Origin of the sequence: Arthrobacter sp. AB6 (genome assembly GCF_031844545.1) — a bacterium.
Lineage (GTDB): Bacteria > Actinomycetota > Actinomycetes > Actinomycetales > Micrococcaceae > Arthrobacter.
This window is the reverse complement of the sequence record NZ_JAUZVL010000008.1, coordinates 56,419-112,427: the sequence shown is the minus strand read 5'-3', so window position 1 is coordinate 112,427 and position 56,009 is coordinate 56,419. Positions and strand designations below refer to the sequence as shown.

The window sequence follows — 56,009 nt, the reverse complement described above, 5'->3', positions numbered from 1 at the left end:
TCCAGGCCTGCGTACGGCAGGGTGATGCCGTTTCTCTCTGCGAGTGCGAAGATCAGCTCGGGCTGGAGGGTTCCCTCGATGTGAAGGTGCAGCTCCGCCACCGGGAGGAGCCTGGCCGGCACGTCAAGCCCAGCTTCGTCCGGTTCTGTATCAGGCACGGCAGTGCCGTCCGCAAAGTTATCCATCGGGTCAGGATAATGCCCGGGGCCCGAATCGCCACTAGAGTCGAACCAATGCAGAACGCTAAGCACGCTGATGACCTGCAGTACCCCGCTCCTTCACCTTCCGCCGACGGTTTTGTCCGCGTCCGCGGAGCCCGCGAAAACAATCTCCGCAACGTGGATGTGGATGTCCCGCGCGACGCGATCGTGGCGTTCACCGGCGTCTCAGGCTCGGGCAAGTCCTCGCTGGCGTTCGGCACCATCTACGCCGAGGCGCAGCGGCGCTACTTCGAGTCCGTGGCTCCGTACGCGCGCCGCCTCATCCAGCAGGGGCACAATCCGAAGGTGGAGCTGATCAGCGGACTGCCTCCCGCCGTCGCGCTTCAGCAGCGCCGCGGCGCACCCAGCAGCCGGTCCACCGTGGGAACAGTCACCACGCTCTCCAACTCCCTGCGCATGCTTTTCTCCCGGGCCGGCACCTACCCGGCAGGCTCCACCCAGCTGGACTCGGACACCTTCTCCCCCAACACCGCCGCCGGCGCCTGCCGGGAATGCCACGGCCTGGGCACCGCGCACACGGTGACAGAGTCCTCGCTGGTCCCGGACCCGTCACTCAGCATCCGGGACGGCGCCATCGCGGCGTGGCCCGGCGCCTGGCAGGGGAAGAACCTGCGGGACATCCTCACCCACCTGGGCTACGACGTCGACGTCCCCTGGCGCAAGCTGCCCAGGAAACACCGCGACTGGATCCTTTTCACGGAGGAGCAGCCGGTGGTGGAGGTGACTCCGCAGCGTGACCGGGTGGCCAAACCGTACAAGGGACGGTTCTGGAGCGCCCGGAGCTATGTGCTCCATACGCTGGCTGATTCGCAGAGCGCCTCGATGCGTGAACGCGTGCTTGCCTACATGGAGTCCGGGCCGTGCCTCCGCTGTTCCGGGACGGGGCTGGTGCCGGAGGCCCTGGCCGTCACGTTTGCGGGCAGGACCATCGCGGAACTCAACAGGCTTCCGATGGCGGAGCTCGCCGAGGTTGTCCGTCCCACCGCTGCATTGGACGACGCCGGCACGGCGTCCCGCAGGCAGCTTTCCGGGGAGTCCAACGAGGTGGCGGTGGCCATCACCCGGGACCTGCTGCAGCGCATCACGGTCCTGCTGGACCTCGGGCTGGGCTACCTGGCGCTCGGCCGGGCCACCCCCACCCTTTCGCCCGGCGAGATGCAGCGGCTCAGGATCGCCACGCAGCTGAGGTCGGGCCTGTTCGGTGTGATCTACGTGCTGGATGAACCCTCCGCCGGCCTTCATCCGGCAGACGCCGAGCCGCTGCTGGAAGTGCTGGAGCAGCTGAAAGCGTCCGGCAACTCGGTATTCGTGGTGGAACACAACATGGACGTGGTCCGCAGGGCCGACTGGCTGGTGGACGTGGGCCCGCGCGCCGGCGAAGGCGGCGGCGAAGTGCTCTACAGCGGACCTGTCGACGGCCTCGCCGGGATCGAGGCGTCAGTCACCAGGCCGTTCCTGTTCGACGACGGCGGCTCTGTCCCGCACGGCGGTTCCAGTTCCGGCGGGGCCAGGGAGCCGCAGGAGTGGCTGGAACTGACGGACATCAGCCTGCACAACCTGCGCGGACTGGATGCAGAGTTCCCCTTGGGCGTGCTGACAGCCGTCACCGGTGTTTCAGGCTCCGGTAAATCCACTCTTGTGGGCAAAGTCCTGGGCGAGGTTGTCGCCTCTGCGCTCAAGAGCCCGGTGGAGCAGGAGGACCCCGCGGAGACCCTGGAGCTGGGAAACGTTCGGGGCAACCACCGCATCGACCGGCTCGTGACCGTGGACCAGAAGCCCATCGGCAGGACCCCGCGTTCCAACCTGGCCACCTACACCGGACTTTTCGACGCCGTCCGCAAGGAATTCGCGGCCACCGGGCAGGCCAAGGCGCGCGGTTTCGGCGCCGGCAGGTTCTCTTTCAACGTGGCTGGCGGGCGCTGCGAAACCTGCCAGGGCGAAGGGTTTGTGGCCGTCGAACTACTCTTCCTGCCCGGCAGCTACGGCCCCTGCCCGGAGTGCGAGGGATCCCGCTACAACCCCGCAACACTTGAGGTGCGGTACCGGGGCCTGAATATCGCCGAGGTTCTGGCCATGACGGTGGATGCCGCCTCCGAATTCCTGGCCGGCATCCCTGCTGCCGCGAGGAGCCTCAAGAGCCTGCGGGACGTGGGTCTCGGCTATTTGCGGCTGGGGCAGCCCGCCACCGAACTCTCCGGCGGCGAGGCGCAGCGCATCAAGCTCGCCACCGAGCTGCAACGGGCGCAGCGCGGCCACAGCCTCTACCTCCTCGATGAACCGACCACCGGGCTGCATCCGGCCGATGTGCAGCTCCTGATGGCCCAGCTCCACGGCCTGGTGGACGCCGGCAACTCGGTGGTGGTGGTCGAGCACGACATGGCAGTGGTGGCGGGGGCAGACTGGGTCATTGACCTTGGGCCGTCAGGAGGGGACAAGGGCGGGCAGATCATGGCAGCCGGGACGCCCGCCGCCGTCGCAAATTCCACCCGCAGCCGCACCGCTTCCTATCTGGCCGCTGCGCTCGGCCAGGCAACCACCAGCCAACACCCAGGAAAATCTCGATTTGATAACGCCCGGGTGATGTCCTAGCGTGAAACGCATGCCCGCTGCTCGCGGGCGAAGGAATGCCCGGTGCTGCCTCCACCACAACTGCCCAGCAGGCAGCCACCGAAATTGACCTCTATTCGTCAGGGGCGGGCAGTGGCGCGATGATCTCCGGGGACGGAACCAGCGCAGGTGGCCTTCAGGAGCATCACCATCATGAAAAACACCAAATTCCGTACTGCCGCGCGCCGCGGAGCCACTGTAGCCGCCATCTCCGTGGCAGGCCTGGCGATCTCAGCCACGGCGGCCAACGCCACCACCAGCACGTCCACCTGGGACGCGCTGGCGCAGTGTGAGAGCGGCGGCAACTGGGCCACCAACACCGGGAACGGCTACTCCGGCGGACTGCAGTTCAGCCCCACCACCTGGGCTGCCTACGGAGGCACCGGCTCAGCCGCGGACGCCAGCCGGGAGCAGCAGATCGCCGTAGCCGAGCAGGTCCAGGCCTCACAGGGCTGGGGCGCCTGGCCGTCCTGCGCCGCGCAGCTGGGCCTGAGCGGCGGCGCCACCGGAGCAGTCCAGGCAGCGCCGGTCCAGAGCGCTCCGGTCCAGGCCGCGCAAACCTCTCCGGTCCAAAGCGCACCCGTTGCCCAGGCGCCGGCGGCAAAGCATGCCACAACAGTGGCCCTCAGCGGCGAGACCTACACGCTGCAGGCCGGTGACACCCTGAGCATCGTGGCCCAGAAGCTTGGCGTGGAGGGCGGCTGGCAGCACCTGGCCGACGCCAACACGGACACCATTTCTGATCCCAACCTTGTTTTCGAGGGTCAGGTCATCCAGCTCCCCGCGTAGTGGCTGCACAGGCCCTGCGGCTTGTCACAGCCGGGGCCAGCCACGGCGGGGCGCCAGCCCCAGCGGCACCACCGACAGGTCGGCGATAGACAAATTCCGTTGACCAAAAACGACGCCGGCACGCCCCCATAAGGGACGTGCCGGCGTCGTTCTTTAATCCCTACAGGCACCGCCTGGCGGGTCAGCTTGCTGCCGGCAGCTCCCGCACGATGCGCACCTTCCAGGCGGAGTCGTCGCTGGTGTCCAGCAGGGCGACGGTGCCGTGGGCCAGGTTGAGGGCGACGCGCTTTGCGGCGAGCAGTTCCAGGTAGAGGTGCTCGTTCATCCGCGCAGGGGTGTCGATCATGTATTTCACGGCGTCGCGCACCTTGCGGTAGTTGGCGCTGCGCTCGCGGTGCATGTGCAGCTCCAGGGCGGAGCGCTGCTTGAGCCGCGGCTCATGGCGGTTGAGCCATGAAACAGCCGCGTGTACGGCCACCACGAGGGTGAGCGACACGGCGTAGATCCACCAGCCGCTGGAGAGCAGGAACAGCGGCAGGTTCCCGATGGCTACAATGGCGATCACTACGCGGAGGGCGGCGATCCGGCGCATTGTCCGGGCGACTGCAGCCATGCCGTCGCGGAAGCGGTGCTGTTCCTTGCGCGCCGCGGCAGGATCGATGGTGAACTCGTCAAGGACCAGGATGCCCTTTGCTTCCGGGCTTAGCATCTGCCCGTAGCGGGGCACGAAGGCCGGGGCGGTTCCGGTGGTTTTTTCAACTGTTGATGTCATGAGTGAGCTTCCAAAACGCTGGGGTGGTTGCGGTGATCTTAGTGCCTGGAGGCCACTGGCGTATGCATGCGTCCACGATGTGAACATCCAGGACATCCCCATGTGGCCCGTGGCACTGCAATTGGCACATCCGCCAGGTGCCGTCAGACTGAAGAGATGCAAACCTTCCTTCCGTACCCCGATTTCCGGCAGAGCGCCGCCGCCCTGGACACCGCCAGGCTGGGCAAGCAGCGCGTCGAGGCGCTGCAGACGCTTCGATCCCTGGTGCTTCCGGGCTACGGCTGGCAGACCCACCCGGCCATCCGGATGTGGATGGGTTACGTGCCGGCCCTCACCCTGTACGGCCTGGCAATGGTGGACGAGTGGACCAAGCGCGGCCACCCCGACAACACCCGGGCGAACATCACCGAGTTCGCACCGCAGGCCGCGCACCCGGACTATGCGGCGAAGATTCCGATGCCGCCGTGGCTTGGGGATGCTGATTTCCACCTCAGCCACCGCTCCAAGCTGGTGCGCAAGGAACCGAAGTTCTACAGCTCAGTGTTCACCGATGCAATCCCCGAGATGGACTACATCTGGCCGGAGCCCAAGCATGAGTTCCTGCCGCAGGAGCCCGAGGGCGACATTCTGTGGATCCTCCGTTCACCGCACCACGACGTCGACCCCCAGACGCTGAACACAGTGGCGCTTCCGCCGGTGAACCGGAGCTCCGCGGCCGCAGCGGCGGCCGTTCTTGGCGACGATGACTACTCACCTGTCTTCCTCGACGACGGATCCCGCCGTCCTTCCCGGCAGCCCCGGAAGGCGCCGCCCAGGCAGCTGGTCAAGAAGCCAACCCGCAAACGCCTCGCACAGGAGGAAGCGTTCTCGACGCTGCCGGGCAAAACCCCGGTGGCCGTTCCGTTCGAGCACGGCGCGAAGTTCGCGGTGGGACAGGTGATGGGCCGGCCCATCACGCTGGAGGACGGCAGGTTCGGCAGGAACTTCACTGTTACTGAAATCATTGACCGCTCCGCTTTTGCCTACCCGGCCCTTCTCCAGGACCCGCGAGTCTTCTTCCCGGTTGAGGCGCCGTAAGGCATGACCATCCTTTTAGCCGGCTGCGGTGACTTGGGGACTGAGGCCGGGATGCGGTTCCACGCCCTTGGCCACCGGGCTGTCGGCTGGCGCCGTTCCCCTGCCAAACTGCCGGCGGCCATCGAAGGTGCAGCCGCGGACCTGAGCGCGCCCAACCTGCCGCCAGTCCCGGCGGACACCACCGCCGTCGTCATAGCGGTAGCTGCCGACTCGCCGACGGAGGAGGCCTACCGGGCCGCCTACATGGACGGTCTCACCCATGTGCTTGATGCCTTGGAACGCGACGGCGTCAGGCCCCGGCGGGTGCTCTTCGTTTCCTCCACGGCGGTTTACGGCGATGCCGGGGGCGGTTGGGTGGATGAAAATACGCCTCCCCGCCCGGGCGGGTTTTCCGGCCGCGTCCTGCTGGAAGCGGAGCAGCTGCTGCAGGCAACATTCAGCGGAACGGCAACCACTGCGACGTCCCTCCGGCTGGGCGGCATCTACGGACCTGGCCGCACCCGCCTGATCGACCAAGTCCGCGGCGGCACCGCCGTGGTCCCGGAAGATGCCAGGTACACCAACCGCATCCATCGCGACGACGCCGCTGCCGCCATCGTGCACCTGGCCACCATGCCTCCAGAACCGGCCCCCGTTTATGTCGGCGTGGACAACGACCCCGCCGATCTTGGGACGGTGCTGCGCTTCCTCGCCGCGGAGCTGGGGCTTGAGGAGCCACCCGTGGGTGATGCCGGGCCCGCACGGGGCGGCAACAAGCGCTGCCGCAACGAACTGCTGCGCAGCACGGGGTTCCAATTCGCGTTCCCCTCGTTCCGGGAGGGCTACCGGGACATCCTCGCCGGCAATGGGGTACGCCACCCATAGGTTGCGGCCGCACAGCGGAGCCAGCGTTTAGGCTGGCAGCTTGGGCCTCGGGCATATAGGAAGGCGTAACCCATGGATTTTCGGCACATCATTGAAACGGTCGGCGAGTTCGTCGATTTTGCGGGGGTGGCCGTGATGGTGATCGGGGCCCTCATCTCCATCCCGCTCGCGCTTCGCGGCCACCAGCCCCGCAAACTGCCCGCCGGCGCCGAAAAGCTGACGTTGTACCGCTCCTACCGTCAGCTGCTGGGCAGGTCCATCCTCCTGGGACTTGAGCTGCTGGTGGCCGCAGACATCATCCGCACCGTCGCCGTCACCCCAACCTTCGAAAGTGTCGGCGTTCTCGCCGTCATCGTGCTGATCCGGACGTTCCTCAGTTTCTCGCTGGAGCTGGAAATCACCGGGCGCTGGCCGTGGCAGAAGGAGTCCCGGGAGTCCGGCGACCCCGCGGGCGCCCCCGCAGGCTAAGCGCCGCGTGACGGCCGGCCGCCTCCGGTAGGCTTCGCACGTGGACACCCACCCAACAGCCGCAGGTCTCTGGCCCGCCCCGCCTGAGCTGCCACCGCCCCGCATCATGGACCAGCAGTGGGCCGACGCCATATTCCTTCATTGGCGCATCCCGGAAAACGTCGCAGCCCGTTTTATGCCCCCTGGAGTGCAACCAGACCTCTTCGACGGCAGTTCATGGGTGGGGCTTATCGGTTTCCGCATGGAGAACGCCGGAATCGGACGCGGCCCCGGGATCCCGTACCTGGGCAGCTTCAATGAGGTCAACGTGCGCCTCTACTCGCGGGAACCCGACGGAACCCGGGGCGTGGTTTTCCTGAGCTTGGACGCGGACCGGCTGCCAGTGGTTGTGGCGGCCCGGGCAGCGGGAATTCCCTATGTGTGGTCGCGGATCCGCTATTCCCAGATGAGGCCGCCGGGCAATGAAGCATTCGGATTTTCGGTCAGGCGCTTCAGGCAAGGGGCACGGAGCAGCTTCGCCGTCGAACCCCGGTCCGGTGCCGCAGTCGACGACCCGTTATCCATCTTTCTGACGGCGAGGTTCGGCATGCACGGTGCATTCCGCAGGCGGAGCATCTACATTCCCAACACCCATGAACCATGGCCGCTGCGCCGCGCCAGTCTGCACCATGTGCAGGATGAACTGATTGCCTCAGCGGGTATCGGGGTGAGCGGGCCGCCTGAATCGGTCCTGTTTTCGCCTGGCGTGCGGACCCAGTTCGGACGGCCGAGGCTGATGGGGAGCCCCCGCCACCCTGCGGTTGCCTAGGTGTCCTGCCAGCCCCGGCCTTCGCTGAACGTGGCCACGAGCGTCCCAACTCCGGCCTGAAGGGAACTGGACGGGTCAAAGTAGAGGGAACCTTCAGAGGCCCGGCTGTGCAGGATCAACTGCTCAGCCTCAAGCTTCGCTTCGGGAACGGTGGCAGCGATGATGCCGGTCCTGGCCGGCAGTTCCGGGGTGTGGACCACTTCAGCATCGGTCTCCGACAACGGAATAGTGGTCCCGGGGTTGATCTCATCATGGGGAAACTCAAACTCGGCTTCGTCGGGCGCGGCGGGAATCGTGTACTCCAGGAAATAAGTCATGAAGCAACCTTTGCAGAAACCACCTGCCGCCGAAAGTCGGCCGGGGCCGGAGCCATTCCACACGTGTCTTCCCACGTCAACGGACCGCTCCTATACTTGCCGGATGATGATGTCGCTGTGGTTTGGCGTCATAGCATCCAGCGCTCTCGTCCTGGGTGCGCTCATCGGCGTACGGTTCGAACTTCCCAAACGGCTCCTTGCCATGCTCCTGGCCTTCGCGGCCGGATCGCTCATCACTGCCCTGGCTTTCGAACTGTTCCAGGACGCCTACGAACGCGGCGGCATCCTCCGCGCAGCCATTGGTTTGATGCTGGGTGCCGTCGTCTTCACGGTTCTGAGCGCTTTGCTGGACCGGTGGGCACAGGCCGGAGACCAGAAGCAGGCCAAGGCGGCGGACGAGTTCCAGGGCAGCGCCAAACTGGATACCGACGCTGCGGCGAGCGACAAACGCCCAACCTCTGCCTCGACGGGCGGAGCGGCAGGCCTGGCATTGCTGGCGGCCGTCACCTTGGACGGCGTCCCGGAAAACCTTGCCCTCGGAATCTCTTTGGGAGAAGGAACGGGCGGCCTGGCGCTGCTGGCCGCCATCTTTGTATCGAACTTCCCTGAAGCCCTGGTAGGTTCAGCTTCGATGCGGAGCCAGGGCCGGTCTGCAGGCAGCATCATCGGGCTGTGGGTGTCATGTGCCGTTCTGCTGGTCATCGCCGTCGTTATCGGAGCCGGCCCCCTGTCCGGAACCGATCCCGAGGCAATATCAATACCGCTGGCATTTGCTGCCGGCGCGGTGATCGCATCCCTGGCGGACACCCTGATGCCGGAAGCCTACGAACACGGCGGCCCCGCGGTGGCCCTCAGTACTGCGGCAGGATTTGTCCTGGCGTTCATACTCTCGCTCGCCTGAAGGTGCAGGAAACGGCTACTTGTCCAGGCCGGCCTTCCGCAGCGCCTCAGCCATAGCCGTGTTGACAGGGGCTTCCTTCCTGGCGGGAGCCGGCGCCGCGGATGAGCGGGCTGGCGACGGCATGTTCCGTGCCGGAGTGCCGCCCTTCTCCCTGCCGCGTTCCCGGGGTCGTGAACTGTTGCCGGCGCGTCCTGAGCCCGGCCCGCCAACGGAGGGTTCGTCGTCGAGCCTCAAGGTCAGCGAAATCCGTTTCCGGTCAGGATCCGCTTCCAGCACCTTCACCCGGACCACCTGGCCGGACTTAACCACTTCCCGCGGATCGGAAACAAAACGGTTCGCCATCGCCGAGACGTGGACCAAACCATCCTGGTGGACGCCCACATCCACGAACGCGCCGAACGCAGCGACGTTGGTCACCGTTCCTTCCAGCACCATCCCGGGCTTGAGGTCGGAGATCTTCTCGATTCCCTCGGAAAAGGTGGCGGCCGCAAACGCCGGACGCGGGTCCCGGCCCGGCTTGTCCAGCTCGGACAGGATGTCCTGCACCGTGGGCAGGCCCAACGCATCGTCCACGAAGTCCCGCGGGTCCAGGGAGGAGGCCGGCGTGGAACCGGCCGCAGCCAGGATCTTCCGCGCCACGGCATAGGACTCCGGATGCACACTGGATGCGTCCAGCGGCTCCGCTCCCCCGGTGATCCGGAGGAAGCCGGCGCACTGCTCGAACGCCTTGGCGCCGAGCCGCGGCACCTTTTTCAGGTCCGTGCGCTTGGCGAAGGGCCCGTGTTCGTTCCGGTAAGCCACGATGTTCTCGCTCAGCAAGGGCCCGACGCCGGCCACGCGGCTGAGCAGCGCGGGCGAGGCAGTGTTGACGTCCACGCCCACGGCGTTCACGCAGTCCTCCACCACGGCGTCCAGGCTACGGTCCAGTTTCGAGGCTGTCACGTCGTGCTGGTACTGGCCCACACCGATGGATTTCGGATCGATCTTTACCAGCTCTGCGAGCGGGTCCTGGAGACGGCGGGCAATGGAGACCGCACCGCGAAGGGACACGTCCATCCCCGGCAGTTCGGCAGCTGCCAGGGCCGACGCCGAATAGACGGACGCGCCGGCTTCGGACACCACCAGCTTCTGCGGCTTCCGGTCCACTTCCGGCAGCCGCTTGATCAGCTCGGCCGCGAGTTTGTCAGTCTCCCGCGACGCCGTGCCGTTGCCAATGGCGATGAGTTCGACGGCGTGCTGGCGCGCCAGCCGCACCAGGGTTGCCAATGCTTCGTCCCACTTCCGGGCGGGAGCATGCGGGTAGACGGTGTCCGTGGCCACCACCTTGCCGGTGCCGTCCACCACAGCCACTTTGACGCCGGTGCGGAGCCCCGGGTCCAGGCCGAGGGTGGCCCGGTTCCCTGCGGGCGCGGCCAGCAGTACGTCGCGCAGGTTGGCGGCGAAGACCCGGACGGCCTCGTCCTCGGCGGCAGCGAACAGTTTGCCGCGGAGATCCGCCGTCAGACGGGACAGCAGACGTGACCGCCATGCCACCTGCGCGGTCTGGACCAGCCACTGGTCGGCGGGACGGCCACGGTCGGCGACCCCGAGGCACCTGGCCACCGCGGCCTCGTACCGCGAGCGCGCGGCGGCAAGGCCGTCGTCGTCCGTTGGATCCGCCTCGGCGAGGTCCAGCTCAAGGACGCCGTCCTTCTCGCCGCGGAGCAATGCGAGGACGCGGTGGGAAGGCATCCCGGCGGGCGCCTGGGCGAACTCGAAGTAGTCGGCGAATTTCTGGCCGTCGGTTTCCTTCCCCTTCTTCACGCGGGACACCATGCGGCCTTGCGTCCACAGCCGCTCGCGCAAGGTGGCCGCGAGGTCAGGGTCCTGCGCCACCCTCTCAACCAGGATGGCGCGCGCCCCGGCGAGCGCCGCAGCGGGGTCGGTGATGGCGTGCTCGGCGTTGAGGTACTTGGCGGCCTCGCGTTCCGGGTCCAGGTCAGGCCGCTTGAGCAGGGCATCCGCCAGGGGCTCCAGGCCCGCCTCCCGCGCAATCTGTGCCTTCGTCCGCCGCTTGGACTTGAACGGCAGGTAGATGTCTTCAAGCCGGGACTTCGTGTCCGCGGCAAGGATGGCCTTCGCCAGTTCAGGAGTCAGCTGCCCCTGCGCTTCGATCGCATCGAGCACCGAACGACGGCGGTCTGCTAGTTCGCGGAGGTAGCGGAGCCGTTCGTCGAGCTCGCGGAGCTGGGTATCGTCCAGCGTCCCCGTGGCCTCTTTGCGGTACCGGGCGATGAACGGCACGGTGGATCCGCCGTCGAGCAGTTCAACAGCGGCCTTCACCTGCCAGGCCTTGACACCCAGCTCTGCGGCTATCTGCGAGTAGATGGCATCGTCCGGTTTCGTGGACGGGGACGGAGCGGAGGGGGCCTGCGGCAGTTGAGTCACCAGAACATCTTGCCTTACGGGCTTGCCCCGCTCCACTGCCCGGCGCGGCGGCCGTCTGCTCGCACGGGCCGGCTAAGGTATTCCGCTCCCGCCCGCAAAGTGCTGTAGTGGAGATGCCGTCACAGACGCCCAATGCTCGAGGAAGAGGCCACCATGCGGGAACTGCTTATCGTCTTTCAGGAGGGGTTCGAGGAGGCCAACATCACTGTGACGGTGAACGGCAAACAGGCAAGACGGGACCTCGGTGTGTCCACCAATCCGATTTTGGGCATTGCCAACGAGGTGTCCGTGGAGCTGCCGGCGAAGGGCGCACAGGTGGGCGTTGAGGTGACCAACCGGGGGCTGAAGGCGATCACAAAGGTCAGCGGCAAGCCGAAAAGCGTGCTGGTTTCAATCGAGGACGGCCAGCTGGTAATGAGGGAAGGGACCGGCCGGGAGGCTGTGCTTTAGCGGCATGCGCTTGCCGAAAACCAGGCCTAGCAAAAGTCCATTCGCTGGAGTAGCATCTGATCACCGCCGGCATCCCTGAGGACCCGGCGGGCCAAGTTAACAGTCTGAGCCGGAGGCCGTCGGATGGCCCTCGGCGCCAGCTGCCGGGACAGCACACCGCGCAGCCAGCGACGGCGGCACCCAATGCCGGGTGCCGCCGTCGTCGTTAATCCCGTCCTAGTTCTGGTAGGCCGGGTAGTCCGTGTATCCCCGGGCGCCGTCGGCGTAGAACGTGGACGGGTCCGGCTCGTTCAGCGGGAGGCTTTCCTTCCAGCGGCGGGCAAGGTCCGGGTTGGCGATGGCGGGACGGCCCACCACCACGGCGTCGGCGAGGCCGTCTGCCACCAGGGACGTGGCCTCATCACGGGTGGTGACCACGCCGAATCCGGTGTTCACCAGGAAGGCCCCGCCAAAGCGGGCACGGAGATCCTGCACCAGTTCCCCTGACGGCTCGTGGTGCAGGATGCTCAGGTACGCAAGGTTGAGCGGGGCGATGCTGTCCACGAGCACCTCGTACGTGGCACGGACGTCCGCGGCATCAGTTTCGGCAATGCCCTGCACGTTGTGCTCCGGGGAGATGCGGATGCCAACGCGGTTGGCGCCAACGGCGGCCACCACGGCGTTGACGGTTTCGATGACGAACCGGGCACGGTTCTCGGGCGAGCCGCCGTAGCTGTCGTCGCGAACGTTGGAGTTGGGCGCCAGGAATTCGTGCAGCAGGTAGCCGTTGGCTGAGTGCAGTTCGACGCCGTCGAATCCGGCCTCGATGGCGTTGAGCGACGCGTTCACGAACTCCTGGATCACCATGGGCAGCTCATCCGTGGTGAGCGCATGCGGCACCGGGTAGGGCTGCTTGCCAAGCGGGGTGCGGACTTCGCCTTCAATGGCGACGGCGCTGGGAGCCACCAGCGCAAGGCCGCCGGTGATGTCCGGGTGCGAGACGCGGCCGCCGTGCATGATCTGGGCGAACATGCGGCCGCCTTCGGCGTGGACGGCGTCGGTGACCTTCTTCCAGCCGGCAACCTGTTCTTCGGTGACGATGCCCGGCTGGCCGGCGTAGGAGCGGCCGGCCGGTGCGGGGAACGTTCCTTCGCTGACGATGAGGCCAAGGGACGCGCGCTGGCGGTAATGCTCGACGACGAGCGGGCCGGGGACGCCTTCCTCACCTGCGCGGAGCCGCGTCAAAGGCGCCATGACCAGCCGGTTGGGGAGTTCAAGTTCGCCGAGGGTGAGAGGGGAAAACAGCATGTGCAGTTCCTTTCGAAGGCTGAAGACGTACTGTCCTTGCCAACCGGGAAGCATCTGCTGCTATTCCGGCTGCGATGGGAATCACAGCGGGTTCGCAGGCAAACCCTGGCCTTGTTGGGGCCCTACCGAGGCGCACCGGGGCAGCCCTGGCCGTGGGGATTCGCGTTGCAGTCGTCGGCGTAGTTCCGGGTGAGCGAGCGCCACACGCTGATGGTCTGGGGAGCAGCGCTGAACTGGCCCTGGCCCGGGATCGGCAGGGCCGGCCCGGCGTTGACCGAGTACGTTCCCTGGAAGGTGGTGGTCAGCACCACTTGGAAGTCACCCGTGGCGCCGTAGGCGTGACTCGTCCGGGTCTTCTCGCCCCAGCGGTCCTGCGGCAGGGGTCCGCCCATTGACGGCTGGGGACCGAACACGGTGCCGTCCCCGTAATTCCAGGTGTACTGGACCGGGGTGGCGACGATGTGCACCTGCTGCCCGAACATGGTGACGTCGAACTGCTGTTCAGCTGCCTCCGCGTAGAAGTTGGTTTCGGCACCCCTCAATGTGTGGGGACTCGGTTGGGCCACCACGGTCCCGGCGTTGACCGGAAGGCTCTGGAACTGCCGCTGGATGTCGGCGGCGATCTGTTCCAAGACGTCAACGGGCTTCTGGTCATAAATGCATGTTGGGCCGGCGAAGAACGAATAGACATCGAGGGCCTTCAACGACCGGTACCAATTCACAGTCCGCCCATTTTCCCCGTCGGTACATTGGACATCCGGGCCGCTGCAGTTGGACCCGTCCAGCGTTGGATCGGTTCGGCAGACATGCTTGAAGCGGTATTTGAAAGGGTCTGTGGGAATGCCAATCGGTACAGTCGTCCAACCCTTGCTGGCCGGATCTTGGTACCACCCCGAGGCTGCCGCACCGTTGCCCTCCCAGCCAGTCCCGATCGACGGTGAACTCGCCGTGTCCGCCCAAGCTCCGGCAATTGGAAGCCAAAGAAACAATAAGGCCACTACCGCTATCTCGAGGCAGCGATCGCGGAAGTCTCGCCGCCTCATCACTGCACCAGGTGCTCTACCGTCTTGGCCTTCCACCCACCACCGGCAAATTCTGCGACGACTATGTCGCCCACGGCAGGCTTACGAGGAACCGACCCCTTGATAGTGCCGTCTGGCAAGTGATAATCGACGGTGTCTTGGTAAACCTGAACGATTGCTTGGTATTCCCTTGGGCCGGTTTCAATGAAGTCGCTATGCACGCCTTCTACGACCATTTTCCCGCCTGCCAACCAGCGACCCTCTGCGTGCCAATCAGTAACTTCTGTCCTTACCTTCGCGCAGCTCGCGCACGTCGGACCGGATATTGCTTCCAAGGGGCCCATTTCCCCGGTTTCATAGGCGTAGCTAAGGGTGGAGTACCAATACCTGGCGAAAGCCTCCAGTCCCTCCTTCGTCTCCGTCTTTGCCACCTCGGGCAGCACCGGGACGGGGACGTTTTGGGCCGGCCCGGATGCATCAGCCGGCTTGTAGACGGCGCTCGGCGTTGGCGTCGGGGAAGGGCTGCTGCTGGCTGGAGTTGTAGCCGTCGCCGTCGCCGTGCCGGGGTCTGCAGGCGCGCCACCCGCGCAGCCGGCGAGTATCAGCCCCGCTGCAACGATAAAGGCGGCAGCACTGGACCGGGCTTGCCAAGGCGTAGGGACGTTCTGTGATGTCATGGGCCGCTAATCCCCCAGTAGTTTCAAGACGGCTTGCTCCGGACAATGACTTAAGGGTAGCCCAGGTCACAATTCAGCGATCAAACTTATCCACAGCTACCTCGCCAACTTTTACCACCACCACCGGCCGGGGAAAAGTCATAAAGAAAGCCGGCATATAAGCACCGGCTTTCCCTATTACAGCCAATGGCTACTTCTGCGGCGGCAGCACCAACTCCCCTGTCTTGTCCGTGGACAAAGCGAGTGAAGAAACATACTGCGGGCCGCCGTCGTCAGCATCCTTCGCCGAACGGACCATGTCCGGACGCTCGAACTCAATTCCGGTCACGTGGCACAGGAGCCTGGCGTCGCTCGGGTTCCCGTCGGCGTCGAACATCGGCAGGTCAATACCGTCGTCGGCGCGCCGGAGGTAGTACTGACCGCGGGTGGCCAAGGCCAGCACCGGTGGAAGGACCAGCGCCAGGCCCACCGCAAAGATGGGCGAGAACGGCTGGATCGCGGAACCGAATGCTCCGAAGAACACCGCAATCGAGATCCCTGCGGAAGCCAGCATCGAGACGAACCCTACCGGGTTCACGGCATACAGCATGCCGCGGCGGAACTCGGGAACCTTGGGGGAAATCTTCAACAGGTACTTGTTGATGGCAATGTCGGACGCGACCGTCACCACCCAGGCCATGGCGCAGTTGGCGTAGAACCCGAGGATGGTGTTGAGGAAGTCGAACATGTTGGCTTCCATCAGGACCAGGGCAATGGCCAGGTTGACCACCACGAAGACCATCCGGCCGGGGCAGGTCTTGGTAATGCGTGTGAAGCTGTTGGTCCATGCCAGCGAGCCGGAGTAGGCGTTGGTGACATTGATCTTGATCTGCGAGATGACCACCAGCACCACGGCGAGCGTCATGGCCAGCCAGGCCGGCATCATCTCCCGGTAGACGCCCAGGAACTGGTGCACCGGCTCGTTGGCGGTCGCCGAGGCTGCGGGATCCAGCGTGGCGATGAGGTAGATGGCAATGAACAGCCCGACAATCTGCTTGACCGCCCCGAAAATCACCCAGCCCGGCCCCGCCAGGATCACGGCGCGCCACCACGCACCCTTGTCGGCCTCAGTGCGCGGCGGCATGAAGCGCAGGTAGTCGATCTGCTCGGCAATCTGTGCCATCAGGGACAGGCAGACGCCGGCAGCCAGCATGACGGACGCGAGGTTCGGGCCGCCGTCACCCGATTCGCCTGTATAGGCGAAGAAGGTGTTGATGCTCTCCGGGTGCGAGACCAGCAGGTACCCCACCGGCACCACCATCAGGAGCAGCCACAGCGGCGTGGTCCACACCTGCAGCTTGGCCAGGGTGTTCATCCCGTAGATCACCAGCGGAATGATGATCACGGTGGATGCGGCGTACCCGAGCCACTGCGGAATCCCCAGGCCCACTTCCAGGCCCTGGGCCATGATGGAGCCTTCGAGGGCGAAGAAAATGAAGGTGAACGTCGCGAAGATGACGTTGGTGACCACAGACCCGTAATAGCCGAATCCCGAGCCGCGGGTAATGAGGTCCAGGTCAATGTTGTAGCGTGCCGCGTAATATGCCAGCGGGAAACCCGTGGCAAAGATGATCACGGCGGCCACCAGGATGCCGAAAATGGCGTTGACGGTGCCGTACGCGATGCCGATGTTCGCGCCGATGGAGAAGTCCGCCAGGTAGGCAATACCACCCAAAGCACTGGTGGCCACAACACCGGCACTCCACTTCCGGTAGGAGCGCGGCGCGAACCGGAGCGTGTAGTCCTCAAGGCTTTCCTTGGTGGCGTTCAGCGCCGCGGCGTTGCCCGCGCCGCTACTTGCGGGAGCGCCTCCGACGGCGGCGGCGCCGGGCTGTGCCGGCGGTTCCAGCAGTTGCGTTGTCTCTTTGTCATTGCTCATGGAATTGCGTCGCTTTCGTTACTGGGGGATCTGATGCGACGCTATCCAGCACAAACGACAGCTTGGTCACGGGCTTGTTTCTTGGGCGTTAAGCCTTGACTGCTGCTGTAAACAAAGGGAGCAACTGCCCATTGTCGCAATTCCACAAAACCGGCCGCACATCCCGGAATTAGTCTCGGAAAGAGGGATCACCACCGAAAGCTAGGACGCCGATGACAAGCAATTCACACACGACGGAATACCCCATCCTCGAGACCGCCCGGCAGCAGGTCCTGGAGGGCGGAACCGGCCTCTCGGAGGCGCAGCTCGTGGAGATTCTCCGGCTTCCCGATCACGCAGTCCCGGCCGCGCTGGAGCTTGCCCATCAGGTCCGCCTCAGGCACTGCGGAGAGGCTGTGGAGGTGGAAGGCATCATCTCGATCAAGACCGGCGGCTGCCCGGAAGACTGCCACTTCTGCAGCCAGTCCGGGCTCTTCGACAGCCCGGTCCGCGGCGTCTGGCTGGACATCCCGGAGCTGGTCAAGGCCGCCAAGGAAACCGCGGCCACCGGGGCCACCGAGTTCTGCATTGTGGCCGCGGTCCGTGGGCCGGACATCAAGCTGATGAACCAGATCAAGTTCGCGATCGACCGCATCAACGAGGAGGTGGACATCAACATCGCCTGCTCCCTGGGCATGCTCACCCAGCGGCAGGTGGACCAGCTCGCCGGCTGGGGTGTCCACCGCTACAACCACAACCTCGAAACCGCGCGCAGCTACTTTCCCGAGGTGGTCACCACCCACAGCTACGAGGAGCGGCTGGAGACCTGCAACATGGTCAAGGACGCCGGGATGGAGCTATGCTGCGGCGCCCTCATCGGCATGGGCGAAACACTTGAACAGCGGGCCGAGCTCGCCGCCCAGCTCGCCGCGCTGGACCCGCACGAGGTCCCCCTGAACTTCCTTAATCCGCGGCCCGGAACCCCGCTGGAAAACCAGGGCATCATGGACGGCAAGGATGCCCTCCGCGCCATCGCCACATTCCGCCTGGCCATGCCCCGCACGGTCCTGCGGTACGCCGGCGGCCGCGAGCTGACCCTCGGCGACCTCGGCACCCGCGAAGGACTTCTGGGCGGTATCAACGCGGTGATCGTTGGCAACTACCTCACAACCCTGGGCCGGCCGGCCGCCGCCGACCTCAACCTCCTGGTGGACCTCAACATGCCCATCACGGAACTCCAGAAAACCCTATGAGCACCCCGCACAATCCAGCCGCCGCGATCTTCTGCGCCCTCTGCGGGGAGCCCCGCAGCAAGGAAGCGTCCGACGGCGGCAACGCTCCGCCGTCGGACGCCCGCCGGGGCATCGCCCTCCACCCGGCGTGCGCCGCACGGCTGCAGCTGGAACCGCCGCGCTACTGCCCCGATTGCGGACGCCGCCTGAAAGTGCAGGTCTCGCCCCTTGCCTGGCGGGCAACCTGTTCCCGGCATGGAACGTCCACCCCGTCGCAAGGAGCAAACGCGTCAAAGCTCTGGAATATTTCTACATAACGTAGAAGAATAGCTTCATGATGTTTGAACATGCAGATGGACAACCCGTACTGGAACTCAACGATGAGCAGTCCTGGCGGCTGTTGGAGGGCACCAAGCACGGGCGGCTCGTTGTATCCGTTGCCGGCGAACCGGACATCTTCCCGGTCAACTACGTCACGTCCGCCCGAAAGCTCTATCTGAGGACGGCCCCGGGCAACAAACTTGCCCAACTCACCATCAACTCCTCTGTCCTCTTCGAAACGGACGGCGTCCTCTCCGAGGAGGCATGGTCCGTGGTGCTGCGCGGACAGGCACGCGTTCTGAGCAACTCCGCGGAACTGGCGGCGGTGGAGGAACTGGGCCTGAAAAGCTGGGTTCCCACCTTGAAGGACTTCTACGTGGAAATTGAACCCACGTCCGTCAGCGGCCGCCACTTCCACTTTGGCGAACAGCCTGAACGGGAAATCTAGGAGCTCCCGGACTAAAAGCATGGCGGACAAGCTCACCCCCGAGCAGCGCAGCTGGAATATGTCCCGGATCCGGGGCAAGAACACCAAGCCTGAGCTGCTGGTGCGCAGGCTCCTCCACGCCAAGGGCTACCGGTACCGGCTGCACGGCAGGTCCGGGAGCACCCGCCTGCCCGGCAACCCGGACCTGGTCTTCGCCGGCCGTCGCAAAGTCATCTTCATCAACGGCTGTTTCTGGCACTTCCATGAGTGCCGGGCGGGTCAGCATGCGCCGAAGGCCAACGCGGAATTCTGGGCCGCCAAGCGCACCCGGACCCGGGACCGGGATGCCAGCCAGCGCCGCCTGCTGGAGGAGGCCGGCTGGGACGTCCTGACGGTGTGGGAGTGCGAGCTCAAGGACAGTTCTGCCCTCGAGGCGGAGCTCGTGCAGTTCCTCGAAACCCGCCGCTGACCCTTCACCCGGGCTGTTGCCGGCTGCCTCGACCCTCAGCTCCGACGCGCCGTTAGGGCAGCCCTGAAGGCGGTCCGGCTGGCAGGCAGGCAGGACATCAGGTCCGTGTTCCAGGTCGATTCGGAACCACCGCAGTCCCATCAAGAAACGCACAATTCTCTTCGGGAAACCTGCCCGGCAAAAGCAACAGACCTAACCTGAAGTGACATTCATACCCCACTTAAAACGCCTCCTCCAGGAATGGACCGCCACCCACCGAAAGGACCGCCATGAGCGCCGCCGATGATGCCCCCCGGCCCTTGGTGGACCAGTCCGTTCTCGACCGGCTCCGGGAAGAACTGGAAGAGGATGAGGGCTACTGCAGGGTCTTTGTGGGGAACTTTATCGAGTTCCTGCCGCATCGCATTGGGCGGCTCCGCCTTGCCCTGACCACGGGAGACCTGGAAGGTTCAGTGGACGCGGTCCTGAGCCTGAAGACCGCCAGCCAGATGGTGGGTGCCGAACGGCTGGCCAGCCTGGCCATGGAACTGGAGGGCGAAATCCGTACCGAGGCACAGGAGGCGGACGTGGCTGTCTTCCTGCCGCGGCTGGCTGTCGCATTCTTGAGGCGGATCAACCATTGCAGCCGGCAGACGATGCACCGCCTTGAGGCTCAGTGGGCCTCCGGCGCCAGCCGGTAGCCGACTCCCCTGACGGTTTGCAGCCAGCGCGGTTTCTGGGGCGAGTCGCCCAGCTTCTTCCGCAGGTTCCCCATGTGCACCTCGACGGACCGTTCGTCAGCCTCGCTGATGTAGCTGCCGACGTCGTAATCCTCGTCCCGCAGCCGCCGCACCAGGTCCGATTTGGTCCGCACGGTCCGCCCTGCTTCCAGGAGCGCGTGCAGGAGTTCGAATTCGGTACGGGTCAGGTTCATTTCCTTACCGTCCACAACCACGGTCCGGGACGAGTAGCTGAGCTCCAGCCCGTTGTGGCTGAAGTTGCCCCGCTCGGGGTGGGCTCCCCCGTCAGCTTGGTTATCCGCGGACAGGGCCTGGGCAGGGTCCGGGACGGAACGGGGACGGCGCATCATCGCTGCGATGCGCGCACGCAGCTCCCTGGGCCGGAACGGTTTGGTGAGGTAATCGTCGGCCCCGGACTCCAGCCCGATCAGGGTGTCCAGTTCCTCGGTCCGGGCCGTGAGCATCACGATGTAGGCATCGGAAAATTCACGGATCTGCCGGGAAACCTCGAAGCCGTCGATGTCAGGCAATCCAAGATCCAGGGTGATGACGTCCGGGCTGAGGTTCTTGGCGATCAGGACGCCTTCTGCCCCGCTGCTGGCAACACTCACCTCGAAACCGGCCTGTGACAGCACCGTGCGTACCAGTTCCCGGATGTCGTGGTCATCCTCGATGACCAGTCCCACTCGTACATCACTCATAGCGCCCCCTCAGCAGCCAACGTCAGAAGTATAGCTGGCTGCCGATATCCTGCTGGTATGGCTCCACTCACCCCGCTCCCCTACCTGTGCACGCCATGACCGCTCCAGTGGCCTGGGCTTCGGGTAAGTTGAGGTTTTTCCGGCGGCCCTTTCACGAGTACAGCCTGACCCAGCGGGTGGGGCTGAGCCAGATGCCGCTGTTCATCACCACGTTGTTGACGGTGTTCCTGGTGTGGGCCTTCTTCCCGGGCACCATGGACAATCCACTCTTTGCCGCCTTCGTAATCTCCCAGCTGGCCATCATGGGCCTTTGCTACCTGGTTCCGTGGGAGCGGCTGCCCTACACGAGCTTCCTGGTCATTCCGCTGCTGGACTTTGTCTCCATCGGGGTGGGCCGGCAGGGCGGGCAGGAGAGCCTGGCGGGCATCACCCTGCTGGCCGTTTTCCCGGTGATTTGGCTGTGCGCGTCAGGATATTATCCCAGGGCGGCGTTGTGGTTGTCCTTCCTGGGGCCGCTGGCCATCATCTGGGTTCCGCTGCTGTTGAAGGGGAACTTTTCGCCCCAGGACCTGGCGCGTTCTTTGCTGGTTCCGGTGATAGTGCTCGGAATCGGTACATCCGTGAGCGTACTGACCCTCAGCATGATGCGGCAGCAGCGGGAACTTGAGGAAAAGGACGCCCAGCTGCAGGCGAACCTTCGGACCAGCCAGCGCCAGGAGGCACTGCTCAATACCGTTTTGGACACTGTCCATCTGGGCGTCCTTGCCGTGGACGCGGACGGTCACGATGTCCTGATGAACAGGAAGCAGCGGGCAAACCACGAACTGGCCCGGCCCAAGGAGATCGCCGACCCGAACGAGTCCCAGCTGCTGGTATTCGGGCCGGACCGGAAAACGCTGGTTCCCGTGGAGGAACGGCCGGTTCGCCGCGCCGTCCTGGGTGAAACCTTCACTGATTACCTGGTCTGGCTGGGAGCCGGCAGCGACCAGCGCGCCGTCGTGACCACCGCGCGCGCCATGAAGGACCACGACGGCGCTTTCGCCGGCTCGGTGGTCGCGTTCAGCGACGTGACGGACCTGGTGAACGCCCTGACGGCGAAGGACGACTTTGTTGCCAGCGTCTCCCACGAGTTCCGGACCCCGCTGACCTCCATCCTGGGCTACGTGGAACTCCTGCTGGCTGACAAACCGACGGAGGCGCAGCGGCAGATGCTGGAGATTCTTCGCCGGAACTCCGAGCGGCTCCTGACCCTGGTCTCGGACCTGCTGTCCAGCCGCAACGGGCAGCTGATCGTCACGCCGGAGGCCGTGGACGTCGCCGAACTGGTGCGGTCCAGCGTTTCCTCGGCCACGCCCCGGGCAACAGACGCGGGGGTGGCGCTCCAGGCGCAGACCCCTGAACGGCTTGAGGCCCACGTGGACGGTGCCCGGATCTCCCAGGTCCTGGACAACCTGGTGTCCAACGCCATCAAGTACTCCCCTGACGGCGGCAGCGTGTTGGTCTCCCTGGAGCAGGAGGACGGGCACCTGGCCTGCCGGATCACCGACACCGGCATGGGTATGAGCCCCGAGGACGCCTCCGAGGTTTTCGCCAAGTTCTTCCGCTCCAGCACGGTCCGCCGGACCGCCATCCCCGGTGTCGGCCTGGGCCTCCCGATCAGCAAGGCGATCATCGAGGCCCACGGCGGAACCATCGGGGTGGACAGCACCCTCGGCGAAGGGACCACCTTCACGTTCCGGGTTCCGGTCTAGCCCTCACGGAGTGGACTGCCGGACCACCTCACCCCAGGACTGGCGGGCGAGTTCCCGGACGGACGCGAGGATTTCCAACGGCGGCCTGGACAGGTCCAGCGGGAATTCAATGATATCGATGTCCGTGTTGAGGATCCGGCGGAGCTTCATTTCCCCCGTCCCGGCGTAGACCAGCCAAGCGGTGGGCACCGCCAGCGCGGTGCAGTGCGCCAGCATCTGGTAGTGGTCCGCGGTCAGGGAAGCGCCAGTATCCGAAGCCGCGGTGTACTTGGCGTTGTACACCACCACCGGCCGGCCGCCGAGGAGGTGTACGGCGTCCGGGCGCACCGAAAGCCGGTCAGCGTCATGCACCGCCTCGCTCAGGAGCGCATTGAACCGGAGCCGGAGTTCGCCCGGGTAGGCGGACATCGCCTCCCGCAGCGCCGTGCCCACGAAATCCTCAAACACCCGGGACATGTCCACCACGAAGGAGGCTGTCTGCTGCGTGCCTTCGCCGGCTTCCGCGGAGGCGTTGCGCAGGATCAGCTCCGCCAGGCGCAGCACCGCGTGGTAGCGGACGTTCATCCTGGTGGCTTTCCACCGGGGCAGCGGTGCTCCTGCCGGGAGGCGCGTAACGGCGTCGAGCTTTCCCTTGAGCTGGCGCAGCCTGCTCAACACCTCGGGGCGGACGCGCGGCACCTGGCCCATCCGCTCCAAAGCGGCGCGCAGGATCCGGTTCTCGGCAATGTCCTCGGTGAACTCGTCATAGGACACCTCCAGGGGCACCAGCATGCCGGGCCGCCGGGAAATCTGGTCCGAAATCCGGATCCGGCCCTTGACCGTCCGGAGCGATTCATCCACGGTGAGATAGCCCTGCAGCACGCCGCGGCCCAGGGCACGTTCGGCCAGTTGCGCCAAGGACTCCGCCAGCGCGCTCCACAGCTCCCGGTCCTCCAGGGCTGAGACCGAATCGGGGCGGAAGCCCTGCTCGCCGGCGTAGCTGAGCAGGAACAGGAGCCGGCTGAGCCCCAGCCGGTCCTTGGGACGCACGTCGAGCTGCACGGTGGCCGTGCGCACCGAACCCACTTTGCCCACCGGCTCGATCCGGTACAGCCCAAGGCCCATGGGTGATGCCTTGGCCAGGCCGCTGGAATTCAGGAAGGACGCGCTGGCCGGGTCCAGCCGCTCCACGATGCCGCGGGACAGTTCGTCCAGCACCAGGTGCCGGACAGACGTGCCGGGGTCAGCGGCCCGCAAGGCGTCCCAGCAGCTGGTCCAGCCCGAAGCGCTCCTCGAGCTGCGCCCGGGTCAGCTGGCCGTGGTAGTGCTCCTCCAGCAGCGGCATGAGCTCGTACTTCCAGATCCGGCGCAGCCCGGCAGGGGTCTGGGCAGCCGGCTTCATGAAGTAGGACGGCCCGATCATCAGGTCCCGGTCCCACTCGTCGATCGCACTGTTCAGGGCATCCAGCAGCAGTGCCGGCGTGAGGTCGAGTTGCCGCGCCTGGAGGAACCGCAGCAAGGAGCCCTTCACGGGCTCGGTCTGCGGGTGCAGCTCGATGAAGGAGAATCGCCGCCGGATGGCCGCGTCCATCATGGCAATGGAACGGTCCGCGGTGTTCATGGTGCCGATGATGTACAGGTTGTCCGGCAGGGTGAACGGCTCGTTGGGGCTGTACTGCAGGTAAATCCGGTCGTCCCGGTATTCCAGAAGGAAGTACAGTTCGCCGAACACCTTGGCCAGGTTGGCGCGGTTCATCTCGTCGATGATGAGGAAGTACGGCTTGTTTTCGTTGCCGGGCTTCGCCGCCTCCTCCGCGAGCCGGCGCAGCGGCCCAGCCACCAGCTTGAAGGAGACCTGGCCTTCGTCGGTCTTGTCCGGGCGGTACCCCTCGAAGAAGTCCTCGTAGGCGTAGGAGGGATGGAACTGGACCAGTTTGACCCGCTCGTCCGTGGTGTCGTCCGCCAGTTCGGCGGCGAGGTGCTTCGCCAGGTAGGTCTTGCCGGTCCCGGGCGGGCCGTACAGGACCAGCTGCCGGTTCTCCTCCAGCAGCTCGGCGATCTCCTGGAGCGGCTCAAGCTCCATGTGCAGCGAGTCCGCGAACTCGCGGGTCAGCGGGCGGAAGCCCTCCTGGACGGGAGGTACGACGGCGGCCGCTTCAGCGCCGTCGTCGGGCTCTGTTTCCGCCTCTGCCGGCAGAAGTGCCTGCAGCGCCTGCACCACCTTGGTCACATCCACGACGATGCCGGGGGTGGCCAGCTGCCGCTGGACGTGCCGGGGAAGGCTGGTGGTGGTGTGTCCCTCGTCGAACCAGCGGACCTTGCGGCGCAGGCGCCGGTTGTCGTCGTTGTGTTCGGGTTCCCCCAGCACAACCCCCAGGCTCACGGTGCCGGCGTGCTGGTACAGCACCAGGTCCCCCGGCTTCATGACCGTCAGGAAGGCAAAGACCGCCGTCTTGGTGTCCTCGCGCTCCACGTAATTGAGGTGCTTGTAGTCCTCGTCCACGGCGTGCTGGACCAGTCCGGCGGTAACGCCGGGGTCCAGCAGTCGAAGGTGTTCGACGTCGAGGGTCGCCTTTTCCTCGCCCTGCCAGGCGGTAAGGAGCTCGGTGTTGTCGCTGTGCGTGCGCAGCAGCCAGGCCCGCCGGCCGGGGTCGCCCACCTTGCGCCACTGGCTGACGAGCTGGCGGGAGTACCAGTCGATGCGCTGGCCGGCCTGCTCATCCAGGTGCAGGCGGATACGGTGGATGTCAGCGGTGATGTCCTCTTCGGCATCCCCCTTCGCGCCGCCCACCAGCGACGCGAAGGCGTCCCGGATCTCCTGCCGCTCCACGTCCGCCACCACGGGCTCGAAGTAGCTGGGGCAGGTGAGGAACTCGATGCTGCGGCGGATTGCGGGCTGGTCGTCCGGGGTTGCGGCCGCCAGCCGGTGGAACTCGAGCGGGTCCTGCAGCGCCGCCGCGATGGCCGCCGTGGGCTGCTGGTCCACGTGCTGCACAAACCGGCACAGCCATTTCAGGTGGTCCCAGATGGTCCAGTTGAACTCGGCGGTTCGGTCCCTGATGACACCGTGGTCCGTCATGCCCTCGTAGAGCTCGTCGGGCAGTTCCAGCGGAGGCTCCAGCCATGAAGCAGCCTCGGCCACGCGGGCACGCTTGACCTTCAGTGACTTCACCTCATGGGCCAACGGAAGGGACTGCAGGAACAACAGTTCGACGGCCAGCTGCTTCGCTTCCCTGGAGGCGCCGTCCAGGTTCTGCCGCAGGTTGGTCATCATGGGGGCCTTGGGGTCAGGCGTCCCGCGTTCCAGCCGCTCCAGAAGCTCTGCGGCCGCGTCCCCGGTCCACGTCAAGGTTCGGCCATCCAGGGCCGACGGTTTCCCCAGCAGCCCCGGGCCCAGTACGAACCATGCTGCGTCCTCAATCTCCTCTGATATGCCGAGGGCGCGGGTCATGGCAGCAGTGGAGGCGGGGGTCATGGATTCAAATTTACAGGGTCAAGCTGGACGGGCGCTCAACAGACGGTGAACGGCCGGTCTTGGCCTGGCTCACATGGCGGTGACGGGCTTCTTCCGGCCGAAAATGAAGTAGCCCATGGGACCGATGAAGTTGATGAAGGACGCCGCCCGCCAGGCTGCCTTGGGACCGTTGATCATTGCGGCCGGGCGCTTGGAGATATCGCGCTGGGCTGCCACCAGCAGGGACATCTGCACGATGCCCACCACAATGGTGCCTGCCTTGGCCGACGGAGTCATTTCCTTCCAGGTCTTTTTCTTGGCCATGTTCTCTGCTCCTTGGTTGGGGTTTCAGTTTCCGGTGCAGGCGCCCGCTGCGCAATGGGTGGCAGTGCCCTGCCGCCGCAAGACGGCTCAGGCAGTGAACGGTGCCAGCCGTTCTTTCTGTTCCGGAGTAAGCCGCTGCACCCGGCCCGTGGCTTCGTCCACGAACGCAAGGTGGCTGCTTGCCTTCACGCAGTCCTCCCGGGTGACCGGGTCCTGGACCAGGTAGTTGATATCAAAGCTCGCCCCCTTGACGGCCCCGATCCACACCAGGACCACGGCCGGAACGTTGCGGTATTCAAGGGTCCTGACGTACCGGATCTTGTGGTCCACCACCAGGGCCATGGTCCCGTCCGGGACATCGTTGAAGAGTGAGACGCGGGGTTCAATGCCGGGCAGCCCCGCGCCCCGCGGCGGGCCGAAGGCTGCGATCCGGGCTTCCTCCAGCATCCGGACGATCTGGACGTTGTTGATGTGCCCGTATGCGTCCATGTCACCCCAGCGCATGGGCACCAGCACCTCGATCCGGCGGCCGCCCGTGGATTCCGGCTGCGCCGGGGTGTCCTGCTGCGCGGGCGCCTCCTGCGTGATCAACTGTGCATCCACGATCTTGCCCTTTTCCATGACCAGAATCGTATCGGCATCGCGGAGCGCGGGAAGTACGCCCCTGGTGTCACCTGCCCGCCGGGGCGGGCTCCGCCGTCGAGCTTTCCTGCTTCCGCGCCTGTTCCGGCGCCGGCTGGATGTCAACCGTCCGCCGCAGCGGCTTTTCCTTGATGAACAGCACGGACACCAGGGCGGCGACGGCCACGGCGGCGGAAATCAGGAACACTTCCGCGGTGGCGTCACCGTAGGCGGCCCGCATGATGTCGCGGACGGGTTCCGGCATGTGCGCCAAGTCCATGCTGGAGCCCGCAGCGCCGCCCTGGACGGGGATACCGGCCGCTGCCAGTCCCTGGGTGGCCAGTTCGCTGACCCTGTTAGCCAGGACGGCGCCCAAGACAGAGACGCCAATGGCCCCGCCCACGGACCGGAAGAACGCCACGGAGGCGCTGGCCGTCCCAATGTCCGCAGCCCGGACCGTGTTCTGCACCGCCAGCACAAGGTTCTGCATCAGCATGCCCAGGCCAAGCCCCAGCACCGTTGTGAAGATTCCGGCGTGCCAGAGCTCCGTGCTGTGGTCCATGGTCCCTGCAAGTCCCAGCCCGCCGATCAGCAGGATGGATCCCGCGATCAGGTAGCCCTTCCACTTTCCCGTGCGGCTGATCAGGAGTCCGGATGCCACCGAGCCCGCCAGGTTGCCGGCGATCATGGGCAGGGTAAGCAGTCCGGCCTCGGTGGGGGTGGCGCCGCGGGCCACCTGGAAGTACTGCCCCAGGAAGGTTGAGGAACCGAACATCGCCACGCCCACCGCCACGGAGGCGAGGATGGCAAGGGCTGTGGTGCGTTCGGAGATGATTTTGAGCGGGATGATGGGCTGTTCCACCTTGGATTCCACCAGGACCAGCAATGCCAGCAGGAGCATTCCGCCGCCCACCATGAGGGCGGACTGCCAGGAGATCCAGTCGTAGTAGGCGGGGTTACCGGCGAAGGAGACCCAGATCAGCAGCAGGCTTACGCCGGAGGTGAGCAGGATGGAACCGAGCCAGTCGATCGTGGCGGGCCGGCGGACGTGGCTGATCTTGAGGGTGACCTGCAGGAGGATCAGGGCTACGACGGCGAGCGGCACGCACACGAAGAAGGTCCAGCGCCAGCCCAGCGGGCTGTCCACGATGAAGCCGCCCAGCAGCGGTCCGCCGGCGGTGCCGACCGCCATGACCGCGCCCATGTAGCCGGAGTATTTCCCGCGGTTCCGCGGCGGGATCATGGTGCCGATGATGGCCTGGGCCAATGCCGTGAGGCCGCCCATGGCAACGCCCTGGATGACCCGCGCACCCAGCAGCAGCGGGATGGTGTCGGAGAGTCCTGCCATGACGGACCCTGCAACGAAGATGATGATGCTCAGCTGGACCAGGACCTTCTTGTCATAGAGGTCAGCAAGTTTGCCCCAGATGGGCGTAGTGGCGGCGTTGGCCAGCAGCGCGGCGGTGATCACCCAGGCAAAGTCGGTCTGGGTGCCGTGCAGGTCGGACATGATCGTCGGCAGGGCGTTGGCCACGATCGTGCTGCTGAGGATCGCCGTGAAGAAGGCGGCCAGGAGGCCGGTGAGCGCTTCCATGATCTGGCGGTGGGACATTTCGGGCGGTGCAGCGGGTGCATTCGGCATGGTGGCCGGGGCGGCTGTGGTTGCCATGGGTTTGCTCCTAGGGGGTGGTGATGGTGCCGGCCGCCGTTGCCCGGGCGGATTTCCTGAGTGATTCGGTGAGCTTGTGCAGGGTTTTCGCCGTGTTGCCGGCATCCTCCTCGCTCCAGTCCCGCAGGTAGTCCTGCAGGGCTGCCGTCCGCTGCTCCTCGATGCTCCGGAGCCTGTCCGCTCCCAGGGGAGTGAGGGCAACCAACTGTGCCCGTCCGTCGTCGGGGTCCTGCCTGCGGACCACCAGGCCGTGCTCCTCCAGGTCCGCGATGTGGCGGCTGAGGACCGGCGCGCTGACTCCCAGCCGCTCGGCCAGGCTCGTGGCGCGCGACTCCCCCTCTCCCACGAACCGGAGGACGCCCTGGAGTGCGACTCCGGTCTCCTGCCCGCGGACTGCGGCGGCGGCGATGCAACGCACCGCGCGCTGGAGATCGAAGATCTGGTAGACGAGATCGGCCGCCGTATCCGGTGCAACTGCCATTGCTACAGGCACTCCTTACTTGTTTGCCTGAAGCAACTATATACCTGTTTGATTGCTTCAGGAAACTAAAGGGCTAATGGGGATGACGAAGGGCCCCGGCTCCTTGCGGAGGCCGGGACCCTTTTTCTGCGTATTCGGTTGAGTGGGCCCTATGCGGGGAGATGGGTTGGGGCGAACATCTTCAGGAGCGTTTCCACCACGACGACGTTGGGCCCGTCACCGGCAAAGCCCGCCTTGAGCGCCTCCCCCACGTCCTCCGGGGCAACTTTCGTGGCCGGCACACCGAAGGCTTCGGCGAGTTTGACGAAGTCCGGCCGGGCCAGTTCGGTGGCGGTTGCCTTGCCGAAGGCGCCCACCATGTATTCGCGCAGGATGCCGTAGCCGCCGTCGTCCACGATCAGCCAGGTGACCGGCACGTTGTGCTGTTTCGCCGTGGCCAGTTCCGAGATGGAGTACATGGACGAGCCGTCGCCGGAGACGGCGAGCACCCGGCCCGGCTTGCCGACTGTTTCCAGCCCCACGGCGGCGCCGATCGCCGCCGGGAAGCCGTAGCCCAGGCCGCCGGCGCCTTGGGCGGAGTGGAACTGGCCCTCCCGTGCGTCCCAGCAGCTCCAGCCCCAGTACGCGGCGATGGTCATGTCCCAGAAGGTCTGCATGTCCGCCGGGACTGCTTCCCGGATGTCGGCCATGAACTTCAGTTCCTTCGCGAGGTCCTGGGACTCCAGGCGCGCCCGGACCTTCACCAAGGACTCCTGGACCAGGTCCTCCGGAGAGGTGCCGTGCCAGTTGGGCCTGGTATGGGCCGGCTCCACCTCCAGCGCCTCGTCCAGGGCAGCCAGCGCCTGGCCGGCGTCCGCACGGATGCCCAGTCCTGGCCGGTTGGACTCCAGGACCCGGGGTTCGGCGTCTATCTGGATGATCCTGCCGCGCGGCTCGAATGTGAAGTAGTTGGACGTGACCTCGCCCAGCGACGAGCCGATCACCACCAGCACGTCGGCATCCTCGAGCACGTCGGTCATGTAGCGGTCCTCGATCCACGACTGCAGCGAGAGCTCGTGGTTCCAGGGGAACGCGCCGTTGCCGCCCGGAGTGCAGATCACGGGGGCACGCAGTTTCTCCGCAATGGACAGCAGCGACTTCTCAGCCCGGCCCCGGCGGGTACCGCCGCCGGCAATGATGGCCGGGCGCTCGGCGGCCTGCAGCCATTTCACCGCTTCGCGGACCAGCTCCACCCGCGGCGGGTTGTCCGCCGCTTCAGCGAGGGCGTCCTCCACCGGCGGCACCATGATCGGATCGAGCAGGACGTTCTGCGGAACCTCGAGCCACACCGGCCCCTGGGGCGAGGAGATTGCCTCGGTCCACGCATCCTGGATGGCGGACGGGATGCCGGACGCGTGCTGGATCAGCCGCTGGCTCTTCGTCACGTTCGCGGCCGAGGCCTTCTGGTCATCGAGCTGGTGCAGCATGCCCTTGCGCCGGGCGCCCAGGCCTTCCAGCGGAATCTGGCTCGCTACCACCACCATCGGCACGCCGGTGGCATAGGCTTCCTGCAGCCCGGCCAGGGACGTCAGCGCACCTGGACCGGTGGAAAGGAACAGGACACCCACTTCACCGGTGGCCCGCGAATACCCGTCCGCAGCGAAGGCGCTGTTGTTCTCCACCCGCGAGGAAACGAACTGCAGGTTGCCCCGGCCCATTGCATCAAACAGTCCCAGCGCATGCTGCCCGGGGATGCCAAACACCGTCTTCGCGCCCAGCGCTTCCAGTGTTTCCACGACGAGGTCCCCGCCGTTGCGCGCACCCGTACCCGGACCTTTCCCTGCCGGCACAGCCGCCCTGCCCGGATCGTGCTCGACCATCACCGCTACTCCTTGCCCGCCGGTGCGAAGCCTGCCGGCCGGCGGACCTCCTGGCCGAGCGCCTGGGCGGCGTATCCCGTTGCCGAGCCGAAGCGGCTTCCTTCCACGGCGTTGTCCGCCATTAGGGTGACCAGTTCGTAGGCGACGTGGCTGGCGGCTACGCCGGTGATCTCGGCATGGTCGTAGGCCGGGGCCACCTCCACGACGTCGGCGCCCACCAGGTTCATGCCGCGGAAGCCCCGGATGATCTCCAGCAGCTCGCGGCTGGTGATGCCGCCGGCTTCGGGCGTGCCGGTGCCGGGAGCGTGGGCCGGGTCCAGGACGTCGATGTCCACTGAGATGTACAGCGGGCGGTTGCCGATCCGGTCCCGGACCTTGGCCACGGTTTCCAGGACGCCCTGGTAGTAGACGTCCGCGGAGGTGACAATGCCGAACCCGAAGCGATGGTCGTCGTCGAGATCCTTCTTGCCGTACAGCGGGCCGCGGGTGCCGATATGGCTGATGGCTTCCGTGTCCAGGATGCCCTCCTCGACGGCGCGGCGGAACGGGGTGCCGTGGGTGTATTCGGCACCGAAGTACGTGTCCCAGGTGTCCAGGTGCGCGTCGAAGTGCAGCATCGCCACCGGGCCCCCGGCCCGCTCGGCCGCGGCGCGGAGAAGCGGCAGGGCAATCGTATGGTCACCGCCGAGGGTCACCAGCTTGCTGCCTCCGGCGGTGAGGTCCAAAGCATTCTGCTGGATGGTTTCGATGGCTTCGTTGATGTTGAACGGGTTGACCGCCATGTCCCCGGCGTCGGCAACCTGGATGTTCTCGAAGGGGCTGACGTCCCATGCCGGATTGTAGGGGCGCAGCAGCCGGCTGGCTTCCCGGATGTGGTTGGCGCCGAAGCGGGCTCCCGGGCGGTAGGAGACGCCCGAATCGAAGGGCACGCCCACCACGGTGACATCGGCTTTGGCCACCTGGTCCAGCCGCGGCAGCCGGGCATAGGTGGCAGCGCCCGCGTAGCGCGGGATGCGGGATGAATCAATGGGGCCTAGGTTGCCGTTGGCTTCGATGCGCAGCTCTTCCACTGGAGGCCTCTCCTTCGAGGAGTTGAGGGACTGTTGTGACTGCCATCATACACCCGGGTTTTCCTATGTGCACCGCATGTTTACGGAGCCTCACCCATCTGAGTAGCGCTAAGTGTCGTTTTGAACGCTCAAAACGACACTTAGCGCTACCTAGTTGTGGGTTTAACGGCTGGCGGCGGGAACCAGGACCCAGAGCACCTCAACCGGCTTGTCCGTGGGGTTCATCCAGGTGTGCGGCTCACGGCCCGGGAAGGTCACCGTGTCTCCGGCGCCGAGGTCGTATTCCTCATTGGTGAGGATCAGGCGGATCCTGCCCTTGATCACATGGAGAACGTCAACGTCGCAGTCCACGGCATAGAGCTCGGACTCACCGCGTCCATGCGGTTCAATGCAGGCCTGGATGATCTGGATGCGCCGCTCCGAACGGGCGGTGAGGAGCCGCTCCACGATGCCCTCGCCGCCCAAGGAGATCCTTGGCCCCTCGTTGCGTTTGGTCAAGTGCGTTTCCGGCGCTGCGAACAGATCGCCGATGGAAATCGACAGCACCTGGCAAAGCGTCACGAGCGAGGCGACGGACGGCGACGTCAGATCGCGCTCAACCCGGCTGAGAAACCCCTTGGTCAGGCCCGTAGCGTCTGCCACCTGCTCTATGGTGAGCCGCTGGGACTGCCGGGCCGCACGGATCCTGGAACCGATGGCTACCGGAACATTGCTCGGCTCAACTGGCAGTGCCTTCATCTACGAACCTTTCATGGCCGGCCGCCCGGCTCCGCTCTGGAGCAATCCTAATGGCCGGCCCCGCCTGTGACGCGACCGTTGCGTACGCGCCGCGGCGACGGCAAACCCCCTTGACTGTTACCACCATCACAGCCTAACTTAGGAAAACCATTGTTGCCTATAGGGCAATAACTCGAAAACCTCTCCCCATCTCCGCAGCAGTTGTCCGGCTCCCCCCGGTACCCGGGCTGCAGCCCCGCTGCCAACACGCTCCAAGGAGCCAACATGGACCTAAGTGTCATCAACATCGCCATCGTGGTGGCGTACCTGCTCGCGATGCTGGCCTTCGGCTGGTGGGGCAAGTCCCGCACCAGGAACAACAGCGACTTCCTGGTTGCCGGCCGCCGCCTCGGCCCCTTCCTCTACACGGGCACCATGGCCGCCGTCGTCCTGGGCGGCGCCTCAACCGTGGGCGGTGTAGGCCTCGGCTACAAGTTCGGGATCTCCGGCATGTGGCTGGTAGTGGCCATCGGCGCCGGCGTCCTGCTGCTGAGCCTGCTCTTCGCCGGGACCATCCAGAAGCTGAAGATCTACACGGTCTCCCAGATGCTCACCCTGCGCTACGGCAGCAGGGCCACCGAAGCCTCGGGGATCGTGATGCTCGCCTACACGCTGATGCTGTGCGCCACGTCCACCGGCGCCTATGCCACCATCTTCGTGGTGCTCTTCGACTGGGACCGGGCTATGGCCATCGCCGTCGGCGGCGCAATCGTGCTGGTCTATTCCACAGTAGGCGGCATGTGGTCCATCACCCTGGCGGACCAGGTGCAGTTCATCATCAAGACCGTAGGCATCTTCTTCCTGATGCTGCCGTTCACCCTGAACGCTGCGGGCGGCTTTGAAGGCATCCGCAGCCGTGTGGATGAAAGCTTCTTCCAGATTGACGGCATCGGCGTCCAGACCATCATCACCTATTTCGTCGTCTACACACTGGGCCTGCTGATCGGCCAGGACATCTGGCAGCGGGTCTTCACGGCGAAGACCCCCACGGTGGCCCGGTGGGGCGGCGCCACTGCAGGCATCTACTGCATCCTTTATGGTGTGGCCGGCGCGTTGATCGGCATGGCCGCCAGCGTGGCCCTCTCCGACATTGAGATCGCAGCGAAGGACGATGTCTATGCAGAGGTGGCCCAGACCCTGCTGCCGGTAGGCATCGGCGGACTTGTCCTGGCGGCGGCCGTGGCCGCAATGATGTCAACGGCTTCCGGCGCCCTCATTGCCGCTGCAACCGTGGCCCGCGCAGATGTCCTGCCTTTCGTCGCCAGCTGGTTCGGCAAGACGATCAACACCGAAGACACAGACAACCCGGAGCACGATGTCAAAGCCAACCGCACGTGGGTCCTCGCCCTTGGCATCGTGGCCATCGTCATCGCCATCATCACCAAGGACGTGGTGGCAGCCCTGACCATCGCCTACGACATCCTGGTGGGCGGCCTCCTGGTGGCAATCCTGGGCGGCCTGGTATGGAAGCGCGGCACGGGCCTGGCCGCCGCGGCCTCCATGGCAGTGGGGTCCGTGGTGACCCTGGGCACCATGATCATCCTTGAAGTCAACGCCAAGGCGCCGCTGGACGGCATCTACGCCAACGAGCCCATCTACTACGGCCTCCTGGCCTCAGCGGTGGTCTACATTGCCGTGTCCCTGCTGACCAAGCCCACCGACCCCCAGGTCATGCGCAACTGGCAGCGCCGGGTGGCCGGGCAGGACAGCGAAGAAGCGCCGGTTCCCACCGCAATCCGCTAGGTCCGGCGGACCGCTCCACGGCAAAGTACGACGGCGGCACCTCCTGTAGCGTTCCAGCGAAGGAGGTGCCGCCGTCGTCAGTCCTACTCGGCTTCGCGGACCTCGTCGGGGTCCTCGAGGGGGACCACCCGGTCCTCTGCGTCGATCACGACAGGAGGCACCTGGACCACAGGTTCCTCCTCGTCCAGGAGATCGTCCTCGGTGTCCCAGTCGTCCTCATCTACCGGTGCATCCTCGGCGTAGTCGTAGGCGGGGTCCGCCTCCACGGCATCAAGGTGCGGCATGTCCGGGTGCTGTCCGGTGGTGCTCATGATTGAACCTCCGTTTGTTCGCCTGACGTGCTCTTTCAGTGAGGGCGCGGGCCGCGCCACACTTTCATCACAGCACCGCCCGGCATACGGGTCAATAGCGCTGGAAAGCGGCTGGCGGCACCCTCAGGAGCAGGACCGTGATTTACGGCGGACCGAAATGTCCGAGGGAGGATTACCTGCCAAAAACCGGCGGATTTTCGCAGTAAGCTGGCACTGCAATGGGGCCGAACCATGCTTCATCCAGCCCAGGAGTGTCCGTGTCTCCGCACGCCCAGAACAACCGAAACACCACGCCCCAGGCGTCGCCCCTTCCGGCTGCACCGGAAGCTTCCGGGCCGAACCGGCAGTCCCGGCCGTCGCCGACGGACATCAAACGTTGGCGGCAATACCTCGCGGACGAGCGCGCCGAAGCCGCCGTTTACCGGGACCTGGCGCAGAGCCGCCAGGGTGAAGAACGTGACATCCTCCTGGCCCTGGCCGAGGCCGAAGGCCGCCATGAAGCACACTGGCTGGGCCTGCTTGGGGACCGTGCGGGCAAGCCCCGGCGTGCATCCCTCCGCAGCCGGCTGCTGGGTTTCCTGGCCCGGCACTTCGGCTCGGTGTTCGTGCTGGCGCTGGCCCAGCGCGCTGAAGGCCGCTCCCCCTATGCCAAGGACCCCAACGCCACGGATGCCATGGCGGCCGATGAGCAGATCCACGAGGAAGTGGTCCGCGGACTGGCAACACGGGGGCGCAACCGCCTGGCAGGAACTTTCCGGGCAGCGGTGTTCGGCGCCAATGACGGCCTGGTCAGCAACCTGTCCCTGGTGATGGGCATGGCTGCATCCGGCGTGGCCAGCAGCGTGGTGCTGCTGAGCGGCATTGCCGGCCTCCTGGCCGGCGCCATGTCCATGGGCGCCGGTGAGTTCATTTCCGTCCGTTCCCAGCGGGAACTGCTGGCGGCAACGCGGCCCACGCAGGTCACGCTGGTAGCGGCTCCCAAGCTTGACCTTGAGCACAACGAACTGCTGCTGGTGTACCTGGCCCGGGGCATGACCCAGGAAGCCGCGGAACACCGGGTGGCCGAGCGCACCGGCCTGCTGCCCTGTGACTGCGACCCCAGCTTGTCGCTGCAGCCCGAACTGCCCGACGTCGATGACCAGCATGAGGCCGTAGGCACAGCATGGGGCGCGGCCCTGTCCAGCTTCTGCTTCTTCGCGTCCGGCGCGATCGTACCCATCCTGCCGTTTGTGTTCGGCCTGACAGGTGTGCCGGCACTGGTGGTGGCGGGCGTCCTGGTGGGCCTGGCCCTGCTGGTCACCGGCGCCACCGTTGGTCTGCTGTCCGGCACGTCGCCCCTGACGCGCGGGCTGCGCCAGCTTGCCATTGGCCTCGGCGCTGCAGCAGTCACCTACCTGCTGGGGCTGGTCTTCGGCACCGTGGTGGGCTAGCGGTGGCATCTTAATGGGCGGAGCCTAGTGGAGGACCGCCGCGAGGGGTCCCGCCATGCGCGGGCCAGGGTCCGCCGAGGCGCACGAGGGATAGCCAGGCTCCTGGTCATCGCCGGACTGGCCACGGCGGCAGTTTTTGGTGCGGCCGTGGCAGTCAGCGATCCGCGCTTCAAGGAACTGCTGGATGTCCGCATCGGCCCGGGAACCGGACAACCAGGCGGAAAGGCCGGCGATTCAGGCGGCCACCAGGATACCCACCCCACGGGACAGGCCGGCCAGGCACCCCCGGCTGAGGGCCGGACGAAGACGCCGCCTCCGGGACTCGAGGAGTCGGACGCCCCGCTGGCCGCCGCCAGCCCTCCGCCGCTGGGCAGCGATTCCTACCGCTTCCTCGCGGTCAACGGGGACGGCAGCCCCGTAGGGTATTCGCCCTGCAGGCCGCTGCACTATGTGGTCAATGACGAACTGGCGCCGGCCGGCGCGCAGCAGCTCATCATGGAGGCGATCGCCACCATCTCGGCCGCCACCGGAATCCAGTTCATCTACGACGGAACCACCCGGGAACAGCCCTCTCCGCAACGGCCGCCCTACCAGCCCGAGGCCTACGGCGAGCGCTGGGCGCCGCTGCTCATCGCCTGGACAACCCCGGAAGCAGCACCGCAGTTGAAGGGCAAGGTGATCGGCACCGGCGGCAGCACCCACTTCAGTTACGACGACGGCCCCAAAGCCTTTGTGACCGGCGGCCTGGACCTGGACTCACCGCAGATCGCCGATGAACTCCTGAACCCGGATGGCCACCTGTATGCCAGGGCCGTGATCCTCCACGAGCTCAGCCACGTCATGGGACTTGACCATGTCGAGGACCCCACGCAGCTGATGTACCCGGAAATCGGCACCCCCGAGGGGTTGTCCGCCGGAGACCTCAACGGGCTGTATGAGCTGGGCAAGGCCCAGTGCCGCAAGGACCTCTGACCCTCCGGACCCGGATGCCCGCCGGGTCTCAGGTGGCCAGCCCTGGCCCCGGTTGGCTTCGCAGCACGTCCACCGCATCCTGCACGGAGTCCACCAGGAAGATATGGTCTTCCATCGGCCGGCCGGCTGCCAGGCTGCGGAGCATGGGCCATGCGGGGTACTGGTGCTCCCAGTGGTGCCTGCCCACCAGCACCATCGGCGTGACCGTTTCCCGCGCGCCGTAGTAGTTCTCGCAGGCGTCCTGGAATATTTCCTGCACTGTGCCCGCGGCCCCGGGAAGGAACACGATGCCTCCCTTGCACAGCTCCAGCAGGATGGCTTCCCTGATGGCATTGGCAAAGTATTTGGCAATGTGCGTGGCGAAATAGTTGGGCGGCTCGTGCCCGTAGAACCACGTGGGGATGCCGAGCGACGGCGTCCCGCCGGGAAAGCGTTCGACGACGGCAGCGGCCGCGCGCGCCCACGCGGACACCGAGGGACGGAACCCGGGGACGGAGGCGAGCATGTCCAGCGCCGCCTGCACCTCGGCGTCGGACGTCTCGCTGAGGTACGCACCCATGTTCGCCGCCTCCATGGCGCCCGGCCCTCCGCCTGTGGCAACCACGCGACCGTCCTGTGCCAGCAGCCGGCCCAGCAGGGCGGCCTGGGCAAAACCCGTGCTGCCACGCTGCGCGGCGTGCCCGCCCATCACGCCGACCATGGCACGGCCCTGCCAGGGCCCTGTCCTGGCCAGCTCGTCCAGGGCGTCGCCGATGGCATGGTCATGAAGCGCGGAAGCAAGGGTGGCGTCCAGCCGGTGCCGGTGGCCATCGTGGATGCTCCATTGGTAGATCCGGGCATCCGGAAGCTGCTCATAAGCGGAGTGCGGCAGCCCGGCGTAGAGCTCCTGGGGCGTATAGAGGGTGGCCCGGTAGGGGTTGAAGGGCACCGTCTCAAGCCGTGGAAAGATCAGCGCTCCCCGTTGCCGGAGCAGGTCCTCTGCACCGTCATCGAACGTGCAGCCGAGGAAGATGGCACCCTCCACGTGCATGCCTTCCAGCGCGGCGGTCCTCCCCCGCAGGTCCAGGGACTGTGCATGCCAGCCGTGCATGTCCAGGGCGCCTGCGCTGAGCAGCCGGTCGAAGCTCTCCAGGTCCTGGACTTCGAGGTTGTGCGGGTGGGGGCCCAGGTTTCCGGAGAGGTTCACCGTCTAAACCTAAAGCAATGCGGGGTCAGATACCGTCTCTCCGGAGCACCGGAATGGGTTGAATCTGACCCCGCGTTGGTGGAGTTGCTAGGCGGGAACCCGGACGGTTTCGCCGTGGCGGAAGTGCGCTTCTAGATCCTCGAGGGAATGGCCCTTTGTCTCCGGGACGAACTTGCTGACGAACATCAGGGACGCGAGGTTCACCAGGACGAACAGGCCAAAGGTGCCGGTGGAACCAAGCGCTTCCACCACGATCGGGAACAGGAAGGAGATGGCTGCGTTGACCGTCCACAGCGCGAACACCGCGATTCCCATGGCGAAGCCTCGGATGGCCAGCGGGAACATCTCCGAGAGGAGCAGCCACACGCAGGTACCGATGAAGCACTGGACGAACGCGACGAACAGCATCATGGCGGCGAGGATGGTGTAGCTGGCCAGGTCGGACTGGGGCAACAGGAAGACCACGGCAAGCAGTGCCTGGGAGCCCACCACTCCGGAGAAGCCGATGATCAGCATTTTCCGCCGGCCGATGAAGCCGAGCAGCCAGATTCCGAGGATGGTCATCAGCACAGAAGTCACGCCGACGCCGATGGTGGCCACCAGGGATGCGCTGACGCCGAGCCCGCTCTTTTCAAGGATGCTGGGGGCGTAGTAGTTCACGGTGTTGATGCCGGTGGCCTGCTGCACGACGGCAAGGCCAATGCCGATCCAGAGAAGGCGGCGCATCCAGGGGTTGTCCCGCAGGTCCCGCCAGGCGTGACCGCGCTCTTCCTTGGCGGTCTTCGCAGCCTCCGCAATTTCCTGGAACTCACTGGCGGCTTCTTCGGGGCTTCGGCTGAGGTTGAGGACACGGCGGCTGTCCTCGAGGCGGCCGCGGATGGCGTACCAGCGGGGGGACTCGGGCAGCATCAGCATTCCGGCGAGCAGCGCGAGGGCGGGAAGGGACGCGATGCCCAGCATGGTGCGCCAGACCTCGGTGTCGTGGATCAGGGCATCGAGCAGGGCGTTGATGGCGAACGCCAGCATCTGGCCCGTGACGATCATGAGCTCGTTGATGGTGACCATGCGGCCGCGCAGGTGGGCGGGCGCCATTTCGGCCAGGTACAGCGGGCAGGTAACGGCCGCCGCGCCCACACCCAGGCCCAGCAGGATGCGCGCCGCGATCATGAACGGCACGGTGGGGGCGATGGCGCAGCCAATGGCACCGAACAGGAACAGCAGGGCGCAGACCAGCAGGGAACCCCTGCGGCCAAGCCTGTCCGCCATGCGGCCGCCGGTGAGGGCACCCACCGCGGCGCCGGGGAACAGCAGGGCGCTGACCACCGTGGCTTCCTCGACGGCGGTCATGTTCAGGGAGTCGTTCATGTACAGCAGGGCGCCGGAGATAACGCCGGTGTCGTAGCCGAAGAGCAAGCCCCCCAGGGTGGAGATGACAGTCAGCCGGGCGAGGTAGCCGCGGCGCTGGGTGCCGGGCACGGTCGGCGATTGTTTCTGCAACAGCATTGTTGCCTCTCAGATTCTCTCGGGGACCGGAGTAGCGGTCAGGAATGTGATGCGTAACACCCACGTTAGAGCGCTCTAACGTCGCATGTCAACATAAAGTTCTAATGTCAGTACATAATGCGCCTAGCGCATTATCCCCTGCCGCATGGCCGATCCCTTGACCCAAGGAAAGCGCCTGCTAGGATCGAAGGACAGATAGTATGTCCTATCAAGCGAACATATAGTGGCAAAGCGGCCGTTCACGCCCCACCCGGGCGAAGGCGCCCCGCAACAGGAACATGAGGGAAGTACCGTGGCGAACAACCTGGGTCTCAGCATCGACCGCTCCTCCCCCGTCCCGCTCTACCACCAGGTGGTGCAGGGCATAGAAGCGGCCATCTTCAGTGGCGTGCTGGAACCCGGCAGCCGGCTGGACAACGAGATTGACCTGGCGGCGCAGCTGAACCTTTCCCGCCCCACGATGCGCAAGGCCATGGACGAACTGGTCCGGTCCGGCCTGCTGGTGCGCAAACGCGGCGTAGGAACCCAGGTGGTTTCAAGCCAGGTGCGCCGTCCACTCGAGCTCTCCAGCCTCTACGACGACCTCACCAACAACGGCAAGAAGCCCACCACCGATGTCCTGAGCTTCTCCCATGTTGAGGCGGACGACGCCACCCTGGCCACGCTGCAGTTGCCGGCGGGCTCCAAGGTCTACCACTTCACCCGGCTGCGCAAGGTGGGGGGCAAACCGTTGGCGCTTATGGAGAACTGGGTCCGTGACGACATCACCGACATGGATGAAGCGTTGCTGGCCGCGGAAGGCCTGTACGCCATCCTGCGCCGCGGCGGCGTGAACTTCCGCCTGGCCAACCAGCGCATCGGGGCCGTGGTGGCCAACGACTACCAGGCCTCCCTCCTGGACACCGCTCCCGGGTCCGCGCTGGTCACCATGGAGCGCACTGCCACGGATGACACCGGCCGGCGCGTGGAAACCGGGCACCACGTGTACCGCGGCGATTCCTACAGCTTTGAAATGACACTCGTACAGCGATAACGCAAGGAGCCAACTCCATGACCAACTGGGTCTACCCCCTGGGCACCGCCGCCGACGGCAAATGGGACGTCTCAATCGGGACCTCCGATTCCTCCCTTGCCGTGGACGGCTGGGCACACACCGGACTGAAGGTGGGCACCCTCGCCGCCGGGGCCGACGTCGTCCTTCCCGCCGCCGCTGAGGAGCGCATTGTGGTGCCCCTTAATGGATCCTTTACCGTCACGGTGGACGGCATCGAGTACCAGCTGGAAGGCCGTGCATCGGTGTTCCACGGCCCCAGCGACGTCCTCTATTCCGGCACGGGGCGGGGGGTCACCATCAGCTCGGCCGACGGCGGCCGCGTGGCGGTTGCCACGGCACCGGCGAAGGATTCGTACCCCACCCGCCTGGTGACTGCCGCCGAGACGCCGGTGGAACTGCGCGGGGCCGGCAACTGCTCCCGCCAGGTCCACAACTTCGGCACGCCCGCCGCGCTCGAGGCCGACAGGTTCATCGTCTGCGAGGTCCTCACTCCCGCCGGCAACTGGTCCTCGTACCCGCCGCACAAGCATGACGAGGAAAAGGACGGCGAGACCCACCTGGAGGAGATCTACTACTTCGAGACGCGGGTGGCCGTCGGCTCAGCTGCCCCGGCCGATGCCGATGCCATGGGCTACCAGCGCGTCTACGCCTCCGATGACCGCCCCATCGACGTGTCCGCCGAGGTCCGCACCGGCGACGTCGTCCTGGTTCCTTACGGCTGGCACGGACCGGCGATGGCTGCCCCCGGCTACGACCTGTACTACCTGAACGTAATGGCAGGACCGGGACCGGTGCGCGAATGGCTCATCAGCGACGATCCCCACCACGGCTGGGTTCGCCAGACGTGGGACGGGCAGGAGATCGACCCCCGGCTGCCGTTCGGAGCCTGAACGAGGTCCCGGCGCAGAACCGCTACGTGGCAGAGTGGGGTCTTGTGAAGCAGACTTCCCCCGCCCGCTCCGTGACCATGGAGGACGTGGCACGCGAAGCCGGCGTGAGCCGGGCGCTGGTCTCCCTGGTGATGCGCGATTCCCCCAAAGTCTCGGCCGCCAAGCGGACGGCGGTGCTGGAAAGCGCCGCCGCCCTGGGCTACTCCCCCAACCGGCTTGCCAGCCGCCTCGCGAGCCACCGCACCAACACCCTGGGCGTCCTCTTCCTTGACCTGCACAACCCGGTCTTCGCAGACATTTACGACGGTATTGCCGAGGGCCTCGCCGGCAGCGGCAACCAGGTGATGGTCGCCGTCGGCTCCGCTGATCCCGGCACCGAACTGGAAGCCGTGAGGAACTTCGTGGACCTCCGCGTGGACGGGGTCATCCTGGCCGGCTACACCGGCTTGGCCGGTGAACTGGAGGCCGCCCTGCGCGGGACGGCCGCCGTCGTCATCACCAGGGAATTAAAGGTCGACGGCGTCGATTCGGTCCTGACGGATGACTTCCGCTCCGGAGCGCTCGCCGTGGAGCATCTGCACGGGCTGGGGCACCGGCGGATCGCCCACGTGGATATCTCCGACTGGCTGCCGTACACCGACCGCCGCGAAGGCTACCTGCACGCGATGAAGCAGTTCGGCCTTGAGCCGATGCTGGTGCACAGCGACATGACCGAGCGCGGCGGGCGCAACGTCATGGAACGGTTCCTGGCTTCCGGCGCCGTGCTGCCCACCGCGATCTTTGCCCACAATGACCTCACGGCCATAGGCATCATGGAGGCCCTGGCTACGCACGGGCTGAGGGTCCCGGACGATGTGGCGATCGTGGGCTGCGACAACATCGAGCTGGCCGCCTCGCCCCTCATTGGACTGACGTCCATCGACCAGCACGCCGGGGAACTCGGCCGGGTGGCGGCGCAGGTCATGCTGGACCGGCTTGCCGGTTCCGGTCCCTCCGTCACGCGCAAGCTCGAACCGGCCCTGGTGGTCCGGAGCTCCTCAGATCCCGGCGCGGGACGCTAGCCACCTACGGCAAGCTCCCGCGCCCGGAGTTTCAGTGCACGCCCGCCGTGGCGTGTTCCACCCTCACCGGGACACCGCTGGCCAGCGATTCCTGGGCGGCGTCCGCCACCCGGGAGGCGGCCACTGCGTCCTCCGGTGTGCAGGGGTTGTCCCGCTGGCCAAGGACAAGCTCAACGAACGCGGCCATTTCGGACCGGTAGGCCTGGTCAAAGCGCTCGGCGAAGGTCCTGTGCGGCTCACCGGAAGGGAAATCCACGCCGGGCTCGGCCGACGCCATGGCGGTTTTTTCATCCAGGCCCACCGTCAGCGATCCCTTGGAACCCTGGATTTCCAGGCGGACGTCGTGGCCCGCCCCGTTGTAACGCGTCGCTGAGACAGTGCCCACGGTGCCGTCGTCGAACGTCACGAGCGCGAGCGCGGTGTCCACGTCGCCCACAGCGCCGATGGCCGGGTCCCCGTTGTTGGAGCCCTTCGCGTACACCTCAACGATCTCGCGGCCCGTCAGCCAGCGGAGGATGTCAAAATCGTGGACGGAGCAGTCGCGGAACAAGCCGCCTGATGTGGCCAGGAACTCCACAGGAGGCGGTGCCATGTCACAGGTGACGGCACGCAGCGAGTGGATCCAGCCCAGTTCGCCGGCTTGGTACGCCCGCTTGGCTTCCAGGTAGCCGGCATCAAAGCGGCGCTGGTGGCCGATCTGGACCACGCCGTGCTTGCTGCGGATGTAATCCAGCACGGGCAGGGCATCCGCCACATTCATTGCCACCGGCTTCTCGCAGAATATCGGGATGCCCGCGTCCGCCCCGGCCTTGATCAGCCCAGGATGGGTGGCGGTGCCTGTGGCCACCACCAGGCCGTCGATGCCGGAGGCAAGGAGGGCGTCAACCGACGGAAGGAACTCAGCGTCCAGGCCGGCTGCCACGCTCCGGGCGTGTTCTTCGGCCACGTCCGTGAGCCGGAGCCTGACGTTGATGCCCTTAGGGTTCAAAACCCCGTTAAGGCCCGCGATGTTGCCGGCGTGCATCACGCCGATCCGGCCCACGCCTACCAGGCCAAGCGTTACTTCCTTCATGGTTTTTCCTCTGCATAGACGGTAAAGGTGGTCCGGAAGGCGTCGAGGGCTGCGGCGCTGTCATCCCTGGCCCACGCCTCCATGCCGACTGGATCCGCGAAGATGTCGTCGGCACTGGCCGTCACCTTGGCAGTGCCCCGCTCCAGGGCAAGGCTCCGGGCGGACTCGATGTTGGGGTCGGCGATGGCGGCCAGGACTACGCCGGGGATGCGGCGGGCAACGCTGTCCGCATGGAATGCGCCCATCCAGCCGGAGCCGATGCGACCCATCCGTACCGGGACCGGGACTGCCGTGGGGTTGTGGGTGATGTAACCCAAGGGCTCATCCTTTCGGGTTTGTGTACAGCGACGGTTAAGCGGACGGGTTTCCTTCGCCCGGAAACCTAATGCCGAGCTGGCGCCGGATTTCGTCTGCTGCTTCCATCGTCCGGATGGAAGCAGCGAGTGGACGCTGGGGGCTTTCTGCTTGTCCGGCTGCAATGCAACGGGCCACTGCTGCGGCTTCGAAATGCAGGCCCTCGAAGTGCCCGCCCGCCGGCTCGCTGTGGCGCAGCCGTGTCCCGTCCGGGAACCGCAGCTCGAAGCCGCCGGGCATGTTGAAGGGGCCGTCAATGGCCAGCGTTGCCTGGGAACCAACAATGGTGGCGGCCGTGGGGGTGACATTATGCAGCTGCGTGTTCATGGCTGCCTGGCTGCCGCCCGGGAATTGCATGATCGCCGAAAGCTGGGCATTAACTCCGGATTCATGCGGCTGGCCGATGACGTGCACCTTATCGGGGGAGCCCAGGACTTCGGTGATGAGCGCCAAAGGGTAGGTCCCTAGGTCCAGCAGCGGTCCCCCGGCGAGCTCTGGATCAAAGATACGGTGGCTCCGGTCGAAGTGCTCGCCGTACTCCGCCACCACAGTGGTCACGGTCCCCAGTGTCCCGGCTTCGAGGATCTGCCGGATGACGTCGAATTTGGGCAGGAAGAAACTCCACATCGCCTCGGCGGCGAAAACGCCGGCGGATCCGGCCCGCGCGGCGATGTCCCGTGCCTGCTCGGCATTGAGTCCAATGGGTTTTTCGATCAGGACGTGCTTGCCTGCTTCGAGGGCGAGCAGGGCGGCGCTGTGGTGGAAATTGTGCGGTGTGGTGACGTAGACGATGTCGATACCGGGAGCCGCCGCGAGTTCCTCGTAACTTCCGTATGCGGCCGGCACGCCAAACTTCCCGGCAAACTCTTTGGAGCGGGCCAAAGAGCGGGAGCCGACGGCGGCAATAACCTGGCGGGAATGCGCCTGCACCGACTCCGTGAAACGCTCTGCAATCCACCCGGGCCCCATGATGCCCCACCGCAGGGAGGGTGCATCCTTCGAATCCGGGACGCGTGGTGCCGGCATGACGGGAACAGCCATTAGTAGATTACTTTCGTGAAGGCTCCGTCGCTGTGAAGCGACCGGATCATGGCCTGGGCAACCTGCGATGCTCTCAGGCCGTCTTCTCCGGTGGCGAGCGCTGCGGGCTCGCCCCTTTCGAGGGCGGAAATCCAGGCCTGGAGCTGAAGACGGTAGGCGTCGGCGAAACGCGGGCGCCAGTCAGCGGGGATTTCGGCCGTGCGATGGCCCTCACGCTGAACTACCAGGGCTGCGGGTTCGGGCAGGGCAGCGGTGCCACGCTCGGAGACGACTTCACACCTGGTGGTATAGCCGTACTGCGAGTTCAGGAACAGTTCAAGGGTCGCGAGGGTTCCGTCGGCCGTCCGCAGGAGCATCAACGCAGGGTCCTGCAGTTCTCCGGGACTGTGCCGGGAGCTGCGCCCCGCCTGCCATGAAACTTCGGTGATGGGCGAGTCCAGCAGCCAGGGGATGATATCGAACTCGTGAATGGCCGAATTGGTGATGGCTGTTTCCGAGCTGGTGCCGGGGCCGGAGGCTGCCGTGCGGCTGGTGCAGTGGACAATCAGTGGTTCGCCGTGGCTCCGAAGCCGCGTGATTTCGCGCAGGGCGGCGTAGCCGGGATCGAAGCGCCTCATAAAGCCCATGGACAGGAGCCTGGCACCGGTCGCCGCGATGATGTCCGCTTCGGCCTCCACTACGTCAAGGCTCTCCAGGAGTGTAGGGGCCAATGGCTTTTCACATAGAACGGGCGTCATCGCTTCGAAGCATTCCAGCACCAGTCCGGCGTGGGTGGAGTCGTGCGAAGCGATAACGACCGCGTCCACCTCGCAGGCGTTGATCAACTCCGAGGGGTCCGTCGTGGTCCTGGCCGACGGCGGCGCAGCAGCAGCCGCGCGTCCGGCGTCGAGGTCTGCCACGAAGGTGACTTCGGCACCGTTGACGGTGGCGGAAAGGTTCCTGATATGGTCTGCGCCCATAACGCCGGCGCCAATGACGCCCACCCGGATCGGCATGTTCTCTTCCTGTCTGCTGGCTGCTCGTCTTCGCGGCATGGCGAGGGGCCCGTCGGGTCTCGCGGCGGGCCCCCGTCTCCAGTGGTGTTATGCGTGCCGCGGGCTGCTTTCCTTTGCCTCCGCCGTCTCGGTCACTTCAGCCACCTCGGCCTGGACTTCCTTGACGATGTCGCTGTGGCCGCCGAGCTGTTCGAGCTCGTGGGCAAGCTCGGCAAGTTCCGCGCCGCCGGCCATCTGGGCGGTGAGCTCGTCCAGGGTGATGTCCTTTTTGTCGTAGTAGCCGATGGATTTGCCCCGCTTGAGCAGGAGGAACCGGTCGCCCACGGGGAAGGCGTGGTGCGGGTTGTGGGTGATGAAGATGACCCCGAGGCCCCGGTCCCTCGCCTGGAGGATGTAGCGCAAAACTACGCCCGACTGCTTGACGCCCAGAGCCGCCGTCGGCTCGTCCAGGATCAGGACCTTGGCTCCGAAGTACACTGCCCGGGCAATGGCGACACACTGGCGCTCACCGCCCGAAAGCTGGCCGATGGGCTGTTCCACATCGCGCAGGTCGATGCCCATGTCGGCGAGCTCTTTCTTGGTGATGTCCTTCATCTTTTGGACATCGAGGCTCTTGAACGGGCCGAATCCGCTGGTGAGCTCGGACCCGAGGAAGAAGTTGCGCCAGATCGGCATCAGGGAAACCACGGCGAGGTCCTGGTAGACCGTGGCAATGCCGACGTCGAGGGCATCGCGGGGGGAACTGAACTTCCGTTCGTCGCCCATGACGTACAGGGAGCCTTCGTCGTGCTGGTGCAGTCCGGCGATGATCTTGATCAGCGTGGACTTACCGGCGCCGTTGTCCCCCAGGACACAGGTGACGCGTCCGTTGTCCACAGCCATGGTGACATCGCGAAGGGCAATGATGTTGCCGTAATGCTTCCCCACACCTTCCAGGGAGAGCAAATGGACCGGGGTGTGCGTCAGCGGGTCCTTTTCGTTCTTGAGCAGGGTCTGCTGGTCGATGGCTTTGGCGTTCATTTTCTTCGCCCCTTACTTCAGTTCCGCGCGGCGTTTGACGATGAGGTTGACGATGGTGGCCAGCAGCAGCATCAGGCCGAGGAAGAACTTGAACCAGTCCGGGTTCCACTGCGCGTAGACGATGCCTTTGTTGGCCATGCCAAAGATAAACGCGCCGATTGCACCGCCGACGGCTGATCCGTAGCCGCCGGTGAGCAGGCAGCCGCCGATCACTGCGGCAATGATGTAGAGGAATTCATTGCCCACGCCCTCGCCCGACTGCACGGCGTCGAAGGCGAACAGGTTGTGCATGCCAAGGATCCAACCGCAGAACCCAACCGCCATGAACAGGCCGATCTTGGTTTTCGTCACGGGCACACCCACAGCGCGTGCCGAGTCGGCGTTCCCGCCCACTGCGAAGATCCAGTTGCCAACCTTGGTACGCAGCAGTACCCACGATGCGACGGCAACCAGGATGATCCAGAAGAACACGGTGATTTTGACTTCAACGCCGCCGATGCTGATCGACGAGGCAAATACGGCGCGGGCCGATTCGAAGCCGTCCAGCTTGGAAATGGAAGGCGAGGACACGCTGCCTCCGATGAGGCGGGTGAGTGCCAGGTTCAGGCCGGTAAGCATCAGGAACGTCGCGAGGGTGACGATGAAGCTGGGAAGCTTGGTCTTGATCAGGATCCAGCCATTGATGAACCCGATGGCCAGCGAGACTACGAGCGCCAACGCAACACCCACCCATGCGTTCATGGAGAAATTCCAGCTGAAAAGGGATGCGGTCAGCGCAGATGAGATAACTGCCACGCCGGTGGAAAGGTCGAATTCGCCACCGATCATCAGCAGCGACACACCCACGGCCATGATGCCGATGGTGGAACTGCCGTAAAGAATGGTCGCCAAGGCGTTGGGCTGCGTGAAGGTCGAAGAAACCAGCGCGAAGAAAACGAACAGGACCACTGCTCCTACGAGCGCGCCAACTTCGGGGCGGCCCAGGAGCTTCTGGAAGGGGTTCCGTTGTCCGACCCGCTCGTCGCCGCGCGGCCCGGCTGCCGAGGCGGGGGCCGGGGGCAGGGTTGCTGTATTTGCCATAGGAATAACTCCTTGTTGGTCAGGCCGTGCGGCGGATCGCCGCCGCACGGCCTGAGTCCCGGATCTAGCGGACGCCCTGCTGGGCGAATTTGAGGACGTTTGAAGCGTTGGACTTGTCCACAATGGTCGGGCCGGTCAGCACAGGCTGTCCACCGCCGAGCTTGAACCCGCCGCGCTTGGCCTGCCAGAGGGAATCAACGGACATGTAGCCCTGGAGCCACGGCTGTTGGTCCACGGTGAAGATCACGTCACCATCCACGATCTTCTGCGCTAGCTCTGCGTTCAGGTCGAAACTGGCGACCTTCGACGAGCTGCCGGCGTCCGCGACGGACTTGAGCAGCGTCAGGGTGATCGGTGCGCCCAGGCCAATGATGACGTCCGCATCCTTGGCGGCCTGGAGCTTCGCGGTGGCGGTGGACTGGACGGCGGTCATGTCCTTGCCGTCGACATACAGGATCTCCGCGCCCGGAACCTTCGCCTTGACGCCTGCGCATCGTGCTTCCAGGCCAACATGGCCCTGCTGCTGAATCACGCACACGGGGTGCTTGAAGCCCTCGGCGGCCAGCCGGGTCCCCACGGCCTCGCCGGCGAGTTTCTCGTTGGAACCGAAGTGGGTGAATGCGCCGAGCTGCGACGAGATGCTCTCGCCTGCGTTGAGGCTCACCACCGGGATGCCGGCGTCCGTAGCCTTCTTCAGGACGTCCTTGAGGGCATCCGGGGTTGCGAGGGTAAGGGCGATGCCGTCGACTTTCTGGTCAATGGCCTGTTGGACGAGCTGGGCCTGGCGTCCGGCCTCAGGGTCGCTGGTGTAGAGCAGTTCCACATTGTCTTTAGCGGATGCCTCCTCGGCCCCCTTGCGGACAATGTCCCAGAACGTGTCGCCGGCTGCAGCGTGGGTGATCAGCGCGACCTTCATTCGGTCCGTGGTGGCCACTTGGCCTCCGCCGGCGCCGCCGCCTGCGTTCTCGGTTTTCCCACCGGTGCTCGAACATGCAGCAAGTGCCAGCATCGGCACTACCGCCGCAACCAGAGCCACCTTACGCCAAGAAATATTAGCCACAATAATCTCCTTTGATCCCAGGTTCCGGGCTGCCACTCTGCCGCCTCCGGAACTCTGTCTACCTAGATCATGGTGACTTGACTCACCAATGTCAATAGTTTGTCCTGACATTAGGATGTTTTAACGAATCAACTACTTTGGGGCGATTAGGGCCGGCGGGCCTGTGGTGCCGCGCACCACCAGTGCCGGCTCAATGAGCTTCTTCTGGCTTCCGGCAGCCCCTGTCTCAATGCGCGCCAGCAACGTCTTAGCCACATCAATCCCCACAAGGTCACTTCGGTTGTCGATGGAAGTAAGTTCCACATACCTGGACTTCGCCACCGTGGAATTGTCATACCCAATCACGGAAATTTCGGACGGGACGGACAATCCCCGCATCTTGATGGCGCCGAGGGCACCGAGGGCCATGGTGTCGTTGGCCGCGAAAATAGCCGTGGTCTCCGGATGATGGTCCAGCAGCCAGGATGCGGACGAAAAGCCGTCCTCCTCCGAAGTTCCCCCCGACTCCCCGACGACGCACACGTCAAGACCCGCCCCCTGCAACTGGCCGGCAAAGCCCGCCCTTCGGTGGTCGGCGGCGCCGCCGGAGCCGGACAGGTGCCCGATCCTGGTGTGGCCGAGGCCCAGCAGGTGTTGGGCAGCCATGGCGCCACCGCCGTCGTCGTCATTTGTGATCAGGTCAGCCCCCGCAGGCACGCCGCTGCGCCAACCTGCAACGACGGTGGGCACCCCGGCGCCGGCGAGCATTGATGGAGTGGGTTCGGCCGCTATCACCAGCCCGTCCACGTGCATGGCCAGTAGTCCATCCACCGCCTCACTGATGCGGTTTGCGCCAGGGCGGGAATCGGCCAGCATAACCCGGTAGCCGTCCTCCGTCAGCACGGATTCCATGCCCCGCAGCAAATCGACAAACCAAAGGTTCCGGTAGTCATCTATGACAAGTCCTATGCTCTTCGTCCGGCTGCTGGCCAGCGCCGTGGCAGCCCGGCTGGGACGATAGCCAAGCTCCGAGATCGCCGCTTGCACGGCATTGCGGCGCTTTTCGCTTACTCGCACCGGGTTTTGCAGCACCAGGGAAACCAGCGATGGCGAGACTCCCGCCTGCTTTGCCACGTCATAGATCGTCGGGCGCCGGTTTTTGGGGCGGTCATGCGTCATGGAAGTGCCTTTCATCTCTCGGTTGAGAATATCCCGGGAACAATTGACAGGACATATGGACATGGCTACGCTCAAGGTCAGCGCAAAAATTGTAGCGCTACAAAATGCCGCTGGCGATCCCCGCTGCGGCTGAATTTCAAAGGAGAAATCAATGGCTGAAAGCCTCGGTGTAGCAGTCATCGGCGCAGGCATGGCCGGCAAGGCGCACGCTGCCGCGTACCGTACGGCGTCCGCCCTGTACAGCCCGGTCCTTCCTCCGGTCCGACTGGTCTCCATCGGCGACGTCAACGCCGAATTCGGTTCCTTGGCCGCCCGTCGATTCGGGTACGAGCGTAACGACACGTCATGGCAGGCAATTGCTGAAGCCGATGACATCGACGTGGTCAGCGTAGTGATCGCCAACTCCCTTCACCGTGAGGTCGTTGAAGGTCTGCTCGCGGCCGGCAAGCACGTGCTGTGCGAAAAGCCTTTGAGCGATTCCATGGACGACGCTCGTGCGATGGCCGAGGCGGCGCGCAACGCGTCCAGCATCGCGCGCATCGGCTTCACGTTCCGCCGCACCCCGGGCATCGCTTACATTCGGGACCTGATTCAGACAGGGGTGCTCGGCAACGTCCTGCACTTCAGCGGCCGCTACTGGACCGACTACGGCTTCAGCCCCTCCGCCCCCATGAGCTGGCGGTACAAGGGCGGCCCGGGCTCGGGCGCTCTTGCCGACGTCGGATCCCACTTGGCGTACGTCTCCGAGTTCCTCTGCGGCGATATCCAGGCTGTCTCCGGCGGTCAGCTCAGCACGGTCATCACCAAACGTCCGCTGCCGCTTGCCGCTGTGATGGGCCATGACCACGTTGCCGTCAGCGACACCTTCGAAGCCGTCGAGAACGACGACTACGCAGCCTTCAACGCGGAGTTCGCCACGGGCGCGGGAAGCTTCGAAGTGTCCCGCGTTGCCGCCGGCCACGCGAACAGCCTTCAGTTTGAGGTCTTCTGTGAAAACGGCGCCGCCAAGTTCGACCAGCGCCGCCCCTCCGAAATCCAGCTGTTCCTCAATGACGGCTCTGGCCACGATAACGGCTACCGGCAGGTCATTCTCGGTCCCGGTCACCCCTACATCGCAGGTGGCCTCGCCATGGACGCGCCGGAGGTGGGGTTCGGCCAGAACGACGCCTTCGGCTACCAGGCCCGCGCCTTCCTCGAAGAGGTTGCCGGCCTGGGCGAACAAGAGTCCCTCCCCCGCTGCGCCACCTTCGACGAGGGCGTCCGAAACATGGAACTGCTCGGCGCCGTCACCGATTCGGCACTCAACAACGGAAAGAAGATCTCGCTGTGAAGCTGGGTGTCTATAACGCGATCCTGCATGACCGGCCCCTTCCCGAGGCATTGAAGGTCATCGCCGACCTCGGCCTCACCGGGATCGAAATCAACACCGGCGGGTTCCTGCCCGCGGTCCACGTGCCCGCCATGGACCAGATCCTGGAAAGCGACGCCGCCCGCGATGACTTCCTGGCGATTTTCGAGGGAACCGGGGTGTCAATCGCCGGCCTGAACTGTAACGGCAACCCCCTGCATCCCAAGCGTGAGATCGGCGAGAAGCATGCCGAAGACATCCGCCGTTCCATTCGCCTCGCGCACCGCCTTGGGCAGAACCGGGTGGTCACAATGTCAGGGCTGCCCGGCGGAGAGCCCGGCGCCACCGTCGCCAACTGGATCGTGAACGCTTGGAACTCTGCGGCGCTGGATGTGTTGGACTACCAATGGGGCGTGGCAGCGGAGTTCTGGAGGGAGACCGACCGCCTCGCCGCGGACCATGATGTCAAAGTGGCCCTGGAACTGCACCCCCAGAATATTGTTTTCAACACCGCCGATGTCCGCAAACTAATCGAGCTGACGGGGGCAACCCACGTTGGCGTGGAACTGGATGCCTCCCACCTGTTCTGGCAGCAGATGGATCCGGTTGCCGTGGTGCGGGAACTTGGCCCGCTCGTGTTCCAGGCGGCAGCGAAGGATGTCCGGATAAACACGGAGAACGCGGCGCTGTACGGCGTGCTCGACAACAGTTTCCGTCGACTCTCGCCTGGGGAAAACCGCACCAACCTGGGCGGTGACGAGTGGGCCAATGAGTGGCCCAAGGACTCTGCGTGGGATTTCGTGGCCCTGGGCCGTGGGCACGACACCGCCTTCTGGACGGAATTCCTACGCGCACTGTACGAGGTAGATCCAGACATGCTGGTCAATATCGAGCATGAGGATGTTTCACTCGGCCGCATCGAAGGGCTGGAAGTGGCCGCCAAGGTGTTGAAGGACGCTGATGCAGCGCTCACCTCTTCGCTGAAGCCGACGGCCTGATCGCACAACAAACCCGCACAGCAGGAGGGGTGGCGCACACGCGCCGCTCCTCCTGCTGGCTTTCCCGCCACGGCCGCGATTCGCCTTAGGTCCTCCGTCGCGTGTGCCTGGTGTCTTCGGAGGGCAGGGTTTCGGGAAACCGAAGTTCAATGGAGATACTGCCGACCGACTGTAATCCGACCGATGAAGATCAGGAGGGTGTCCACCCGGTGCGGTCGGCGTCGATGATGGTGCGCAGGACTTGTGCTGGGACGCCGGCTGCGATGGTGTTGGCGGGGACGCCAGCCGGCGTCGGGCGTTTCTATTGCACTGAGGGTGCCTTGCGTCGAGGGGTTTAGGCGTTTATGCCGGAACGCTCTTTGAAGAGGTGCTCAAGCTCCTCGAGCGACTTGTCCTTGGTTTCCGGGACCATCCGCTTGACCCAGGCGATCGCGCAGATCTGCAGTGCCACGAAGATGAGGAAGGTGGCCGATACTCCGATCCACGAAACCATCTGCGGGAAGAAGAAGCCGATGAGGAAGTTGACCATCCACAAGACGAACACGCAGATTCCCATAGCGACACCGCGGACGTGCATCGGGAAGATCTCGGACATGGTCAGCCAGGTCACGGTGCCGATGCAGCCCTGCATAGAGGCCAGGAACGTCACCATGAACAGCAATACCAGGTAGCCGCGAAGGGTGCTTTCCGGCAGGGCCAGAGAGATCATCGCGATGGCCAGCAGGGATGTGGCTGTGCCGCAAAGTCCCACAATCAACATGGGTTTACGGGGCACACGCGACATCAGGTACATGCCTATAACCACGGCCACTACGGAGGTAATGCCGTTGAGAACGTTTGCGATCAGGGCGCCCTGGTCGCCGAATCCTGATGAAGACAGGATGGACGTTCCGTAGTACATGATCGCATTGACGCCGCTGATCTGGTTGATGATCGCCATGCCGAGACCCACCACGAAGATCCTGCGAATCCAGGGGACGGTAAGGTCCTTGACCGTTCCGAGTTTGGCCTGGTAGTCCTCACGGGCCGCCTGCCGCACTTCGTCGAACTCCGCCGACACCTCCCCGGCAGCGCGGGTGGAGCGCAGCACCTCCAGGACAGCACCGAACCGGCCGGCAGACGCCAGCCAGCGCGGGCTTTCCGGCAGGACCAGCATCCCGAACCACAGCACCACAGCCGGCAAAGTAGCGATCACGAGCATCCACCGCCATATGTTGGCCTCTTCCGGGAAGGCGTTGCCCAGCACTGCATTGAACGTGAAGGCGAGGAACTGGCCGGTGACGATCATCAGTTCGTTCTGCGTGACGATGCGGCCACGCTGGGCCGCCGGCGACATCTCCGCAAGGTACACGGGGACAATTACCGACGCGCCGCCCACTGCGAGCCCCAGCAGGGTCCTTGCCGCAATCAGCAGTTCAGTGCTGGGCGAGATGGTGCAGAAGATGGTGGCGGCAACGAAGATCAGCGCCAGCCCCATGATGGTTTTGCGCCTGCCGAAGCGGTCCGAGAGCCGTCCGGCGCTGATGGCTCCGAAGGCAGCCCCGAAGAGCAGCGTCGACGTGACGAGGCCCTCGGTCAGCGGTGTAAGGCCAAGGTCGCGCTGCATAAATGGGAGGGCGCCGTTGATGACTCCGGTGTCGTAGCCAAAAAGCAAGCCGCCGAAGGTGGAGAACAGGGCCACCTTCCGCATGAACTTTCTCGGATCGGATTGAGTGACCTTCGGGGGCGCTCCCCGGCCGATGGCCACTTCCGGGGATTCGGACTCCGTTAAGATTCCTTTGCTGTGTTCCATCCGCGCATCCACTACTTCGTCTTGGCGATGTAGGCCTTCATCGTCTCCAGCTGGTACCGGGAAACCTCATCAGCCTTCTCGTCCTCCGCAAAAACGCTCGACACCATCACGGTGTCCTCCCGGTCCAGGAATCCAATTTCCTTCAGCCCGCCGAAGAATTCGTCCCAGATGACGTCGCCGTCACCGATCTTCAGGTGCTGGTGCACGCGGACGGGGTTGCCCGGCGGATTGGTGATGTACCGCAGCCCGTGCGAGGCATGGTGGTTCATGGTGTCGGCAACATGGACCAGGCGCAGCTTGTCCCCCGCTGCCCGCATGATGTCCAGCGGTGCGTTCTGCATGTGGAAGCTGTGCGAGGCCACGTAGACCAGGCCCACGTTCTTCGAGTTCAGCCCCCTGATCACCCGGATCGCTGCCAGGCCTTCCTCCACGAAGTCGTCCGGGTGCGGGTCGATCAGAAGGTCGAGGCCCTCGCGTTCAATGATCGGCAGGAGCTCCTCCATGGAACGGTAGAAGGCCCGCTCGGACTCCTCGGCCTTCTCCGGCCTTCCGCTGAACTCCGTGTTGATGGTGCCGACGCCGAGGTCCACCGTGATCTGGATGACCCGCTTCCAGTAGCGGACTGCTGCTTCGCGGGCATCCTCGTCCGGGCCGGACCAGCGGAGCACGGGCAGCACGGACGCGATCTCAATCCCCGCGTCCCGGCAGGCCTTGCTGAGCTGACCCACGAGTTCGTCATCGGCCTTGGGGTGGTTGTAGAAGGGGATGAAGTCCGCGTGCGGGGTCATCTGCATGTACTTGTAGCCGAGGTCCGCCACCACCTTTGGGAATTCGAGCAGGCTGTGCGAGTGGTGGAAGGGCGTAGGGTCAAGTGCGATTTTCACGAAAGAACACTCCGTTGTGGATCAGTCAGGATGGGGCTAGCTGTAGAGGTCTGGCTTGGGGGCAAGCTTCACGGCGACCTTCTCACCGTTCTTCTGTGCCTCGACACCTGCTTCGCAGCAGGCTGCGGTGGCGTAACCGTCCCAGGCCGTGGGACCGCCGATCCCGCCCTTAAGTGCCGCGTCCACCCATGACTGGATTTCGACGTCGTATGCCGCACCGAAGCGCTCCTCGAAGCCGGGCGTGACGTTGCCGCCCCAGTGGCCTGCGCTGCGGGTGTAGGGTCCCTTGTCCCCGCCGATGCTGACGATGCCCTCTTCGAAGGACGCCTGCGTGGCCACTTCATAGCCGAACTTGGCGTTGACGTAGATTTCGACGTCGGCCAGGACACCTGACTCGGTCTCCAGCAGGACGTGCTGGGGGTCGTGCTGGCCTGCGGGCGCGTTCCTGGTCGCCTTGCCCAGGCGGACCTGGACGCTGGTGATTTCTTCACCGGTGAAGTACCGGATGGCGTCGAACTCGTGCACAACGGAGTCGTTGATCAGCATCTCGTTGGTGAAGCCGGCCGGCGTGGTGGGGTTGCGGTGCTGGTGGTGCAGCATCAGCAGCTCGCCCAGTTCA

General features: G+C 65.3%; 54 protein-coding genes (2 of these 54 only partly in view). 22 read left to right on the top strand and 32 right to left on the bottom strand.

Annotated features, from left to right (window positions below; all coding sequences use genetic code 11):
* Positions 1–185: the beginning of an adenosine deaminase gene (locus Q9R30_RS09000; RefSeq protein ID WP_199775331.1), read on the bottom strand. The gene continues 880 nt to the left of window position 1, outside the view; only the first 185 of its 1,065 coding nucleotides appear in the window; the start codon lies at positions 183–185; the stop codon falls past the left edge of the window.
* A 48-nt stretch (positions 186–233) separates the two neighbouring features.
* Between Q9R30_RS09000 and Q9R30_RS08995 the strand changes: the two genes are divergently transcribed.
* Both Q9R30_RS08995 and Q9R30_RS08990 read left to right on the top strand, forming a co-directional pair.
* Positions 234–2,810 carry an excinuclease ABC subunit UvrA gene (locus Q9R30_RS08995; RefSeq protein ID WP_311217382.1) on the top strand — a complete coding sequence of 859 codons (2,577 nt, stop codon included), beginning with the start codon at positions 234–236 and terminating at the stop codon, positions 2,808–2,810.
* A gap of 171 nt (positions 2,811–2,981) precedes the next feature.
* Positions 2,982–3,617 carry a transglycosylase family protein gene (locus Q9R30_RS08990; RefSeq protein ID WP_311217381.1) on the top strand — a complete coding sequence of 212 codons (636 nt, stop codon included), beginning with the start codon at positions 2,982–2,984 and terminating at the stop codon, positions 3,615–3,617.
* A gap of 181 nt (positions 3,618–3,798) precedes the next feature.
* Here the strand turns inward: Q9R30_RS08990 and Q9R30_RS08985 are convergent, their stop codons facing one another.
* Positions 3,799–4,389: a hypothetical protein gene (locus Q9R30_RS08985; RefSeq protein ID WP_104996953.1), complete on the bottom strand. Its 591-nt coding sequence runs from the start codon at positions 4,387–4,389 to the stop codon at positions 3,799–3,801.
* A 156-nt stretch (positions 4,390–4,545) separates the two neighbouring features.
* On the opposite strand from Q9R30_RS08985, the gene Q9R30_RS08980 reads away from it, so the two are divergent.
* From Q9R30_RS08980 to Q9R30_RS08965, 4 genes are all read left to right on the top strand, one after another.
* Complete coding sequence (locus Q9R30_RS08980; RefSeq protein WP_311217380.1) at positions 4,546–5,466, top strand: MSMEG_6728 family protein; 921 nt, start codon at positions 4,546–4,548, stop codon at positions 5,464–5,466.
* A 3-nt stretch (positions 5,467–5,469) separates the two neighbouring features.
* Positions 5,470–6,330, top strand: coding sequence for an SDR family oxidoreductase (locus Q9R30_RS08975; protein ID WP_311217379.1), 861 nt, complete (start codon positions 5,470–5,472; stop codon positions 6,328–6,330).
* A 72-nt stretch (positions 6,331–6,402) separates the two neighbouring features.
* Complete coding sequence (locus Q9R30_RS08970; protein ID WP_104996950.1) at positions 6,403–6,798, top strand: DUF1622 domain-containing protein; 396 nt, start codon at positions 6,403–6,405, stop codon at positions 6,796–6,798.
* A 106-nt stretch (positions 6,799–6,904) separates the two neighbouring features.
* Entirely contained in the window at positions 6,905–7,606 is a 702-nt protein-coding gene (locus Q9R30_RS08965) for a YqjF family protein (RefSeq protein ID WP_104999631.1), read from the top strand.
* Here Q9R30_RS08965 and Q9R30_RS08960 read toward each other — a convergent pair.
* Positions 7,603–7,923: a hypothetical protein gene (locus Q9R30_RS08960; protein WP_311217378.1), complete on the bottom strand. Its 321-nt coding sequence runs from the start codon at positions 7,921–7,923 to the stop codon at positions 7,603–7,605. The genes Q9R30_RS08965 and Q9R30_RS08960 overlap by 4 nt on opposite strands.
* A 103-nt stretch (positions 7,924–8,026) precedes the next feature.
* Between Q9R30_RS08960 and Q9R30_RS08955 the strand changes: the two genes are divergently transcribed.
* On the top strand, positions 8,027–8,824 hold the full coding sequence (locus Q9R30_RS08955) for a ZIP family metal transporter (protein WP_311217377.1): 798 nt from the start codon (positions 8,027–8,029) through the stop codon (positions 8,822–8,824).
* A 15-nt stretch (positions 8,825–8,839) separates the two neighbouring features.
* Here the strand turns inward: Q9R30_RS08955 and Q9R30_RS08950 are convergent, their stop codons facing one another.
* Complete coding sequence (locus Q9R30_RS08950; protein ID WP_311217376.1) at positions 8,840–11,251, bottom strand: Tex family protein; 2,412 nt, start codon at positions 11,249–11,251, stop codon at positions 8,840–8,842.
* A 132-nt stretch (positions 11,252–11,383) separates the two neighbouring features.
* Between Q9R30_RS08950 and Q9R30_RS08945 the strand changes: the two genes are divergently transcribed.
* Entirely contained in the window at positions 11,384–11,701 is a 318-nt protein-coding gene (locus Q9R30_RS08945; protein ID WP_311217375.1) for a hypothetical protein, read from the top strand.
* 216 nt (positions 11,702–11,917) lie between these two features.
* Here Q9R30_RS08945 and Q9R30_RS08940 read toward each other — a convergent pair whose 3' ends face one another.
* The 4 genes from Q9R30_RS08940 to Q9R30_RS08925 all read right to left on the bottom strand — a co-directional run bounded on the left by Q9R30_RS08940 (position 11,918) and on the right by Q9R30_RS08925 (position 16,605).
* On the bottom strand, positions 11,918–12,988 hold the full coding sequence (locus Q9R30_RS08940; protein WP_311217374.1) for an alkene reductase: 1,071 nt from the start codon (positions 12,986–12,988) through the stop codon (positions 11,918–11,920).
* 122 nt (positions 12,989–13,110) lie between these two features.
* Positions 13,111–13,710: a hypothetical protein gene (locus Q9R30_RS08935; protein ID WP_311217373.1), complete on the bottom strand. Its 600-nt coding sequence runs from the start codon at positions 13,708–13,710 to the stop codon at positions 13,111–13,113.
* Between the two features lie 320 nt (positions 13,711–14,030).
* A complete protein-coding gene (locus Q9R30_RS08930) occupies positions 14,031–14,687 on the bottom strand; it encodes a DUF6318 family protein (RefSeq protein ID WP_311217372.1) in 657 nt (218 codons plus the stop codon).
* Positions 14,688–14,877: 190 nt separating this feature from the next.
* The gene (locus Q9R30_RS08925; protein ID WP_311217371.1) at positions 14,878–16,605 is read right to left on the bottom strand and encodes a hypothetical protein; all 1,728 of its coding nucleotides are present in this window, start codon (positions 16,603–16,605) and stop codon (positions 14,878–14,880) included.
* A gap of 212 nt (positions 16,606–16,817) precedes the next feature.
* Between Q9R30_RS08925 and bioB the strand changes: the two genes are divergently transcribed.
* The 5 genes from bioB (at position 16,818) to Q9R30_RS08900 (ending at position 19,713) form a co-directional block, all read left to right on the top strand.
* On the top strand, positions 16,818–17,837 hold the full coding sequence (gene bioB / locus Q9R30_RS08920) for a biotin synthase BioB (RefSeq protein WP_311217370.1): 1,020 nt from the start codon (positions 16,818–16,820) through the stop codon (positions 17,835–17,837).
* Positions 17,834–18,133: a hypothetical protein gene (locus Q9R30_RS08915; RefSeq protein ID WP_311217369.1), complete on the top strand. Its 300-nt coding sequence runs from the start codon at positions 17,834–17,836 to the stop codon at positions 18,131–18,133. The genes bioB and Q9R30_RS08915 overlap by 4 nt, the downstream gene beginning before the upstream one ends.
* Positions 18,134–18,150: 17 nt before the next feature.
* Positions 18,151–18,585 (top strand): pyridoxamine 5'-phosphate oxidase family protein, encoded by a 435-nt coding sequence (locus tag Q9R30_RS08910; protein ID WP_311217368.1) that lies wholly within the window; start codon positions 18,151–18,153, stop codon positions 18,583–18,585.
* Positions 18,586–18,604: 19 nt separating this feature from the next.
* Positions 18,605–19,033 (top strand): very short patch repair endonuclease, encoded by a 429-nt coding sequence (locus Q9R30_RS08905; RefSeq protein WP_104996940.1) that lies wholly within the window; start codon positions 18,605–18,607, stop codon positions 19,031–19,033.
* A gap of 269 nt (positions 19,034–19,302) precedes the next feature.
* Positions 19,303–19,713 (top strand): Hpt domain-containing protein, encoded by a 411-nt coding sequence (locus Q9R30_RS08900; protein WP_104996939.1) that lies wholly within the window; start codon positions 19,303–19,305, stop codon positions 19,711–19,713.
* Here the strand turns inward: Q9R30_RS08900 and Q9R30_RS08895 are convergent.
* Positions 19,686–20,453 (bottom strand): response regulator transcription factor, encoded by a 768-nt coding sequence (locus tag Q9R30_RS08895; protein WP_311217367.1) that lies wholly within the window; start codon positions 20,451–20,453, stop codon positions 19,686–19,688. The genes Q9R30_RS08900 and Q9R30_RS08895 overlap by 28 nt on opposite strands.
* Positions 20,454–20,548: 95 nt before the next feature.
* Here Q9R30_RS08895 and Q9R30_RS08890 point away from each other — a divergent pair, with 95 nt between their 5' ends.
* Positions 20,549–22,204 (top strand): cell wall metabolism sensor histidine kinase WalK, encoded by a 1,656-nt coding sequence (locus Q9R30_RS08890; protein ID WP_104996937.1) that lies wholly within the window; start codon positions 20,549–20,551, stop codon positions 22,202–22,204.
* Between the two features lie 3 nt (positions 22,205–22,207).
* Here Q9R30_RS08890 and Q9R30_RS08885 read toward each other — a convergent pair whose 3' ends face one another.
* From Q9R30_RS08885 to Q9R30_RS08845, 9 genes are all read right to left on the bottom strand, one after another.
* A complete protein-coding gene (locus Q9R30_RS08885; RefSeq protein WP_199775328.1) occupies positions 22,208–23,440 on the bottom strand; it encodes an McrC family protein in 1,233 nt (410 codons plus the stop codon).
* Positions 23,427–25,658, bottom strand: a complete 2,232-nt coding sequence (locus Q9R30_RS08880; protein ID WP_311217366.1) for an AAA family ATPase — start codon at positions 25,656–25,658, stop codon at positions 23,427–23,429. The genes Q9R30_RS08885 and Q9R30_RS08880 overlap by 14 nt, the downstream gene beginning before the upstream one ends.
* A gap of 69 nt (positions 25,659–25,727) precedes the next feature.
* Entirely contained in the window at positions 25,728–25,961 is a 234-nt protein-coding gene (locus Q9R30_RS08875; protein WP_104996935.1) for a PLDc N-terminal domain-containing protein, read from the bottom strand.
* A gap of 87 nt (positions 25,962–26,048) precedes the next feature.
* Entirely contained in the window at positions 26,049–26,465 is a 417-nt protein-coding gene (locus tag Q9R30_RS08870; protein WP_104999627.1) for a thioesterase family protein, read from the bottom strand.
* A 166-nt stretch (positions 26,466–26,631) separates the two neighbouring features.
* Positions 26,632–28,251: an MFS transporter gene (locus tag Q9R30_RS08865; protein ID WP_311217365.1), complete on the bottom strand. Its 1,620-nt coding sequence runs from the start codon at positions 28,249–28,251 to the stop codon at positions 26,632–26,634.
* Between the two features lie 10 nt (positions 28,252–28,261).
* Positions 28,262–28,732: a MarR family transcriptional regulator gene (locus tag Q9R30_RS08860; protein WP_311217364.1), complete on the bottom strand. Its 471-nt coding sequence runs from the start codon at positions 28,730–28,732 to the stop codon at positions 28,262–28,264.
* A 149-nt stretch (positions 28,733–28,881) separates the two neighbouring features.
* Positions 28,882–30,591 carry a thiamine pyrophosphate-binding protein gene (locus tag Q9R30_RS08855; RefSeq protein ID WP_311217363.1) on the bottom strand — a complete coding sequence of 570 codons (1,710 nt, stop codon included), beginning with the start codon at positions 30,589–30,591 and terminating at the stop codon, positions 28,882–28,884.
* Between the two features lie 5 nt (positions 30,592–30,596).
* A complete protein-coding gene (gene speB / locus Q9R30_RS08850; RefSeq protein ID WP_104996932.1) occupies positions 30,597–31,661 on the bottom strand; it encodes an agmatinase in 1,065 nt (354 codons plus the stop codon).
* A 162-nt stretch (positions 31,662–31,823) separates the two neighbouring features.
* The gene (locus tag Q9R30_RS08845; protein ID WP_104996931.1) at positions 31,824–32,399 is read right to left on the bottom strand and encodes a helix-turn-helix domain-containing protein; all 576 of its coding nucleotides are present in this window, start codon (positions 32,397–32,399) and stop codon (positions 31,824–31,826) included.
* 264 nt (positions 32,400–32,663) lie between these two features.
* On the opposite strand from Q9R30_RS08845, the gene Q9R30_RS08840 reads away from it, so the two are divergent.
* Positions 32,664–34,181, top strand: coding sequence for a sodium:solute symporter (locus Q9R30_RS08840; protein ID WP_311217362.1), 1,518 nt, complete (start codon positions 32,664–32,666; stop codon positions 34,179–34,181).
* Positions 34,182–34,264: 83 nt separating this feature from the next.
* Here Q9R30_RS08840 and Q9R30_RS08835 read toward each other — a convergent pair whose 3' ends face one another.
* Positions 34,265–34,492, bottom strand: a complete 228-nt coding sequence (locus Q9R30_RS08835; protein WP_104996929.1) for a hypothetical protein — start codon at positions 34,490–34,492, stop codon at positions 34,265–34,267.
* Positions 34,493–34,749: 257 nt separating this feature from the next.
* On the opposite strand from Q9R30_RS08835, the gene Q9R30_RS08830 reads away from it, so the two are divergent.
* Positions 34,750–35,922, top strand: coding sequence for a VIT1/CCC1 transporter family protein (locus Q9R30_RS08830; protein ID WP_311217361.1), 1,173 nt, complete (start codon positions 34,750–34,752; stop codon positions 35,920–35,922).
* Between the two features lie 27 nt (positions 35,923–35,949).
* Positions 35,950–36,894 (top strand): matrixin family metalloprotease, encoded by a 945-nt coding sequence (locus Q9R30_RS08825; RefSeq protein WP_311217360.1) that lies wholly within the window; start codon positions 35,950–35,952, stop codon positions 36,892–36,894.
* 28 nt (positions 36,895–36,922) lie between these two features.
* On the opposite strand, the gene Q9R30_RS08820 is transcribed toward Q9R30_RS08825, so the two are convergent.
* Both Q9R30_RS08820 and Q9R30_RS08815 read right to left on the bottom strand, forming a co-directional pair.
* Positions 36,923–38,080, bottom strand: a complete 1,158-nt coding sequence (locus Q9R30_RS08820) for a Rossmann fold nucleotide-binding protein (protein ID WP_311217359.1) — start codon at positions 38,078–38,080, stop codon at positions 36,923–36,925.
* 87 nt (positions 38,081–38,167) lie between these two features.
* Positions 38,168–39,556: a sugar porter family MFS transporter gene (locus Q9R30_RS08815; RefSeq protein ID WP_311217358.1), complete on the bottom strand. Its 1,389-nt coding sequence runs from the start codon at positions 39,554–39,556 to the stop codon at positions 38,168–38,170.
* 319 nt (positions 39,557–39,875) lie between these two features.
* Between Q9R30_RS08815 and Q9R30_RS08810 the strand changes: the two genes are divergently transcribed.
* Genes Q9R30_RS08810 through Q9R30_RS08800 form a run of 3 tightly spaced genes read left to right on the top strand, consistent with a single transcriptional unit; the run spans position 39,876 to position 42,588 of the window.
* Positions 39,876–40,616: a GntR family transcriptional regulator gene (locus Q9R30_RS08810; protein WP_311217357.1), complete on the top strand. Its 741-nt coding sequence runs from the start codon at positions 39,876–39,878 to the stop codon at positions 40,614–40,616.
* 17 nt (positions 40,617–40,633) lie between these two features.
* Positions 40,634–41,527, top strand: coding sequence for a 5-deoxy-glucuronate isomerase (gene iolB / locus Q9R30_RS08805; RefSeq protein ID WP_311217356.1), 894 nt, complete (start codon positions 40,634–40,636; stop codon positions 41,525–41,527).
* Between the two features lie 44 nt (positions 41,528–41,571).
* Complete coding sequence (locus Q9R30_RS08800; protein WP_311217355.1) at positions 41,572–42,588, top strand: LacI family DNA-binding transcriptional regulator; 1,017 nt, start codon at positions 41,572–41,574, stop codon at positions 42,586–42,588.
* A 31-nt stretch (positions 42,589–42,619) separates the two neighbouring features.
* Here the strand turns inward: Q9R30_RS08800 and Q9R30_RS08795 are convergent, their stop codons facing one another.
* The 8 genes from Q9R30_RS08795 to Q9R30_RS08760 form a co-directional block, all read right to left on the bottom strand.
* Positions 42,620–43,660, bottom strand: coding sequence for a Gfo/Idh/MocA family oxidoreductase (locus Q9R30_RS08795; protein ID WP_311217354.1), 1,041 nt, complete (start codon positions 43,658–43,660; stop codon positions 42,620–42,622).
* Positions 43,657–43,977 carry a hypothetical protein gene (locus Q9R30_RS08790; RefSeq protein ID WP_311217353.1) on the bottom strand — a complete coding sequence of 107 codons (321 nt, stop codon included), beginning with the start codon at positions 43,975–43,977 and terminating at the stop codon, positions 43,657–43,659. The genes Q9R30_RS08795 and Q9R30_RS08790 overlap by 4 nt, the downstream gene beginning before the upstream one ends.
* A gap of 34 nt (positions 43,978–44,011) precedes the next feature.
* Positions 44,012–45,055 carry a Gfo/Idh/MocA family oxidoreductase gene (locus tag Q9R30_RS08785; protein WP_311217352.1) on the bottom strand — a complete coding sequence of 348 codons (1,044 nt, stop codon included), beginning with the start codon at positions 45,053–45,055 and terminating at the stop codon, positions 44,012–44,014.
* Entirely contained in the window at positions 45,055–46,050 is a 996-nt protein-coding gene (locus Q9R30_RS08780; RefSeq protein WP_311217351.1) for a Gfo/Idh/MocA family oxidoreductase, read from the bottom strand. The genes Q9R30_RS08785 and Q9R30_RS08780 overlap by 1 nt, the downstream gene beginning before the upstream one ends.
* Positions 46,051–46,137: 87 nt before the next feature.
* Complete coding sequence (locus Q9R30_RS08775; protein ID WP_104996921.1) at positions 46,138–47,070, bottom strand: ATP-binding cassette domain-containing protein; 933 nt, start codon at positions 47,068–47,070, stop codon at positions 46,138–46,140.
* A 12-nt stretch (positions 47,071–47,082) separates the two neighbouring features.
* Positions 47,083–48,150 (bottom strand): ABC transporter permease, encoded by a 1,068-nt coding sequence (locus tag Q9R30_RS08770; RefSeq protein WP_104996920.1) that lies wholly within the window; start codon positions 48,148–48,150, stop codon positions 47,083–47,085.
* Positions 48,151–48,214: 64 nt separating this feature from the next.
* The gene (locus Q9R30_RS08765) at positions 48,215–49,159 is read right to left on the bottom strand and encodes a substrate-binding domain-containing protein (protein ID WP_104999622.1); all 945 of its coding nucleotides are present in this window, start codon (positions 49,157–49,159) and stop codon (positions 48,215–48,217) included.
* A 183-nt stretch (positions 49,160–49,342) separates the two neighbouring features.
* Positions 49,343–50,368 (bottom strand): LacI family DNA-binding transcriptional regulator, encoded by a 1,026-nt coding sequence (locus Q9R30_RS08760; protein WP_311217350.1) that lies wholly within the window; start codon positions 50,366–50,368, stop codon positions 49,343–49,345.
* 151 nt (positions 50,369–50,519) lie between these two features.
* Here Q9R30_RS08760 and Q9R30_RS08755 point away from each other — a divergent pair, with 151 nt between their 5' ends.
* Positions 50,520–51,698 (top strand): Gfo/Idh/MocA family oxidoreductase, encoded by a 1,179-nt coding sequence (locus Q9R30_RS08755; protein WP_311217349.1) that lies wholly within the window; start codon positions 50,520–50,522, stop codon positions 51,696–51,698.
* Positions 51,695–52,714, top strand: coding sequence for a sugar phosphate isomerase/epimerase (locus Q9R30_RS08750; RefSeq protein WP_104996917.1), 1,020 nt, complete (start codon positions 51,695–51,697; stop codon positions 52,712–52,714). The genes Q9R30_RS08755 and Q9R30_RS08750 overlap by 4 nt, the downstream gene beginning before the upstream one ends.
* A gap of 334 nt (positions 52,715–53,048) precedes the next feature.
* On the opposite strand, the gene Q9R30_RS08745 is transcribed toward Q9R30_RS08750, so the two are convergent.
* The 3 genes in view from Q9R30_RS08745 to Q9R30_RS08735 are tightly spaced (at most 36 nt apart) and all read right to left on the bottom strand, a layout consistent with a single transcriptional unit that may run on beyond the window.
* A complete protein-coding gene (locus Q9R30_RS08745) occupies positions 53,049–54,506 on the bottom strand; it encodes a sugar porter family MFS transporter (RefSeq protein ID WP_311217348.1) in 1,458 nt (485 codons plus the stop codon).
* A gap of 11 nt (positions 54,507–54,517) precedes the next feature.
* Positions 54,518–55,390, bottom strand: a complete 873-nt coding sequence (locus Q9R30_RS08740; protein WP_311217347.1) for a sugar phosphate isomerase/epimerase family protein — start codon at positions 55,388–55,390, stop codon at positions 54,518–54,520.
* 36 nt (positions 55,391–55,426) lie between these two features.
* A protein-coding gene (locus Q9R30_RS08735) for a Gfo/Idh/MocA family protein (protein WP_104996914.1) crosses the window boundary here: on the bottom strand, positions 55,427–56,009 show its 3' portion. It continues 431 nt past the right edge of the window; only the last 583 of its 1,014 coding nucleotides appear in the window; its start codon lies off the right edge, out of view; the stop codon is at positions 55,427–55,429.

Excerpts from the sequence above, each read along its gene's own strand:
- Q9R30_RS08865 (WP_311217365.1), bottom strand. The coding sequence starts at position 28,251 with ATGGCAACCACAGCCGCCCCGGCCACCATGCCGAATGCACCCGCTGCA.
- Q9R30_RS08945 (WP_311217375.1), top strand. The coding sequence starts at position 11,384 with ATGCTCGAGGAAGAGGCCACCATGCGGGAACTGCTTATCGTCTTTCAG.
- iolB (WP_311217356.1), top strand. The coding sequence starts at position 40,634 with ATGACCAACTGGGTCTACCCCCTGGGCACCGCCGCCGACGGCAAATGG.
- Q9R30_RS08915 (WP_311217369.1), top strand. The coding sequence starts at position 17,834 with ATGAGCACCCCGCACAATCCAGCCGCCGCGATCTTCTGCGCCCTCTGC.
- Q9R30_RS08760 (WP_311217350.1), bottom strand. The coding sequence starts at position 50,368 with ATGACGCATGACCGCCCCAAAAACCGGCGCCCGACGATCTATGACGTG.
- Q9R30_RS08925 (WP_311217371.1), bottom strand. The coding sequence starts at position 16,605 with ATGAGCAATGACAAAGAGACAACGCAACTGCTGGAACCGCCGGCACAG.
- Q9R30_RS08940 (WP_311217374.1), bottom strand. The coding sequence starts at position 12,988 with ATGCTGTTTTCCCCTCTCACCCTCGGCGAACTTGAACTCCCCAACCGG.
- Q9R30_RS08900 (WP_104996939.1), top strand. The coding sequence starts at position 19,303 with ATGAGCGCCGCCGATGATGCCCCCCGGCCCTTGGTGGACCAGTCCGTT.
- Q9R30_RS08910 (WP_311217368.1), top strand. The coding sequence starts at position 18,151 with ATGATGTTTGAACATGCAGATGGACAACCCGTACTGGAACTCAACGAT.
- bioB (WP_311217370.1), top strand. The coding sequence starts at position 16,818 with ATGACAAGCAATTCACACACGACGGAATACCCCATCCTCGAGACCGCC.
- Q9R30_RS08995 (WP_311217382.1), top strand. The coding sequence starts at position 234 with ATGCAGAACGCTAAGCACGCTGATGACCTGCAGTACCCCGCTCCTTCA.
- Q9R30_RS08930 (WP_311217372.1), bottom strand. The coding sequence starts at position 14,687 with ATGACATCACAGAACGTCCCTACGCCTTGGCAAGCCCGGTCCAGTGCT.
- Q9R30_RS08775 (WP_104996921.1), bottom strand. The coding sequence starts at position 47,070 with ATGAACGCCAAAGCCATCGACCAGCAGACCCTGCTCAAGAACGAAAAG.
- Q9R30_RS08965 (WP_104999631.1), top strand. The coding sequence starts at position 6,905 with ATGGACCAGCAGTGGGCCGACGCCATATTCCTTCATTGGCGCATCCCG.
- Q9R30_RS08780 (WP_311217351.1), bottom strand. The coding sequence starts at position 46,050 with ATGCCGATCCGGGTGGGCGTCATTGGCGCCGGCGTTATGGGCGCAGAC.
- Q9R30_RS08765 (WP_104999622.1), bottom strand. The coding sequence starts at position 49,159 with ATGCTGGCACTTGCTGCATGTTCGAGCACCGGTGGGAAAACCGAGAAC.
- Q9R30_RS08955 (WP_311217377.1), top strand. The coding sequence starts at position 8,027 with ATGATGATGTCGCTGTGGTTTGGCGTCATAGCATCCAGCGCTCTCGTC.
- Q9R30_RS08855 (WP_311217363.1), bottom strand. The coding sequence starts at position 30,591 with ATGGTCGAGCACGATCCGGGCAGGGCGGCTGTGCCGGCAGGGAAAGGT.
- Q9R30_RS08895 (WP_311217367.1), bottom strand. The coding sequence starts at position 20,453 with ATGAGTGATGTACGAGTGGGACTGGTCATCGAGGATGACCACGACATC.
- Q9R30_RS08795 (WP_311217354.1), bottom strand. The coding sequence starts at position 43,660 with ATGAAGGAAGTAACGCTTGGCCTGGTAGGCGTGGGCCGGATCGGCGTG.
- Q9R30_RS08840 (WP_311217362.1), top strand. The coding sequence starts at position 32,664 with ATGGACCTAAGTGTCATCAACATCGCCATCGTGGTGGCGTACCTGCTC.
- Q9R30_RS08990 (WP_311217381.1), top strand. The coding sequence starts at position 2,982 with ATGAAAAACACCAAATTCCGTACTGCCGCGCGCCGCGGAGCCACTGTA.
- Q9R30_RS08835 (WP_104996929.1), bottom strand. The coding sequence starts at position 34,492 with ATGAGCACCACCGGACAGCACCCGGACATGCCGCACCTTGATGCCGTG.
- Q9R30_RS08880 (WP_311217366.1), bottom strand. The coding sequence starts at position 25,658 with ATGACCCCCGCCTCCACTGCTGCCATGACCCGCGCCCTCGGCATATCA.
- Q9R30_RS08770 (WP_104996920.1), bottom strand. The coding sequence starts at position 48,150 with ATGGCAAATACAGCAACCCTGCCCCCGGCCCCCGCCTCGGCAGCCGGG.
- Q9R30_RS08970 (WP_104996950.1), top strand. The coding sequence starts at position 6,403 with ATGGATTTTCGGCACATCATTGAAACGGTCGGCGAGTTCGTCGATTTT.
- Q9R30_RS08985 (WP_104996953.1), bottom strand. The coding sequence starts at position 4,389 with ATGACATCAACAGTTGAAAAAACCACCGGAACCGCCCCGGCCTTCGTG.
- Q9R30_RS08785 (WP_311217352.1), bottom strand. The coding sequence starts at position 45,055 with ATGGCTGTTCCCGTCATGCCGGCACCACGCGTCCCGGATTCGAAGGAT.
- Q9R30_RS08755 (WP_311217349.1), top strand. The coding sequence starts at position 50,520 with ATGGCTGAAAGCCTCGGTGTAGCAGTCATCGGCGCAGGCATGGCCGGC.
- Q9R30_RS08975 (WP_311217379.1), top strand. The coding sequence starts at position 5,470 with ATGACCATCCTTTTAGCCGGCTGCGGTGACTTGGGGACTGAGGCCGGG.
- Q9R30_RS08960 (WP_311217378.1), bottom strand. The coding sequence starts at position 7,923 with ATGACTTATTTCCTGGAGTACACGATTCCCGCCGCGCCCGACGAAGCC.
- Q9R30_RS08875 (WP_104996935.1), bottom strand. The coding sequence starts at position 25,961 with ATGGCCAAGAAAAAGACCTGGAAGGAAATGACTCCGTCGGCCAAGGCA.
- Q9R30_RS08860 (WP_311217364.1), bottom strand. The coding sequence starts at position 28,732 with ATGGCAGTTGCACCGGATACGGCGGCCGATCTCGTCTACCAGATCTTC.
- Q9R30_RS08980 (WP_311217380.1), top strand. The coding sequence starts at position 4,546 with ATGCAAACCTTCCTTCCGTACCCCGATTTCCGGCAGAGCGCCGCCGCC.
- Q9R30_RS08890 (WP_104996937.1), top strand. The coding sequence starts at position 20,549 with ATGACCGCTCCAGTGGCCTGGGCTTCGGGTAAGTTGAGGTTTTTCCGG.
- Q9R30_RS08905 (WP_104996940.1), top strand. The coding sequence starts at position 18,605 with ATGGCGGACAAGCTCACCCCCGAGCAGCGCAGCTGGAATATGTCCCGG.
- Q9R30_RS08745 (WP_311217348.1), bottom strand. The coding sequence starts at position 54,506 with ATGGAACACAGCAAAGGAATCTTAACGGAGTCCGAATCCCCGGAAGTG.
- Q9R30_RS08870 (WP_104999627.1), bottom strand. The coding sequence starts at position 26,465 with ATGCGCTGGGGTGACATGGACGCATACGGGCACATCAACAACGTCCAG.
- Q9R30_RS08845 (WP_104996931.1), bottom strand. The coding sequence starts at position 32,399 with ATGAAGGCACTGCCAGTTGAGCCGAGCAATGTTCCGGTAGCCATCGGT.